This window comes from Acetobacter papayae JCM 25143 (assembly GCF_000613285.1).
GTDB lineage: Bacteria > Pseudomonadota > Alphaproteobacteria > Acetobacterales > Acetobacteraceae > Acetobacter > Acetobacter papayae.
In genome coordinates, this window is record NZ_BAIN01000014.1 from 1 (window position 1) to 54262 (window position 54262).

The following is a 54262-nucleotide window of genomic DNA, read 5'->3' on the forward strand; positions in this document are numbered from 1 at the left end:
TTTGAAATAGTGGAAACGATGAAATATCTGCCGCATAAGACATGGTCGCAGCAGTGTGTAATGGCGATATTTTTCTTATCGTTTCGACGTTCACCGAACTATATGGAATCGCCATAGCGGGGAAAAATTGATATTGGACGAAGCAGCCATAATAGAACAGGGGCTGTAATGTTATCCGCTGAGGGGCAGACGATACTGGATGTGATCTCTCATTTCCATCAGCGGTGGCGGGTGGTATCCGGCTCTGGGCTGTTGGTTGGCTGTGGCATGGGTAGGCGCGCAGGCGTGCCGTATAGGGCCTGTGCATGAGTCCTGTTTCGGCGGGTGAGGCCGCTCAACACCCTGTTCGCGCGCGTTTGCGTATCCTGCATGCCTATAAGGTGTATCTGCCTGATGTCGAAGGCGGTGTGCCTTCGGCCATCCGGGCGCTGACAGCCCGCATGGCAGCACGCTGCCAGTCTGCCATTCTGGCCACAAGGCGGTGGGGCACGCCCCGCACGATTATTGTGGACGATATTCCGGTTACGCGCTCACTCGCATTGATGACGCTGCGTTCGCTGCCACTGGCCCCGTTTTATCCGCTGGCCCTGCTGGCCAGAGCCCGCAAGGCGGATGTTGTGGCCCTGCACACGCCGTTTCCGTTGGCGGATGTGCTGACAGGCCTGTATTTTCCGCGGCGCTGCGCCTGATTGTTCACTGGCATTCCGATGTCGTGCGCCAGAAATGGCTGCTGCGGCTGGTGGCCCCGCTCATGCGCCGGACAGTGCAGCGCGCTGACCGTATTTTGGTTTCCAGTGCGCCCATGGTCACGCATTCGCCCTTTCTGCGCCCGCTGGCGGATAAGTGCGAAATTGTGCCTTTCGGCACGGATTTGACCTACTGGCCCCACCTCAATACAAAAGAAGAACAACGGGTTGCGGCCCTGCGTAGGCAGTATCCACGTCTGGTCGTCACTACGGGGCGGCTGGTGTCTTACAAGGGGTTCGATGTGCTCATCGAGGCCTTTTCCTCAGTAAACGGTCAGTGCGTGATTGTGGGCGAAGGCCCGCTGGACAAGCAGTTGCAGCAGCAGATTGACGCACTGGGCCTGCAGGACCGGGTGCATCTGGTGGGGCGGCTTGAGAGAGACGAATTGAAGTGCATGCTCCACGCAGCCCGGATTTTTGCCCTGCCTTCCATCAGCCCGGCGGAAACCTTCGGCATTGCCAGATGGAAGCCATGGCTTGCGGTCTGCCAGTGGTTAACACGGATGTGCCTACGGGCGTGCCATGGGTGGCTCGCCACGGGCATGAAGGCCTGACCGTGCCAGCCGGTCAGGCAGCCCCGCTAGCACAGGCACTCAGCACCCTGCTGGATGATGACACCCTGCGGCTGCAAAGTGGTAAGCCGCCGCGGCGCGGGCTGCCGAGCTGTTTGATGAGCGGCAGTTCATTGAAAAAACATACTGGATTTATGAAACAGAGGCTCAACGGGCAAAGGAGCGCCTGTCCGCCACCCGCGCGCCCGGTATTGCAAACAAGACCACCGAACACAGGACCGACACCTATGGCCACTGAAAGCATCGTCGATAAGCTGACGCATTACAGCGAGCTTTCCTATATCCTGTGGAAGAAGGAGATCAAGGTTCGGTACAAGAACAACTTCTTCGGTTATCTGTGGTCGCTGGCCAATCCGCTGTCTTTTGCGCTGGTGTTCTATTTTGCGTTCAATGTCGTGTTCAAATCCGGGGAGAAGAACTTTGTTCTTTTCCTTATTTCCGGGCTGTTTGCGTGGCAGTGGATTGCAAATTACATTATCGGCTCATGCAATGTGTTTGTCTCGAACGGCAGTATCATTAAAAAATCGCTGTTCCCCCGCATTGTCCTGCCACTTTCGCTGTGCATGCAGGATGGCTTTCATTACGTGATGTCCATTCCGGTTATTGCTGTTGCCAGCCTGTATTATGGCGTGCCGTTCGGCCTGACGACACTGGCCGGTATTGTGCTGATATCCGTTGCCCAGTTCCTGCTCCTGTTCGGGATCGGTCTGGCCATGGGCACGGCCAATCTGTTCTTCCGGGATATGGAAAAGCTGGTCGGTATTCTTCTGAACATCCTGTTCTATGTCACGCCGGTTCTTTACCCCATGACAAAAATACCCGAACAATACGTCAAGTTCATTCTGCTTAACCCGTTTGCACCCCTTATCAATGCGTGGCATGCCCTGTACCTCGAACAGAGGATTGACCTGTACAATGTTGGCCTGACCTATGCGTATGCCGTGGTCAGCCTGATTGTCGGTCTGGTCATTTACCGCCGCATGGTCTGGCGCTTTGCCGAAGTGCTGTGAGATAACGACATGACAGCGATCCTTTTCGAGAATGTAACCAAGACATTCAGCCCCCATGGCCCGCATACTGGTGGGTTGAAAAACCTGCTGCTCAACGGCTTTCGGGGGAACCGGCATCAGGCCGAGCCGGTGCCGATCATTACCGATGCGAGCTTTTCCATTCCCCATGGGCAGGCGGTTGCTTTTGTGGGCCGTAATGGCGCGGGCAAAAGCACGCTGCTGAGCCTGATTGCGGGGGTTCTGCGGCCTAACAAGGGGCGTGTTGTGGTGGATGGCCGCCTTTCGCCGCTGCTGGAACTGGGGGCGGGTTTTCACCCGGACCTGACCGGGCGCGAAAATATCGAACTTTACGGTGTGGTGCTGGGGTTCGGGCGTCAGGAAATCCGCCAGCACATGGATGCGGTGATCGAGTTTTCCGAACTGGGTGAACATATCGACCGGCCTGTCCGCTATTATTCCAGCGGTATGCTGGCCCGGCTGGGCTTTGCCGTGGTCTCGCAGCTTGATCCCGAAATCCTGCTGATTGATGAGGTGTTGGCGGTTGGGGATTACAAGTTCGGGCAGAAATGTCTGGATGTGATGCACGGCTTCCGCAAGGCAGGGAAGACCATTGTTTTCGTGTCGCACTCCATGCAGGACGTCGTGAAACTGTGTGACCGCGCCCTGCTGATCGACCAGCACCGCATTGTGGCGGATGGCCCGGCCAAGGACATAGCCCTGCTTTACCAGCCCGACCTTGTCATTGAGCCCACAAAGGAAGAAGCTCAGGGCAACATATAACGAGGAATGAACGGTTTGGTCGTGACTGCATCTGATGCTTCGTGGCGCCCGCAGGGGGCTGTCCGTATTGTCGCACGCGATATCTGGCGGCGTGATGCGATTGGCAATTTCTGTTTCCAGATAGCCGATCTGCTGCGTGCGGCCGGGGTCGAGGCCGTGCTCTATGCGGAAAATTTCAGCCCGGATGAGGATATCAGGCCTCTGGCTGATGTGTTCACCCAGACCGTTCCAGCCGATATCCTGTTCTATCATTTTTCCATTGAAGATCCGGCTTTCGAGGCGCTGTCGCAGCTTGCCTGCGCCAGAATCCTGTATTTCCACGGCATTACTCCGGCCCGGTTTTTCACTGATAGTGACCCCCATACCGAAGGCTGGTGTCACGCGGCCTGAACCAGCGCCCGCTGGCCCGCCATTTTGATGTGCTGATGGCCAATTCACGCACCACAGCCGCCTGCCTGATCGAAGGCATGGGGCCAGAGGCTCCGGCTGTGGAGCAGGTGCTGGCCTGCCCGCCGGTGCTGGGGCTGAACCGCTGGCAGAATATTGTGGCAGAACCGGCAGATGTGCCGCAAAGCCCCCGGCTGCTGCTCTATGTCGGGCGGCTGAGCCGCATAAGGGGGTGGATGACCTGCTGGAAATTTTCGCGCATCTGGCGCGGCTGGACCCTGATGTGCATCTGGCCATTGTGGGGGGCGGCTCTGCCGAGCAACTGGCGCGGCTGGCGGACATTGCCAGCGGCGCAGGCGTGGCGGAGCGCGTTACGTTTCTGCAAAATGTTACCGATGGCGTTATCAAGGCTCTTTACGAGCGGTGCGATGGCCTGATCTCATGCAGCCAGCATGAGGGATTCTGTGTGCCGATTGCCGATGCCATGCTGCTGGACAGGCCGGTTTTCTGTCGCCCTGACCCCGCCATGCTGGAAGTGGCGGGCGATGCCGCCGTGATTTTGCCAGACGGGCAGGATGCACAGGCCAAAGCCCGGCTTATTGCCGATACGCTGGCTGATCCCGCCCGCCTCAGCGCCCTTGCCGCCAGCCGTCAGGCGCGGCGCGCAGCACTGGCGCCGGGGCTTGAAGGGGCGATTATCTGGCAGGCGCTGCGGCAGGCCCAGCCTGAGAGGGGAGCCGCCCCAGAAGGGACGCAGAGAGGCGGCGCGGCACCCTGCCGCAATAGCCTGACGGTACGGACGCAAGGACAGGGGAAGCAGGTTTGAAAGTCGCATTCAATACATATCCGTGGGCGTTCTGCTGCCCGGGCGGCGGCGAGCAGCAGATTGTGTATTACAGGGACTTTCTCCCCGGAGCGGGGGTCGAGGTCATCCCGCATGACATCTGGGCTCCGCGTCTGGCGGAGGTGGATGCGGTGCATTTCTTCTCGGTCATGGGCGGGTCTTCCGCGTTCTGCGGTTATGTCAAAGCCATGGGCAAGCCGCTTGTCGTCTCGTCCAGCCTGTGGGTTACGCCTGAAACAACCGGGCTGTATCCGATAGACGAGATTAGGCATCAGCTCTCTCTGGCCAATGTAATCGTGCCGAACTCCCACCGCGAGGCGGATGCCCTTTCCTCTGTGCTGGGGCTGCCGCGTGAGCGTTTCATGCCGGTTTATAACGGGGTAGACCCCCTGTTTGCCGAACCCGTGCCCGGAGCGCTGTTCCGTGAGCGGTTTGGTATTGAGGGCGACTTCATTCTCAATGTCGGCAATATCGAGCCACGCAAGAACCAGCTTGGGCTGGTGCGGGCCGCACAGGGGCTGGACCTGCCGGTTATTCTGGTCGGCCATGTGCGTGAACAGGCCTATTTCGATCAGGTTATGGAGGAGGCGCAGGGGCGCGCGCGCTATGTCGGCGCGCTGGCGCATGAAGACCCCGCCCTGCGCTCGGCCTATGCCGCCTGCTCGGTATTTGTCCTGCCCAGCACGCTCGAAACCCCCGGTCTGGCGGCTCTTGAGGCCGCGGCAACCGGCGCGCGGCTGGTGGTGACCGCCGAGGGATCGACGGAAGAATATTTTGGTGACATGGTACACTATGTCGATCACACGGCACCGGACGACATACGCGCCAAAATTCAGGCCGCACTGGCCGCCCCGGTGGCGCCTGCCCTGCGTGAGCGGGTGCTAACACGCTTCTTGTGGCCGCAGGTAGTCAAGGAACTGCGTGCGGTATATGCCGCAGCCATTGGCGGCACCCCGTAAAACAGGCGCATGCCTTACCGCCCCTTATCGTTATCTCAGCAGGGGTAACCCCGGCCCCGCGTTGCGGCTGAAGACGGAATTTTGCAGATGCTGATTTTTCCCCACCACCTTGCTCAGGGCCTGCTGGCCGAGTTTGTTGCCTATCCTCTGGCAACCCGGCGCGAAAAGCGCGAGATCGCCAGCAAGGAAGCCTGGCTGAAGGCGGAAATGGCGCGTCCTTTCGCCGAGCGCCGTCAGCGCAGCCAGAAGGCGCTGGCCGAACTGGTAGGGTGGGCCGGTGTGCATGTGCCGTATTACAAGGACCTGTTCGCCAGCCTGAACTTTGACCCTGCCAAGCTGGAGCAGGATGCAGGCTGGCTGAACGACCTGCCTTACCTGACCAAGGATATTATCCGCGAACAGGGCGAACGCATGATGCGGCAGGACCGCGAAGGCCTGCGGATTCATGGTTGCAAGACCGGCGGCTCCACCGGCGTTTCCGCCATTATCTATTACGATCAGGAGGCGGCTGACTGGTCATCAGCCGTGACGCATTACGCCAGACGCAGCGTGGGTAAGCACCACTTCATGCGCGAACTGCATTTTGCCAGCCGCTTTCCCGAGAAATTTCCGCTCCGGGCGCGGGTTATCGAGCATATCAAGTGCCTGTGCATGAACCGCACCAATATCTTTTTCGATGATTTTTCGCCCGCCAGTCTTGAAGCGATCTGGCGGCAGGTGCGCCGTAACCGGCCGGTGCTGGTGCATGGCCACCCGTCCACGCTCTACCAGTTGGCGCTGCACATGGCCGATGCCCATGGCGGCGGCAAGGCGTTCGATATTTTCGAATCCAGCGGGGAACTGCTCGAGCCCCATCAGCGCCGCACGATCGAAACCGCCCTGCGCTGCCGGGTGGTGGACCGCTACGGTTTGGCCGAGTTCGGGGTGGTGGCCTATGAAGGGCACAAGGGCTCGACATGGCGCGATGTATACGACCCCATAGCTTGGCCGGAAATTGCCGCCGTAGACGGCAGCGATGCCAGCGCCATTGCCCATGAGCGTGGCCAGAGCGGCGAACTGGTGCTGACAGGGCTGAAAAACCGCCTCATGCCGCTTATCCGCTACCGCACGGGTGATCTGGCGGCACTGGGCGAGGAGCCGGACCGGGGCTTTGTGCTGTATGATCTGGTCGGGCGTATTCATGATGTCGTGCGTATTGGCGGCAAGGACTACGCCACCCATTACATTCAGGACATGCTCGACCGTCTGGGCAGTATCCGCGAGTTCCAGATTGCTGTGGGCGGGGCTGTGCCGGTTCTGCGGCTGGTGCTCGAACCCCATGCCACGCGTGAGGAGGTAGAAGCCCGTATCCGCCAGTGGTGGGGGCAGTCCATAGAGCTGGAGTTTATTGATACGACCCAGATCCAGCTACAGGGCGGGCGCGCCAAGTTCCGCCATGTGGTGCCGGCATGATCGGCGTTGCGTTCGCCCCGGGCGATGCGGCGGGGCCGGTTGTTGAGGCAGGCCTGATCCGTTCTTTCACCACGTCGCAGGTGCGCCGGGTGGATGGACCTGCGCCAGAGGGCATGGCGTTTCTGGTGGTGGTCAACCCGCAGGGCGCGCTGTCGTCTCTGGCCGGGCAGGTTGTGGCACAGGGCGGCAAGGTGCTGCTGCTGGGCGCGCTGGATACGGCTGCTGCCGCTCTGGCCGGTGTGGTGGCCGAACCCCTGCCAGCCGATACGGCTGCGTGGGCGGCCTGCGCGTCCGCCCCCACCTATGGCACAACAGCCAGTGACGGCTGATCCGCTATACCGATCACCCGCTTGCCGGGGCATCGCCTTTTCAGGAAAGGCCTCTGCTGCGCTTCGATTTTACCGAGGAATGGAACAATCTGGGCTATGGCCGCATTGAAGGGGCCGGCCAGTGGGGTCTGGCGCAGGGCGCGCGGTGCGATGGCGCAAGCCTGATTGCCGCCGTCAATGTGGGAGGGGAGGACAGGCTGCCTTTCATCACCCTGCATGACCAGACCGCTGGGGGCTCCGTGCTGTGGATCAACCGTGCGGTTGGGCTGGTGGATAGTCTGGAATGGGCGCTGGTCGAGGCGTTTTTCAGCGATTACCGGCCTGATGACCGGCCCTGCCTGCCGCATCTGCGTGAGGCCCCGTACGGGATTGGCGCGGTTGTGAGCATGCGGCTTGATTGTGATGAGGATATCAAATCGGCTCGTCCGCTGTTTGAGCTGTACCGTAGCCGTGGCGTGCCGTTCTCGCTGGCGGTCAAGACCGCGCAGCCTGCGGTGGAGGAAGACTTCGCCCTGCTGCGCGAGGTGGCGGCGGCTGGCGGGGCCGTGCTGTCGCATTCGGTCAACCACTATGTGCGCTGGGGGATGATCCCGGCATAGCCTTGCAGGAGGCGGTGGACTCGCGCGCATGGTTGCAGGAGCACCTGCCGCATATTCCCATCCGCCATATGGTGTCGCCCTTCCATCAGACCCCGGTTTTTGTGCCGCCTCTTCTGGCGCAGGCGGGGTATGAAGGTTTTATCGGCGGGGTGGTTTCGGCTGAGCCGGACTATATTCTGGCCCGTGGCGGCATTGTGCCGGGTGCGGCTTTTCCCTTTGTCTCCCACGCGCAGCAATGCATGGTGCATGGAGATTGCCTGCTGGCCGAGGGCGACCCGCTGGCGGTGTACAAGCGTGCGTTCGATGCCGCACTGGCGACATCAGCCATTTTCGGCTTTCTCGATCACCCGTTCTCGCCGCGCTATTCCTATGGCTGGCTTGATGAGGCGCAGCGGCTTCAGGCTCATGCGGCGTTTCTTGATTACATACAGGCCAGCGCACAGCCCGCCGGGGGCGTTTGGTTCGTTAATGAAGACCAGTGCCTTGATCTGGTGCGCCGCCGCATGGCCTGCGCGCTCAATGTGGAAGAGGGGCTGGTGCGGCTGACCGACCCGCTGGCGGGCGACGGGCCGCCGCTGGCGGTGCGCTGGCGTGGTAAAACCCTGTCGGCCACGGAGCTTGGTGCATGAGCAGGCGGGTGATGGTTCTGTTCGGAACCCGCCCTGAATGTATCAAGCTGGCTCCGGTTGTGCGGGCTTTGCGCGCCCGGCCGGACGATTTTCATGTCACGGTGTGCTCCACCGGGCAGCACCGCGAGATGCTGCACATGACGCTGCAAAGCCTTGGCCTGACAGTGGATGAGGACCTGGACGTCATGCGCCCGGACCAGACCCTGCCGCAACTGACAGGGGCTATTCTGAGTGGCTGCGCGGAACTGATCCGCCGCCATAGCCCGGACTGGATGCTGGTGCAGGGCGATACCACCACCGCTTTCGTGGGGGCGCTGGCGGCATTTTATGGCCGTGTCAGAATTGGCCATGTCGAGGCAGGGCTGCGTACCGGGCGCAAGGACAACCCGTTTCCCGAAGAGATCAACCGCCGCCTGATAACCCCCATGGCGGATCTGCATTTCGCACCAACGCCCCGCGCAGCCGCGGCCCTGCTGGCCGAAGGGGTTAGCCCGCAGAGCGTGCATGTGACCGGCAATACGGGTATCGATGCCCTGCTGGCCCTGTGTGCCCGCTGGCAGTCTGGCGAACAGTCCATTGACCCATCTGGCAACTATGCTGCTGATCATGCGGGCAGCCCGGAGGGGGTGGAACCCGCCGTTGCGGCGTTGGCCGGGGCCAGCCCGCTGGTGCTGATAACCTGCCACCGGCGCGAGAATTTTGGCCCGGAACTGGAGGCAATCTGCAAGGCCCTGCGGCATCTGGCTGAAACATGGCCTGCCGCGCAGTTTGTTTTTCCTGTCCACCTCAACCCGTCGGTGCGCCGTGCCGTCATGCCGCTGCTGGGGGGGATTGCCAACCTGCACCTGCTTGAGCCGGTGGCGTATGACACCATGGTGTTTCTGATGCGCCGCGCCACGCTGATCCTGACAGATTCGGGCGGTATTCAGGAGGAAGCGCCAACCTTTGGCGTGCCGGTGCTGGTCATGCGCGCCACCACCGAGCGGCAGGAGAGTGTCGAGGCCGGTTTTGCCCGGCTGGTGGGCAGCAATGCAGACATGATCGTGGCCGAGGCCAGCCGTATCCTGTCCGCCGGAGGGTGCCCGGAACTGAGCGGACGCCCCAACCCGTATGGAGATGGCCACGCGGCGGAACGTATTGCCGCCATTCTGGCCGAAACCCCATGAAAGGGCAGCCGGAGGCTGGCGGCACGGTTGTCATGTTTTCAACCGCCGACTGGGCCGCACCATGCTGGACCAATAAACAGCATATTGCCCGCAGGCTGGCCGAGCGTGGCTATACCGTGCTGTATATCGAAACCGTGGGTCTGCGCCGCCCGTCGATAAACAGCCTTGACCTGACACGTATTATCCGGCGGTTGCGCTCGGGCCTCAAGCCGCCGCACCGGGTGGGCGAGCGGTTGTGGGTGCTCTCTCCGCTAACCCTGCCGCTGGGCCAGCGCCATGGTTTTGTCCGGCATTTCAATGCGTGGATTCTGCGCACCGCCATCCGCCTGTGGCTGCGCAGGCATGGCGATGGCACGCCCCCGCTGGTCTGGACCTATCACCCGTATATGCTGGAGGCCATTAGCGGCCTCAAACGCAGTGCGCTCGTCTATCACTGTGTCGATAACATTGCCGCCGTGCCGGGGGTGGATGCCACGGCCTTCGCGCAGGCGGAAGAGGCATTGCTGGCCCGCGCCGATGCCGTGTTTACCACAGCCCCCGCCCTACAGGCGCATTGTGCACGGATTGCCCCGCACACCACGCATTACTTCCCCAATGTGCTGATCTGGCGCATTTTGCGCAGGCGCGGCATGCGGGGGCCGTGCCGCCTGAACTGGCGGCTATTACCGGGCCGCGTCTGGGCTTTATTGGCACGCTGACTGATTTCAAGGTCGATTTTGCATTGCTGGAGCATGTGGCTCTGGCCCGGCCCGACTGGCATCTGGTGGTGATTGGCGATGAGCGCGAAGGACAGGCCGACCCGGTGCTGGAGCGCATGCGCAGGCTGGATAACGTGCATATGCTGGGCTGGCGGCCCTATGCGGTGCTACCGGATTACCTGCGGGGGCTGGATGTGGCGCTTCTGCCGCTCCTGCTGAACGATCACACCCGCGCTGTTTTTCCTATGAAGTTCTTTGAATATCTGGCGGCGGGCTGCCCGGTGGTTGCAACCAGCCTGCCTGCTCTGGCTGATTTTTCCAGCTATTGTCGACTAACGGACAGTGCAGAGGCCTTTATGGAAGGCATCAGCAATGCCCTGACGGCCCCTCAGGTCATACCGGAGAATGACCCGGTGCTGATGGAAAACAACTGGGATAGGCGGCTGGATAAAATGCTGGCCGTGCTGGGGCCTGCGGCGGCACGGGCGGGTTAGGACAGGCCCAGCCTGTCCTGCACGCGGCCCAGCAGAATGCGCGCGGCAACTCCTGCCCGCCAGAAACCATGCAGCGCAATGGGTTTGACTGGCGAGAGCGGGAACAGGGGGGGGCCTCCCTGCACCAGATAGGCCGCAAGCTCCCGCCCGGCCAGCGTGGCCATGGCCACACCCCGGCCGTTATAGCCCAGTGCCGCCAACAGGCCGGGTTCGGGTTCATGCCAGTGCGGGTAATGATCCAGCGTTACCGCAAGCTGGCCGTTCCAGCCTTGTGTCCAGCCGATAGTGCGCAAGGCGGGCCAGAGTTTTTGCGCCCGCGCCACCAGATAGTGAAACGCCACCGCCCCCTGTGCAGGGTGGGAGAAGGATCGCCCGCCCATCAGCAGCCTGCCGGTGCCATCCACCCGGTAATAGGTGGTGATCTGCCCCAGCTCATACAGGGATTCGCGCTCATGCAGAATGGCCCTTTGCAATGGCGCGGGCAGGGGTTCGCTGGCGACAATACCGCTGTAAACCGGCACGATGGAGCGGCGGAGGGCGCCGCGCAGGGTATCCGTATACCCATTGGTGGCCAGCACCACCCGCTCGGCCACAACACAGCCGGTGCGGGTCTGGGCCAGCCAACGCCCGCCTGCCCGTTTGAGCGAGAGCACCGGGCTGTAACAGAACAGGCTCGCGCCTTCCTGCACGGCAGCCTGTGCCATGCCCTGCGTATAGGCCAGCGGGTTAACCTGCCCACCGCGCCTGTCCAGCAGGCCGCCGCAATAATGGTTGTGGCCGGTGCGTGCGGCCACAGCCGCGCTGTCCAACCATTGTACGGGCCAGCCCCGTATCTGGCACTGCTGTTCGAGCGTGCGTAAGGCGGCAAGCTGGCCTGTGGCGGTGGCAGCACGCAGGGTGCCACCCCGTGCGGCATCGCACGCAATGCCGTAGCGTTCGATCAGGTCGAACACCAGATCCGGCCCTTCCTGCCAGGCTAGCTGCACCAGCCGGTGGCCATGTTCGGGGCCAAAATCGGCCTCGACCGTATCGGGCGGGGGTTTCAGCCCGGGGTTGACCTGCCCGCCATTGCGGCCCGAGGCCCCCCAGCCCGGCCCATAGGCTTCCAGCACAATGCATCTGGCCCCCTGCCGAGCCAGATGCAGGGCGGTGGAAAGGCCCGTAAGCCCCCCACCAATAACCAGAACATCGGTTTCAACCCGTTGTGTCAGTACGGGCCAATCCGGTGCGGCGGGGGCTTGCGCTTCGTAAAGACTGCCGCAGGCCGCGCCGGAAGGCCCGTGCATCAGGCTTCTCCGTAGCCGATAACGGCCTTGAGTTCGAGAAAGTCCATCAGGCCGAACACGCTGCATTCACGCCCGTTGCCGGACTGCTTGTAGCCGCCAAAGGGAGCCTTGACCGTCCATGCGCCCTGATTGAGCGTGACATTGCCCGCGCGCAGCCTGCGGGCCACCGCCCGCGCATGGGCCAGATCGCTCGACTGCACATAGGCTGCCAGCCCGTAAACCGTGTCGTTTGCAAGACGGATGGCGTCTTCTTCATCCGCATATCCGATAATGGAGAGAACGGGGCCAAAGATTTCTTCGCGCGAGATGGTCATGTCAGGGGCAACCTGCCCGAAAACCGTGGGTTTGACATAGTAGCCAACCTCAAGCCCAGCCGGTTTGCCAGTGCCGCCGCCAACCAGCGTCGCGCCTTCCTCGATCCCTTTTGCAATCAGGGCCTGAATGCGCTCGAACTGCAGGGCGCTGACAACGGGGCCGTATTCCGTTTCCTCATCCGCCGGGTTGCCCATGCGCAGCTCGGACAGCACCGCCTTGGCCACGTCCATGGCCTCGGCCATGCGGGCCTGCGGTACCAGCATGCGGGTGGGGGCATCGCAGGTCTGGCCGGAATTGCCCATGCAGCGGCGCACGCCATCGCTGACAGCGGCCTGAAAATCAGCGTCGGGCAGAATGATATTGGCTGATTTACCGCCCAGTTCCTGCAAAACGCGCTTGATGGTGTCGGCCGATGCGCGGGCAACCGCAGCCCCCGCACGGGTGGAGCCGGTAATGGACATGACATCCACATCCGGGTGGCGGGCAAGCGCCTCGCCCACATCGGGGCCGCTGCCGTTGATCATGTTGAACACGCCTGCCGGTACCCCGGCCTCGTCCATGATTTCGGCAAACAGCAGGGCGCTGAGCGGAGCGACCTCGCTGGGCTTGAGCACCATGGTACAGCCTGCGGCAAGGGCAGGGGCCACCTTGCAGGCAATCTGGTTCATGGGCCAGTTCCACGGTGTAATCAGCCCGGCTACGCCCGCGGCCTCGTGGGTCAGCAGCATGTCGTCACGCACGGTGTCGAAAGAGAAGGCGCGCAGGGCGTCGAGCGTTTCCTGCATGTGGCCATAGCCCGACCATGCCTGACTGTCGCGCGCGCGGGCGATGGGCGAGCCCATTTCAAGCGAGATGGCCTGCGCCATTTCTTCCGACCGGCGCTGGTAGATGGCAATCACCTTTTCCAGCAGGGCGATGCGCTCTTCCTTGGAAGAGGCAGACCACGCGGGAAAAGCCGCGCGTGCGGCCGCCACGGCCCGCTCGACATCCTGTGCGTTGCCCATGGCAATGGTGGCGCAGGCGGTTTCTGTTGCGGGGTTGATCACATCCAGCCGCTCGGTGCCTGCTGGCGCGCACCATTGGCCGTTGATGTAGAATTCGAGTGCGTGTGAAGAAACAGTCATGTCAGTTCCTGAACATTGAAAGCTGTTGAAACCCTGCAGGACGCCGCATTCCGTGCCGCCTGAAACCGCCGCGGGGCGGAACGCTGCAAAAACAGGCCCGGTTTCGATACTGGTATCGTCACAAAAACCTTTTTTCTTTTCAAGTGTTTTATGTGCCGTTTTGCTGAGGGCTGCGTTGTGGCGGGCCTTTGTGCGGCGGAGGGGTGTGAGTGTCTTTTTATTACTATTCCAAAATATTCCGTTGACGTAAATTATTCAAGTGTGAAAAAACTGACTCGTATTTCACGTTTCGGAAGTCGCGCCGCATGTCTTTCGCACCGTCATCACAGAAAACAGGCCTTAGGGAAGCGCTCTTTCGGGCCTTCATGATGGTGCCGGGGGGCGTGCTGGGCTGCGGGCTTATTGTGTTTTCGCTCGGGCTTCTGGTCTTTTTGTCCCTGCGCCATAATGATGGCTCGCTGTTGGGTGTGGGCATTACGCTCCAGAACTTTGTCACACTCCTGCAAGACCCGCTTTACGCACGGGTGGCGGGGCGATCACTCGTTATTGCGGGGCTGGTTACGGCGGCGACTGTGGTTACGGCTTATCCGGTGGCCTATTTTCTGGCGTTCCATGCCGGGCGTTACCGCGCCATTTTGTTGTTTCTGGTCACGCTGCCATTCTGGACCAGCTATCTGCTGCGGGTGTTCGCATGGAAAATCGTGCTGGCCTATAATGGCGTGCTCAATTCCTTCCTGACCGGAACAGGGCTTTTGGCATCACCCTCGCTGGCATTTTTGAATACGCCCGCCGCTGTGGTGGTAACGCTGGCGCATGCCTATGCGCCCTTTGCCATCCTGCCGATTTTCACGGCACTGGAAAGCATGCCGCGCTCGCTGTTTGAGGCCGCGGCGGATCTGGGGGCGCGGCCTTTCACGACTTTCCGCCGTGTTGTGCTGCCCTATTCCATCAAGGGTGTTCTGGCGGCGGTAACGGTCGTGTTTATCCCCACCGTGGGGGATTACGTAACCCCGGCACTGGTGGGCGGGCCTAACAGCATCATGATCGGCTCGCTTATTCAGGTGCAGTTCGGCCGGGCGAATGACTGGCCATTCGGGGCGGCGCTTTCGGTGGCGGTCATGGTGCTGATTGCCTTGGTTATCGGCCTGTTGCGCAAGGCAGACCGGCAGGGGGAGAAAACGGCATGAAAACGCTTCTGCCTTTCTACAAAAAGCCGCTTTCTCCGGGGACTGGTCTTGGGATTTATGTCGGGCTTTACCTGTTCTTTCTGTATCTGCCGTATGCCTTATCCCGCTGTTTTCGTTTAACGATTCCATTCAGGCGGCTTTTCCCCTCAAGGGCTTTACCCTGAACTGGTACAGAGCGTTGCTGCATAACGATGGCGTGCGCCGTGCCCTGCTGACCAGCCTTGAAGTGGGCAGTATTTCGGCTTTTCTGGCAACACTCTGTGGCCTGACACTGGCCTATGCACGGGTTTTCATGCGCACGCGGCTGAGTGTGCTGCTGTCCGGCCTGTGCCAGTTGCCGCTGCTGATACCGGGCGTGATCGTGGGCATTGCCATGCTGATTGTCGTGAACGTTATCGGGGTAGGGCCGTCGCGGGTGGCGCTTGTGTGCGGGCATATGCTGGTGGGCCTGCCTACAGCCTTCATGATCCTGCACGGGCGACTTTCCGGGCTTTCACGCTCCATATCCGAAGCGGCGGAAGACCTTGGCGCGCGGGAATGGACGACGTTTTCACGCATTATCCTGCCGCTGGCCATACCGGCTCTGGGGTCCGCCTTCATGCTGGCGTTTTTGACCAGTTTTGATGAGTTCATCATCGCTTTTTTCCTGACCGGTTCAGAACCGACACTGCCTGTCTATATCTGGGGGCAGTTGCGCTTTCCGCGCTCGCTGCCGTTGGTTATGGCGCTGGGCAGTTTGATTCTGGCGGTCAGTATCGTAATCGCGGCGGTATCGGAGCTGATGCGCCGCCGGGGAAAACTGACAGAGCGGCAGGCCTGACCTGACGCGCAACCGTGGAGTATTCTGATATGACAGGCAAAGAAAAGTCTTCCATCGTCAAAAAGATTTCCACACAGGCTCTGGCTTTTGCCATGGCGGCCTCCATCGTCTCCCCCATGGCCACGGCACGGGCTGAGGAGGGAAAACTCACCTATCTGACATGGTCAGGCTATGAACTGCCCGAATATGATGAGGCCTATCTGAAGGCGCATCCCGGTGCGGTAGATATTTCCGTTTTTGGTGATGATGACGATGCCTTTACCAAACTCAAGGCAGGCTTCCGCCTGATGTCGCGCATCCGTGCTATGATAAGATCCAGCGCTGGAACAAGGCAGGGCTGATCGAGCCGATCGATACGAGCCGTATTGCCAACTGGAACCAGATTTTCCCCATTTTCCGCAACCTGCCCGATATTCAGGCAGGCGATGGCAAAGTGTGGATGGTGCCATGGGACTGGGGCAATACCTCCATCCTGTACCGTACCGACCTGTTGCCAAAAGATGTAGAGCAGAGCTGGAACCTGTTGTGGGACCAGAAATATGCCGGGCGCATGTCCACGATCGATGCCGTGCATGACACGCCTATCGTTGCGGCTCTGGTTGCGGGGGTTAATCCGTTCGACCTGAGCCCGGCTGACATGGAAAAAGTGGCTACCAAAATGCGCGAACAGCGCCCGCTCATGGCCTCCTACACCACGGATATGACATCGGTTGAGCAGTCTCTGGCCAGTGGTGCGCTGGTTGCGGCCATGACATGGAATGCCTCTGCCGTAGCGCTGCGCAAGCAGGGCGTGCCAGTTGCTTTCATGAACCCCAAGGAAGGCATGCTGACATGGAGCTGCGGTTTCGTGATGATAAAGGGCACAAAAAACAAGGATCTGGCGTATGATTTCATCAACAGCCGCCTTGATCCCTCCTCAGGCAAGCACCTGATCGAGAATAATGGCTATGGTGCGTCCACCAGCACGGCGTTTGCTGCGGTTCCGGCAGAAAAACTCAAGGAGCTTGAACTGCCGTCAGACCCGGAGGTGATGCTCAAGAAGACCGTTTTCACCGGCCCCATGAAACAGGCGGAAGAACTCGGCAAACTACTTGAAAAAATCAAGGCCGGTGGCTGAATACAGCCATGGCGCCTGCAAATAGCGTTGAAAGGAACAGGGGGTTGGGCACATCAGCGGAAATGGCTGCACAAAGCAGGGCGCCGGATGCCGATGTGCTGATCGGCCGCAGGCTGCGGGCCTTGCGGCTGGAGCGCGCCATGTCACTCATGGATCTGGCCAGCCGGGCAGGCATATCCGTCAGCGCACTTAGCCAGATCGAGCGGGGTATTTCCTCGCTCAAGATCAAGGTCATGTGGCCACTGGCGGCTGCCCTGAATGTCGAACCGGGTGCCCTTCTGGGGGAAAGCGGGCAGAAACATAGTGATCTGTACTGCGTATCTTCCAAAGCGCGCAAACGCCTGCCCGTTCACTCGGACGGGATCGAAAAATGGCTGCTCTCACCCCCCGGTGCGGCCCTGACGGGTATTCTGGTCAGTGTTGTGCCGGGCGGCACTACGGCAGGTAGCTATACCCATGCGGGGCATGAATTTGGCTACGTGCTGAGCGGCCAGCTTGAACTGACCATAGACGGCGTTTCCTACCAGTGTGGTCCGGGTGACAGCTTTGCCTTTCGCAGCACGCTGGATCACGCTTTTTCCAATCCGGGGCAGGAACCCGCCCAGATATTATGGGTCAATACAACCAAACCGGGAGAAAGCCGCGATGGCTGATGCACTGCTCAGGTCGATCATGTCAGCAAGGTTTTTGCCGGCGGGCATAAGGGGCTGGATTCCATTGATCTGGATATTGCGCAGGGCGAGTTTCTGAGCCTGCTCGGCCCTTCTGGCTGTGGTAAAACCACAACCCTGCGGGTTATCGCAGGGTTTGAAAGCCCCACACAGGGGCGGGTGCTGCTCGATGGGCAGGACATGACGGCCCTGCGCCCGTGTGAGCGGCCCATCAACACCGTTTTTCAGGACTATGCGCTGTTCCCGCATATGAATGTCAGCCAGAACATTGCGTTCGGCCTGTCGCTGCGGGGGGTAGGGTCTGCAGAAACCCGGCGTAAGGTCATGGAGGTTCTGGAACTGGTGGGCCTGCCGGACAAGGCGCAGGCACGGGTGGGCAGCCTGTCGGGTGGGCAGAAACAGCGTGTGGCGCTGGCGCGCGCCTGGTGTGCCAGCCCCGCCTGCTGTTGCTGGATGAACCGCTCTCCGCCCTCGATGCCAGCTTGCGCGAACACATGCAGGCCGAACTCAAGCGCTTGCAGAAAGAACTGGCACAACCTTTGTCATGGTCACACATGACCAGACGGAGGCCCTGTCCATTTCTGACCGGATCGTGGTGATGAATGCCGGGCGGATCGAGCAGATTGCCCCGCCGGATGTTTTGTATGACCGCCCGGCCACGCAGTTCGTGGCCAGTTTTATTGGCACCATGAACCTGCTGAGTGCCCGTCCCGGCACTCAGCGCGACGGGCGGACATGTTTTGCTATCGGGCCGGTATGGCAGCCCGCCATAGCCCTTGATGGCACTATGCTCCTGCCATCCGACAGGCCGGTAACACTGGGTATCCGCCCTGAAGATCTGGTGCTGACGGAGCAGAGGGGGGATGAGGTGCTGGATACCACGGTTGTTTCCGTGGCGTTTCATGGGCGCTCATTTCGTGTGCAGGTAGAGGCGGCAGGGGGGCAGAGCCTGTTTGCCGATATCCCGCGTGAGGGCGAGCAGGCCCGGCTGGTGCCGGGGCAGGCAATCAGCCTTGCCCTGAAAAAAGATGTATGCCCGCCAGTTTTTGTCAACTGAGTCTAAAACACACTTCCGCCTCAGGGTTCGGTAAAACTGCGGAGTAGGCCAGAGGTGAAAATGGCGGTGGTAAAGCGTGCGGTTTCATCAATATCGCTGAACGGGTTTTTGGAAAGATGTAGCAGGCTTTCCAGCCCCGCCATGAAAATGATCGAAACCGCAAGGGCAAGTTTGTCCGGTGCAATAACGGGTGATTGAATTCGGGCCTGAAGGCGGGCTTTCAGGTCGTCCGTCATGTCCTTTGCTGTAGTGGAGCTTAACAGCCGCGCGCGGATATGGTGCTGGTTCAGCTCGAAAAACCGTGCCGCACCATGTAGGCTCAGCAATTCGCGAAAAGAGGCGGCATAGGCTTTGACCAGCATGGTTTCGAGGTCATCCTCATCCGAGCGGCAGAGCAGGACGGCCTCTTTGGCGCGGGCGATCACCAGATCGAGCAGGGTGTCGAAAATGACTTCCTTGGTCTTGAAGTAATTGTAAAAGCTGCCGGGCGAGAGGGTGGTGGCTTTGACAATGTCCCTGACCGTGGCCGTGTCCAGCCCCACGGTGGAAAACACCTGCCACGCCGCACGCTCGAACTCCTGCTGCTTCATGCGCCGAGCGGATTCCCGTTTTTCAGAAACACGGTATTTCGTGCGTGGCGGAGCAGGCGGGCGGGTCTGGTCTGGTGTTTCCCTGTTACGTGGGGGCACTTTCATGGTCCTGACCTAAGGTGCTGGAGCGCGGGTTACCCTGCGCGATACAGGTGTGTGCGATGTGGCCGGGCCTTACGGTGCGCTGGCGGACCAGCCACCGCCAAGGGCGCGGGCCAGCCGCACGGTTGAAAGGGCGCGGGCTGTCTGGGTTTTGACCAGTTCGTCCTGCGCATCAATCAGGCGCAGGCGGGCTGTCAGCACATCCTGCAAGGTCACCTGTCCCCCTTCAAACAGGCCATGGCTCATGGTCGCGGCTGTGCTGGCGGCTTGCGTGCGGGCCTGTAGGGCAGCGGCGCTGGTGTCGAGCTGGGAGCGCTGTTCGCTGGCATTTTCAATTTCGGCTAGGGCGTTCAGCAGGGTCTGGTCATAGGCGGCCACGGCCTCATCCAGCCTGCTATCGGCCTGTGCAATCTGGGCGTGTATGCGCCCGGCGGTGAAAATGGGCAGGGTGGCGGTCAGGGCCGCCAGCCCGCCGGTGCCTGAAAGACCGGGAATGCCATCAAAACGCAGGCGGCCATCACCCCCGAAAAACTCAAGCCCAAAGCGGGGCAGAAGTTCCGTTTTGGCGCCCACAAGGCGTTGTGCCGCGGCCTCCACCATATGGCGGCGCAGCAGGATATCGGGCCGGTTGCTCAGGATGGTGCTGGGCAGCATGGCCCGTGGGGGGGCAGGGATACTGAAGGTGTCAGGCCCGGACAGGTCGGGGGCGTTATCCGGTGTGCGCCCACTCAGAATGGCCAGCCTGCGGCGGAAGGTATCATAGGCCGCAACCAGCACGGGCCGGCTGCCGCGTAGGGCTTCGATCTGGGCGCGGATGCTTTCAAGGTCGGCCTGATTGGTCTGCCCGGCCTCAAAGCGGGCGGTGGCGTAGGCCAGCAGGCTTTCGAGTGTCTGCTCGGAACGATCAAGCAGGGCAAGGCGCTGGCTGATGCCGAGCGCGCTCAGATAGCTGGAGGCGACATCGGCGGCAATGGTCATATGCGCGCCGTGCAGCAGGTCCTGCGCCGTCAGTTCCATGGCGCGGCTGGCTTTCAGGGTGGCGGTGTTGTGGCCAAAAACATCCGGCTCCCATGCAATGCCCACCCCCGCCAGATGCCCATCGGTCATGGGGTCACCCAGATTGGGGTCTATGCTGCTGGCCAGCGGAGGTGTGGCCTGCCGCCAGTTCATGCCGCCGCCCGCAATGCTGCCCGTGGCACCAATGGTTGGATACAGCGATGATTTGGCCATTTTGGTATAGGCGCGGGCCTGTTCCACCCTGTCGCGTGCCTGACGCAGCTCTGGGTTGGCGGCCAGCGCTTCTTCCACCAGCTTGGTCAGGCGCGGGTCGTGCCAGTCGGTCCACCAGTGGGTGAGGTCAACACGGCCCGCGCTGGCCTCGGCCGCTGTTCCGGCGGGAATGGTCACGTGCGAGGGCGGGATGTCCGCATGGAAGGGTGAGCAGGCGGCCAGCGCAACCGGCAGGGCAAGGACAACCGCGCGAAAGGGGAGGGGGCGAGCAGACATGTCGGGTTCAGTCCTGACGAGCAAGCATGGAGCGGAAACGCAGCAGCGCCAGTGCGAGAAACAGCGTTGAGGCGCATAGAATGGACAAAATGGCGGGCCAGATGGTTTCAACCCCGGCCCCCCGGTAGAGAATGGCTTGTGCTATTTTGACAAACTGCGTGGTGGGCAGCACACGCACGGCCATTTGCATGATGTCGGGCATGCTCTCGATCGGGGTGGCCGCACCGGAAAGCAGATAGGCAATGGCATAGACCGGCACAGCCAGCAGGCCGAATTGCGGCATGGTGGGTGCGAAAATGGCCAGCACCATGCCCAGCGATGTGACCGAAAAAAGATAGAGGACAAGGCAGGCCGCAAACAGCAGCAAAGACCCCGCAATGGGCACCCCCAGCCACAGATGCACGACAAACCAGAGCGATGCCATGCTGGCGACAAAAATGACCGCGCCATTGGCCAGAATTTTGGCCACGGCAATTTCACTGGCCGAAACAGGCAGCACCAGCAGGTGCTCAATGGTGCCGTGTTCGCGCTCGCGGATAACCGCGGCCCCTACAAGAATGATCGACAGCACCGTGGCGTCGGTTACCACCTGCATGACGGCGGTAAACCAGAAGGATTCACTATTGGGGTTGAAGCGGATACGGCTTTGCGTGCGAAAGGGAAGCTGCTGCTCGGCGGGGGGAGCGTGCATAAAATGGCTGATCTGGGATAGAAAGATACGCTGGAGATACACATCTCCCAGTCCGGCCTGTGTCATGGCGGTGGCGTCAATCCGCTCCTGTATGGCGGGGCTGCGCCCGGCCAGCACATCGGCCTCGAAACGGGGCGGGATATCAATAACAAAATTGTAGGTGCCATGATTCATGCCCGCATTTGCCGCGGCCCGGTCAGTCAGAACCGGCGGCTTGAAATAGGGCAGCAGCACCCCGGCCTTCAGTTCGCGCGACAGGGCCGAGTGGTCTTCATCAATAAACGCCACTGTTGCGTTCGAAACATCGATTTTCACGCCATCGGCCACAATGACAACGGCAAAGGAAAAGGCGAAGAGAATAAGCCCGAACAGGATAAAATCCCTGAACAGGCTTCTGAACTCCTTGCCGCTGAGCAGTGCTACATTAACCAGCCAGCGCATGGTCAGACATCCTGCTTGCGAAGGAGAAGGCACGCACTGCCGATATACAGGCAGGCAAATCCTACCAAGCTGCATACATGGGTATGAAAAACCGCACCCCCAGCCCCTTGGTAAAGGCCCCAAGGCTGATAAGCTGGAACCATGTGGCGGGAAAGGCCTCGCCAAAATAATAGGGTATGCCAACAAGGGTGGATGTGGGGTAAAGCAGGCCGGAAAAATTGACAGCCGGGATAAGGCAGATAATAGCAGTGCCGAAAATGGCGGCCACCTGTGAGCGCACAAAGGTTGATATCAGCAGGCCAAAGCCGGTGCTGGCCAGAATATAGAACAGAGCGCCAAGACTCAGCCTATGAAAGAGCCTTTCAGTGGCACGCCCAGAAGGGTGACGGATAGAAAAACCAGCGCCAGATACGACAGAATGGCCAGCCCCACATAAGGAAGCTGCTTGCCCAGCAGATACTGCCCCGTACTGGCGGGTGAGGCATACAGGTTCATAATGGAACCGATTTCCTTTTCGCGCACAACGCCCAGAGCCGTGAGCATGGTGGGAATAAGGATCAGTGCCAGCATGATAACGCCGGGGGTTATGGCGTAAATGCTGCGGAATTCCTGATTATAGGCAAAGCGCGGCACAATGCTGACAGGCATGGCCGCACTGGCTGTGGGCAGCGGGCTGGTGCGGGCCAGTTCCTGCCCGTAGCGCACCAGTGTGCCCTCGACATAAGCGCGGATATTGGCACCCAGAAAAGGCATGGCCCCGTCAATGATAATATCAAGCTCAGGCTTTCTGCCCGCGAGCATGTCACGCCCGAAATTGGCGGGAATATCAATACCCAGTGCAACCTCGCCATGTTGCAGGCGGGTCTGGAGGGTGTGCAGGTCGGGTGTTGGGGTTGTCTGCCTGAAATAGCGCGACCCGCTGAACTGCTCGGCCAGCGTGCGGCTGATCTGTGACTGATCGTGATCGATCAGGGTGTAGCGGATGGTGTTGATGTCAAAAGACACGCTATAGGCGGCAATCAGCAGCAGGCTGACCGGCCCGAGAATGGCAAAGGCAAGGCGCAGGCGGTCGCGTAGCAGCTCCACCGTTTCGCGGCGTGCGAAAGCCCAGAGACGTGAAAACCAGCGCAAAAGCGGTGGCACGGCTTTTGTGGCCTGCGGCGGTGTTTGTTCGGCAGCGGGCGTGCTGGCAACGGCCACGGTGTTTCCGGCCTGTTCCAGACAACGGATAAACGCATCTTCCAAAGAGGTAGCCCCAGCCTGCTGGATGATTGCGGCCGGGGCGTCCATGGCCAGAACGCGGCCCTTGTCCATAAGGGAAATGCGGTCGCAGCGCATGGCCTCGTTCATGAAATGGGTGGAAACGAAAATCGTTACCTTTCCATCACGCGAGAGGCTGACAAGATGTTTCCAGAACATATCGCGCGCGGCGGGGTCCACGCCGGAGGTGGGTTCGTCCAGTATCAGAATATCGGGGTTGTTGATGCATGCCGCCGCAAGCTGGAGCCTTTGCCTGTAGCCAAGGGGCAGGCCGGTGGGGCGTTCATCCGCATGGGCGGTAAGCTCGAAATCCTCCAGCATGGTGTTGACACGTTCTGTCGCCTGCGCGGGTGAAAGCTGGAATAGTCGTGCCTGCAGCACAAGGTTCTGCCGTACACTCAGTTCTTCATACAGCGAGAAAGCCTGCGACATGTAGCCAACCCGCATGCGGGTATTCATATCGCCCGCGCTGACAGGGCGGCCAAACAGGGTGGCGCTGCCGCTGGTAATGTCGAGCAGGCCTGTGAGCATTTTCATGGTGGTGGATTTGCCGCAGCCGTTCGAGCCGAGAAAACCGAATATTTCTCCACGCCGGATACGGAAGCTGACATGATCCACCGCCGTAAAGGTGCCGAACTGGCGGGTCAGGTTTTCCGCCTCGATAACGGGGGGCGTGCCGTCATCCACATAAGGGGGAATTTCAAAACCGCTGACGGCCTGCCGGGCGGCGGCGGGCAGTAGGGAAACATAGGCGGCCTCCACACTTGTGGTGCCGGTTTTTTGCAAAACGGCCTGTGTTTCATCGCAGGCGAGAATATGCCCGTCATTCATGGCGACCAGCATGAAAAGCGATCCGCCTCATCCATATAGGCAGTGGAAACCAGCACGGTCATGCCCGGTCGCTCGCGCCGCATCTGATCCACCAGCGCCCAGAACTGCCTGCGCGAGAGCGGGTCCACGCCGGTTGTGGGCTCGTCGAGTATCAGCAGGTCTGGCTCATGCACCAGCGCGCAGCATAGGCTGAGTTTCTGCTTCATGCCGCCAGAAAGTTTCCCCGCTGGGCGGTCAGGAAAGGGGGCAAGCCCGGTGGCGTTCAGCAGGTGGGTAATATGGGTTGCGCGGGTTCTGGCATCGAGGGCGAAAAGACAGCCAAAAAAATCGATGTTTTCGCGTACTGAAAGCGTGGGATAGAGGTTTTTGCCCAGACCCTGCGGCATAAAGGCCAGACGCGGCAGAAAAGCCTCACGCGCGGCGCGGTTGCCGATATCAACCCCTAATGTGCTGATCCGCCCGCTCTGGAGCTTGCGCACCCCCGCAATCAGCCCCAGCAGCGTGGATTTACCCACGCCATCCGGCCCGACAAGGGCGATGGTCTGCCCCGCCGGAAGGCTGAGCGCAATATCGTGCAGAACGGTCTCACCCCCATAACGGTGAGAAACCCCGCTGACTTCAATCCCGGCTGCGGGTGCGCTCATGGTGGCTTACCGGCCTGTGGCCACAGTAGCGGGCCAGGGCGCATCGGGGCTGGACTGGATATAGGCCTCGCCCGTCATGCCCGCTTTGAGCAGCTTGCCATATTGTGCCTGTTCCGCCTGCGTGATGCGGAGCTTGACGCGATAGACAAGCTGTTCGCGCTCGCTCGCGGTTTCCACATATTTGGGGGTAAACTGCGCGCTGCTGTCGATATAGGAGACTTCAGCGGCAATGGGGTTTGGCAGGCCATCGAAAACAATGCGCGCGTGGTCACCCGTTTTCAGGGTCATGACCTGAGCGGTCGGGAAAAAGACCGTCATATACGGGTCAACCGGGTCAATCAGGGCGTAAACGCGCCCGCCTGCAGGCAGCACGCTGCCCGGCTCTACCACACGGTATTCTACCCGCCCGGCCACCGGGGCGGTTATGGTCAGCTCATCCAGCGCGGCCTGCACCTCGTTTACCTGCGCCGTGGCTGCCTGTGTGGCGTGCTCGGCTTCCGCCACGGCCTGTGTGGCGGCTGTTACGGCGGCCTGTGCCGCGTCAACCGCCGTGCGGCGGCGTTGGGTTTCCATGTCCGAAATCAGGCTGCGGGCCTGCATGCTCTGCGCGTGGCGCAGTTCGTCCGTATCGAGCCGCAGGGCGGCCTGCCGGGCCGTAAGCTCCGCCTGTACCCGTTCGCGCGCGCTTGTGGCGCGTTCGCGCTGTGCAATAGCCTGCGCGTATTGCGCCTGCACGGTTGCGGTATCCTGCTGAGCCATGATCTGGCCTGCGGTAACGGTATCCCCCTCGCGCGCCATGAGCTGTATCACCCGGCCGGGATATTTGACCGCGACATCAACCCGCGTGAACTCCAGCCGGCCATTGCCATGCAGGATACCGGGTGGCAGGGCGTTCAGCGCCTCGTGGTGCCGCCAGAACAGCCCTCCTGCGAGAGCCGCCACCGCCAGCCCCCCCACCACCGCAATGCGGATAACGGCCCTTTTCACAACGCGCTCTCGGTAGAGGGGAAAAGAAAGGCCGTGCGGCGGGGGAGATGGGTCATTCTGCGTCTTTCCGGTGTCGTGATGGCGGAACAGCGTAGGCCTTTGCCTGACAGGAGTCTGTATCAGGGCCCATAACAGGCGGAGGGGGCGGTTAGCATATTCGTGATACCTATGTCAAAAATATATAACAGACGTTTAAAGCTAATTAATATAGTATTGGAAAGTAGTTTTCTGTGTTTTGTTATCGTTATGGTAACCTTTTACTCATGATCTGGATCATTGAGCGAGAAAAATTTTTGACGTAAGTGTCGAGAAATTAACGCATGCCGCTTACAATCCACAGGAATGTAAGGGCGGGGGAGCGCATATGTCGTTGAAACTTCACGATCTTGGCCAGATCATGCAGGAAACCACACGGCGTGGCGTTGGTAGCCGCCGCTGGCAGCATCCCGCCTATGTGTCGTTCATGCCGCCGTGCAACAATGCCTGTCCGGCGGGCGAGAACATTCAGGGCTGGCTGGCGCTGGCCCAGTCAGGCGAATACGAAGCCGCATGGCGACTGCTGACACAGGAAAACCCGCTGCCCGCCACGCATGGCCGCGCGTGCTACCACCCGTGCGAGACTGCCTGCAATCGTGGTGAACTCGATGAGCCCGTGGCCGTGCATGCGGTAGAGCGGTTTTTGGGCGATATGGCGGTGGAAAAAGGCTGGGTGGTGGCGTGCAGCCCGCCTAGTGGCAAAAAAATTCTGGTGGTGGGGGCAGGGCCTGCGGGCATTGCCTGCGCCTATCATCTGGCGCGCAAGGGCCATGCGGTGGAAATCCGCGATGCGTCGGAGGAGCCCGGCGGCATGATGGCTCATGGCATTCCCGCATACCGGCTGGCGCGCGAGACCCTGCGGGCGGAGCTGTCGCGCGTGCTGGCCATGCCGGGGGTAACCCTGCGCAGCAATACCCGCGTGCGCGATGTGGCGCAGGCTATGGCGGAAGGCGGGTTTGATGCGGCTTTTGTGGCTGTCGGGGCCTCGGTTGCCAATCATCTGGATGTGCCGGTCGAGGATGGGCACAGGCTGCTGAACGCCATTGATCTGTTGCACGATGTCAGTTCGGGGGCGCGCCCCCTGCTGGGCCGGGTTGTGGCGGTGATTGGTGGTGGCAACGTGCCATGGATGCCGCCCGCACGGCCCGGCGGCTGGGTGCGCGCGAGACGGTGCTGGTGTTCCGCTATGACGCCGCCCATATGGAAGCCCTGCCAGCAGAAGCGGCGGAAGCCCGCGTGGAAGGCACGAAAATCCGCTGGCTCAGTGTTGCGGAGCATTTCGGCGCAGATGGGCTGACGGTCGAAAAAGTCGTGATGAACCCGGATGGTTCCGTAACCCCCACGGGTGTTACGGAGCAGGTTGCGGCAGATGCCGTCATTATGGCGGTGGGCCAGCATGCGGATCTTTCCCTGTTATCCGCCCTGCCGGATGTGGCGATAGCAAGGACGATACGGTGGTGGTCAACGGGCATTTCATGACCGGGCATGCCGGTATTTTCGCTGGAGGAGACTGCATCGGTGGTGCACGCACCATGACAGCGGCCACCGGCCACGGCAAACGCGCAGCCCGCGAAATTGATGCGTATCTGTATGGTCAGGCATGGGAGCACCCACCCACACCACCGCTGGTGACATTCGATATGCTGCATCTGCCTGATTACATGGATGCCACCCGCACCCCGCAGCCCGAACAACCTCTTGCCGCCCGTACGGATTTTAGCGAGGTGGTGGCCGGGTTTGACGCACCACAGGCCCGGCGCGAGGCTGCGCGCTGCCTGTCCTGTGGAAACTGTTATGAGTGCGACAACTGTTTTGCCGCCTGCCCTGAGCAGGCGATTACGCGCCGGGGGCCGGGGCGGGGGTACGAGGTATCGCTTGATCTGTGCTCGGGCTGTGCGGCCTGCGCGGAACAATGCCCGTGCCACGCCATAGACATGGTGGCCGAACCGCAGAACCAGCCTGCGCCTGTGGGCAGTCTGGGCGAGCCACTGGCTCCTGCACGTTTCAGGGTCAGGGCATGATGGGGGGCGGGATGATGAACACCAACACCACACAGGCAGGTTCGCTCCCTAGTGCGGCTTCCGCTGCTTCGACACCCCCCGGCTCAACGCAGCCCAGTGCCGCCGATAACGCGGCAGCTCCTACCAGTGCTACGGATGCACAGGCCGTAACCACCACTATCGACGGCAATACGGCTGTGGCCCATATCGCCTACAGGGTGAACGAGGTCTGCGCGATTTTTCCCATTACCCCGTCTTCTCCCATGGCGGAACTGGCGGATGTGTGGGCGGCGCAGGGTATTGCCAATCTATGGGGGGCGGTGCCGGTCGTGCAGGAAATGCAGGCCGAAGGCGGGGCTGCGGGCTGCGTGCATGGGGCGGTGCAGAGCGGCGCGCTGACAACCACCTTCACCGCATCGCAGGGGCTCATGCTTATGATCCCCAACATGTACAAGATCGCGGGGGAGCTCACCTCCACCGTCTTTCATGTAGCGGCGCGCGCGCTGGCGGCAGGGGCTTCCTCCATTTTTGGCGATCATCAGGATATCATGGCCGTGCGCCAGACAGGCTTTGCCCTGCTGGGTGCCTCCAGCGTGCAGGAAGGGCATGACCTTGCCGTTATCGCACAGGCGGCCACCTTGCGCGCCCGTGTGCCTTTTATCCATTTTACCGATGGTTTTCGCACATCGCACGAATACAACACGCTCTCTATCCTGCCGGATGCGACAATCCGCGCCATGATCGACGATGAGCTTGTTTATGCCCACCGTGCCCGCGCTCTCAGCCCGGATCATCCGTTCATTCGGGGGACATGGCAGAACCCCGATACGTATTTCCAAACCCGCGAGGCTGTCAGCCCCTATTACGCCAAGGCTCCCGCTATTGTGCAGGAGGCCATGGACCGTTTTGCGGGCCTGACCGGGCGGCAGTACAGCCTGTTCCGCTACGATGGCCCGCAGGATGCCGAGCATGTTGTGGTGTCCATGGGCTCGGGGGCGGAGGTCGTGCGCGAAACCGCCCTGTGGCTGAACGCGCAGGGCAAGGCGGATCAGCCCCGACTGGGGGCGTTGCAGGTGCTGCTGTACCGTCCGTTCTCGGCGGAGCATTTTCTGGCGGCCCTGCCCCCCGGTGTAAAGGCCATAGCTGTTCTGGACCGCACCAAGGAGCCGGGAGCCCCGGCGGAACCGCTGCTGGCCGATGTGCTGAGCGTGCTGGCTGAAGCCGTGGCCGATGGCAGGCTGGAGCGCATGCCGCGCGTGATCGGTGGCCGGTATGGGCTGTCCTCGCGCGATTTCCACCCCGGTATGGCGCGCGCGGTGTTTGATGAACTGGCCCGCCCCAAACCGCGCAACCACTTTACCGTGGGGCTGGTGGATGATGTGTCGCATTCCAGCCTCGATTATGATGACACGCTGGATATCGAACCCGCAGGCACGACACGCTGCCTGTTTTTCGGTCTGGGTGCGGATGGCACGGTGGGGGCCAACAAGAACAGCGTGGAAATTCTGGGCAACCAGCCCGGTCGCTACGCGCAGGCTTATTTTGATTACGACTCCCATAAATCCGGGGCGGAAACCGCCTCGCATCTGCGGTTTGGCGCGGCCCCTATCCGCGCGCCCTATCTGGTGCGGCATGCTGATTTCGTGGCCTGCCACAAGTTCGAATTCCTGTTCCGGCGCGATGTGCTGGGGGCTGCGAAGGAAGGCGGTATTTTCCTGCTCAACAGCCCCTACGGCCCCGATGAGGTCTGGGACCGCCTGCCACGCCGCGTGCAGGAGCAGATCATAACCCGCAGGCTGTCGTTTTACGTGATCGATGCCTCAGCCGTGGCGCAGCGCGTGGGGCTTGGCCCACGGGTCAACACCATTCTGCAGACCTGCTTTTTCCATCTCTCCAATGTGCTGCCAGCGGATGAGGCCATCCGCCAGATCAAGGCGTTTATCCAGAAATCCTACGGCGACAAGGGCCCGCGCATTGTCGAGCTGAACAACGCGGCGGTGGATGCCGCAGTGGCTGCACTGCATGCCGTGCCGGTGCCTGCGCAGGCAACCGGCACCGTGGCCATGCCACCAGTCGTGCCAGCGGATGCCCCGGCTTTCGTGCGCGAGGTTACGGGCGAGATCATGGCCGGGCGGGGAGATATGATTCCCGTCAGCCGCATGCCGGTTGATGGAACATTCCCCGGTGGCACCACGCAGTATGAAAAACGCAATATCGCGCTGGAGGTACCGCTCTGGGACCCCGAAACCTGTATCCAGTGTGGCCAGTGCAGCATTGTCTGCCCGCATAGCGTTATTCGCGCCAAAACTTATGAGGCCGCCCGGCTTGAAAACGCGCCGGGCAGTTTCAAGTCAGCCCCGGTCAATGCACGAGGCTACCCTGATTCCCTGTTTACCCTGCAATTCTATGTGGAAGACTGCACGGGTTGTGGGGTGTGTGTGGAAAACTGCCCCGCTATTGCACAGGATGGGCAGACCCGTGCCATCAATATGGGTGAAAAACTGCCTATCTTGCAAACAGAACGCGAAAACATCCAGTTTTTTGAAACCATTCCTCAGATGGATCGCCGCCGGGTCAATGCGGCCAATGTGCGCGGCGTGCAGTTTCTTGAACCTCTGTTCGAGTTCAGCGGGGCCTGCGGCGGTTGTGGCGAGGCACCCTATCTCAAGCTGATTTCGCAGCTTTTTGGCGATCGGCTGCAAATTGCCAATGCCACGGGGTGCTCCTCCATTTTCGCCGGCAATACTCCCGCCCACCCGTGGAAAGCTAATGCGCAGGGGCGTGGGGTAGCGTGGTCCAACTCCTTGTTTGAGGATAATGCCGAGTTCGGTCTGGGCTTTCGCCTTGCCATAGACCAGCAGACCGAACTGGCGCATGCGCTCTCACGTAAACTGTCTGACAGAATAGGTCAGGATCTGGTTTCTGCCCTGCTGGATGCGCCACAGCGCACGGAATCCGAGTTCGATCTCCAGCGCGCCCGCGTGGCGGCCCTGAAGGAAAAACTGGCAGGCTCCACCGATGCCGAGGCTAAAATGCTGCTTAGTGTAGCGGATTGTTTCGTCAAGCGCTCCGTCTGGATCGTGGGGGGAGATGGCTGGGCGTATGATATTGACTATGGCGGGCTTGATCATGTTCTGGCGCAGGGGCGCAATGTCAATGTGCTGGTGCTGGATACGGAGGTGTATTCCAACACCGGCGGGCAGTCCTCCAAGGCGACACCCATAGGAGCATCCGCCAAGTTTGCGGCGGCGGGCAAAAAGGTGCCGCGCAAGGACTTGGCCATGCAGGCCATTGCCTATGGCTATGTTTATGTCGCGCAGATTGCCATGGGGGCCAATGCCGAGCAGGCGCTGATCGCCCTGCGCGAGGCCGAGGCCTATGATGGGCCTTCCATCGTGCTGGCGTATTCGCAGTGCATCGCTCATGGGATCGATATGCGCACGGGCATGAAGCAGGCGGCCCGTGCGGTGGCCTCTGGCTACTGGCCGCTCTTCCGTTTTGACCCGACCATGCGGCGTGCGGGGCTCAACCCCTTCCGGCTGGATTCCACCCGCCCGCGTATTTCGCTGGAAGACTATGCCTACCGCGAACTGCGCTACAAGACACTGGAGCGCACAAACCCCGAAAACGCCGCCCATCTCATGCACCAGGCGCAGGCCGCGGCCGATGAACGCTACCGCATGTATGAGGATCTGGCCGCGCGCGATGGCAGCCGCTTCCTGCCCCATTGGGAGGACGTGACATGAAAGGGGATGCGGGTATGAGCCTTGCAACAGCCTATCTGGGCCTGACACTGTCTCATCCGGTGGTTGCGGCGGCCTCGCCACTTAGCGCGTCGGTAGAGGGTATTGTGCGTCTGGCGGATGCCGGGGCGGCGGCCGTGGTTATGGCCTCGGTTTATGAGGAGCAGATTGCAGCACAGGAACTGGCCGAGGCCGCCTTGTGGTCTGCCGGGCAGGAAAGCCATGCCGAAATGGGGGCGTATTTTGCCCCGCAGGCGCAAGCCCGCGTGCTGGATGGCAGGCTTAATACCCTGCGCCGGGCGGCGGAGCGGGCGGGGGTGCCTGTTATTGCCAGCCTGAACGGCTGCACGGATGAAGGCTGGCTGGATTTTGCCCGCCAGATGGAACAGGCCGGGGCAAGTGCTATCGAGTTGAATTTCTCGCATATTGCCACTGACATTACCCAGAGTGCCCATGCAGTCGAAGCCGAGTATGCTGATGTGGTGCGCCGGGTCTGTGCGGGGGTGGGTATTCCGGTTTCGGTCAAACTGCCCTCGACTTTTACCGCGCCGGGCCATGTGGTACGCTCTCTACTGGATAATGGCGCGGCCGGGGTGGTGCTGTTCAGCCGGTTTTATGGGCCGGGGCTGGATATTGCGGTCATGGAGCCGGATGAACGCCTGTGCCTGAGCACCCCGGCAGAACTGAACCTGACGCTGATGTGGCTGTCCCTCCTTTCCGCCCGGCTGGGTGGCAGTTTTGCTGCAGGCTGCGGTGTATGGAGCGCCGCAGATGTGGTGCGCTGCCTGCTGGCGGGGGCCAGTGTGGTGACAACGGCCTCGGCCCTGCTGGAGCGGGGGCCGGGGCATATCGGCACGCTGGTGGCAGGCCTGCGGGCGTGGATGCACGCACAGGGCCATACCAGCCTTGCGGATTTTCAGGGCCGATGCGCCGCGCGCGGCACGCCAGAGCAGGCTCGCGCGTTTGTGCGGCGCGAATACTACCGGCTGATGACGCTACCCGTGGAGCGCATGACCGTAACGGGCGCATAAGGGAAAGGGAGCATGATGGGGGTGGATATGCCGCGTGTCTCGTCAGTAAGCGAGGCCATGGAAATCGGTTCCGCCAGAGAGCAGAACCAGCATGCGCTGTTTGCCGACCTTGTGCGCAAGGCGTCCAAACTGGGGCCTGTGCCTTATGCGGCGGTCTGGCCGTGCGAGCAGCACGCCCTGCAAGGTGTGGTGGATGCGGCCGCGCGCGGCATACTTACCCCCGTTCTGGTGGGTGATGGCGCGGCCATGGCGGCCCTCGCGCGGGAAAGCGGGCTGGATATCAGCGGGTTGAAGCTGGTGGAAGCCTGCTCCCCGGCGGCGGCGGTGGAGCAGGCCGTAGCCCTTGTCCATACGGGTGAGGTGCACGGGCTGATAAAAGGCAGCCTGCATACGGATATTCTCATGCACGGGGTGGTTGGCCCCCAGAGCGGGCTGCGGACAGAGCGCCGTATGAGCCATATCTTTCTGATAGCTGCCCCCTCTTATGACGGGCTGCTGTTCGTGACCGATGCCGCCATCAATATCGTGCCTGATCTCGAGACCAAGCGCGATATTGTCCAGAATGCCATAGACCTGCATCTGGGCCTTGGTCTGGGCGCACCGCGCGTGGCGATCCTCTCGGCGGTCGAGACGGTCAACCCGAAAATACAGGGCACGCTGGATGCCGCCTGCCTGTGCAAGATGGCGGAGCGGGGGCAGATTACCGGCGGCGTGCTGGACGGGCCACTGGCCATGGATAACGCTGTGGATGGCGAGGCCGCGCGGATCAAGGGTATTGTCTCTCCTGTTGCGGGGCGGGCACAGATTCTGGTCACGCCTGATTTGGAAGCAGGCAACATGCTGGCCAAGAACCTTATTTTCATGGCGGGGGCGGAATCCGCCGGTATTGTCATGGGGGCAAAAGTGCCTGTACTGCTCACCAGCCGGGCGGATAGTGTGCAGGCGCGGCTGGCTTCTGCTGCTGTGGGTGCGTTGTATGCGCGTTACCTCAGAACACGGCCTGCCTGTGGCTGATGTTGCGCGGTGCATATGGTTTTTTCTGAAAGACAGAGCGTATGGCTGGTGTAATCCTTGTTTTCAATGTGGGTTCTTCCAGCGTCAAGTTTACGGTGTTCGATGTTGGGGCCGGGATTACGGCACAGGACGCGCCAACCCGGCTGGTGCATGGCGAGATTGAAAACCATGCTGATGGGTTCAGTTTTCACGTAAACGACCGCACAGGCACGCGCTGTGTGGATGAGCGGATTACCACCACAGACCCCCACCCGCTCGATCATCTGCTGAAATGGCTTTCCGCCCATGCGGAGGGGCGCAGCCTGCTGGGTGTTGGCCACCGGATTGTCCATGGCGGGCCGGAATTTTCCGCTCCTGTGCGTATTACGCCCGATGTGCTTGACCAGCTTGAGGCACTGACCCCGTTTGCACCGTTGCACCAGCCCGCAACTCTGGCCCCTGCACGGGCCATTGCTGACTACAGGCCCGACCTGCTTCAGGTTGCCTGTTTTGATACGGCATTCCATCAGACCATACCCGAAATGGCGCGCCTGCTGCCGCTGCCCCGCCGCTATGCGCAAAAAGGCGTGCAACGCTACGGTTTTCACGGGCTCTCCTATACATGGATCGCGGAACGCCTGAAACTGTGCGACCCAGCCCTGTATGCAGGCCGCACGCTGATAGCCCATCTGGGCAGCGGTGCCAGTCTATGCGCGTTAAAAGGCGGGAAAAGCCTTGAAACAACCATGGGGTTTTCAGCGCTGGATGGTTTGATGATGGGCACGCGCACAGGCATGATAGACCCCGGTGCGCTGCTTTACATGATGCAGGAGGAAGGTGCAGGCTGGTGCACGCTGGTGGATGTGCTTTACCGCCAGTCCGGCCTGTTGGGGGTTTCGGGCGTTTCGTCCGACATGCGGCTGCTGCGCCAGAGGCTAGTGGAGGAAAAAGACCCCGAAATCAGCAAGGCTGTCGCGCAGGCGCTAGATTTGTTCGAATACCGGATTATTGAAGAAACCGGCGCGCTGGCGGCTGTTATGGAAGGGCTGGATGGTCTGGTGTTTACAGCCGGGATTGGTGAGCATGACAGCGTCCTGCGAGCTAATGTTTGTGCAAGGCTGGGCTGGCTGGGTGTAAAGCTGGATGCCAAGGCCAATGCCTGCCATGCCAGTGTTATCAGCACCCCGGACAGTGCCGTGAGGGTGCGGGTTGAACCCACGGATGAGGAAGCCGTTATCATGCGTGATGTTCTAGCGTTTATCACGCAGGCTGCGGCGTAAAGGTCGCACCCAGTGGCCGGGCAGGGTGTCTTGGCCATAAAAGAGTCTTGGTGGTTTTTATCGTGTGCGGCATCGACTGTGCCAGTGTTGAGCGCGCAGGGCCATGGGCCGGGTGTTACCCCGGCCCATGAGCCGCTGGCTGGTTATGGCACGGTATCAACCAGCACCACTTCCGTATCCTCAAGAGCGAGAACAGACAGCACATCCGTTTTGGAAATGGCGGCACCGTCACGCTCGTTCAGGGTTTTGCCTTCGATTTCGACAGACCCCTTAGCCACGACCAGATAGCCCAGCCTGTCAGCACCAAGGTTATAGCTGGTGGTTTCGCCCTTTTTCAGCGTAGCCCCCAGCACGCGGGCATCGGTATTGATGGGGAGCGCGTCATCTGCATCTGGCTGGCCAGATGCCAGAACGACAAACTGCCCGGCCCGGTCGCCCCGTGGGAAAGCCCGAGTGCCCCATGAGGGCGCATGGCCTGCCCGGTCAGGCAGAATCCAGATCTGGAACAGGCGGGTTGTTTCGTCTTCCAGATTGTATTCGCTGTGGCGGATTCCCGTACCTGCCGACATGACCTGCACATCACCCGCGCCGGTGCGCCCCCGGTTGCCTAGGCTATCCTCATGCGTAATGGCCCCTTCACGCACATAGGTAATAATTTCCATGTTGTCGTGCGGTGGGTGCCAAAGCCCGTGCCGGGGGCAATGGCATCATCATTCCATACGCGCAGCGCGCCCCAGTGCATCCGTGCGGGGTCGTAGTAACTGGCGAAGGAAAAATGGTGGCGGGCATCAAGCCAGCATGATTGGCGTGGCCGAGTTTATCAAAGGGCCTGACTTCAATCATTGTCGTTACTCCACTGTGCAAGGGTACTGGTTCATGTGGACACGGTAACGGAGGGGGCGGCCATCAGTATATGGCAATCATGGAAAGGTATCGTTTCCGTTTGTTGGTTGTTGGGGCATTTGGCGGTATGGATAGCGGTACGGCTCACGAACGGAGGAGAAAACACCATGCGCCTGCCGGATTTTGAAGCATGGGCCATTTTTGCAAAAGTGGCCGAGTTTGGCTCCTTCGCGCGCGCGGCGGAAGAAATCCAGCTTTCCAAGCCGACGGTTTCAAAAGCGGTCAGCCGCCTTGAGCAGTCGCTCGGCATTGCGCTGTTCAACCGCAATTCGCGCCATATGTCCTTGACAGAAACCGGCCGCGCCCTGCTCGGGCATGCCAACCGCCTGCTGATGGAAGCCGAGGCGGCAGAAACCGAGGCACGGGGCGATATGCGCCGTCCTTCAGGGCGTGTGCGTATTGCAGCTCCCATGACCTTTGGCATACGGCACCTAGCTCCGGTTCTGCCTGCGTTTTTGGAACGCTACCCTGATATAGACCTGACCATAGATTTCAGCGATGCGGTGGTGGACCTTGTGGCGGCTGGGTACGATGTCGCATTACGCATTGCATCACTGGCGGATTCCTCGTTGCGGGCCAGAAAGCTGTGCGACCTGCGGCTGCTGCTGGTTGCAGCGCCCGCATGGCTGGATCGTGTGGGCAGGCCCACTCACCCACGCGAACTCGAGGCCCATAAGAGCTTTGTTTATACCAACGGCACTGCCCCCGGCATGATCCGCTTACGCAAGGACGGGTCGGGTAAGGAGTTTGTTCTAAGCCAGACAGCCCGTTTCAAGGCCGATAATGCCGAGGCCTTCCTGCCCGCGCTGGAAGCCGGTCTTGGCTACGGGCTGTTTCCTGAATTCATGGTGTGGGAAGGGTTATACAACAAGCGGCTGGAACGCATTCTGCCAGAATGGGAAGGCCCGCTTATCAGCCTGTATCTTGTAACCCCCGCCAGTTCCGCTCGGCCCACGCGGGTAACCGCACTGCTGGACTATCTGGTCAAGGCGTTCGAACACTCACCATGGGCCGCCCCGTGCGCGGGCCTGCCACCAGAAGCTGCTTCCAGCACAGTTTAGTAAGGCTGGTGCTTTTTGGGGGCAGGGTGCCTTATATAAAATAGTGTTGAATTCGAAAGAGATTCCCCTAACAGGTTACGTCACTGCATAGCCTTCAGGTTGTAACGCGCTCAGGTATGTCTTGCAGTAATATGTACTTCGCGAAGGGTAAATGAAGCAACCTTGCACCGTTGACCCGTTCAGTGATTTCAAACGCCTGTTGCCACGATAACAGTATATCGTCGTTACTATGCACTACGAGCAACGGACATTGGATATTTTTTTGCATATGTGATGCCATGTTAAATAATTTTCCAAAATATTGTTCGAGATTTTCTGCATTGTAGATCGAGATTTTGTTCCCGAACATCTCACGCCATTTTTCAAAAGTGATGGTCTGATAAACCTGCCGGGTCGGATCATTTTTCGGTAAAATCATCCTGAAGTTGTCGATAGGGCCGAGGGCAACCCCGATACCAGATCGACCATGCTTGCGTGTATCAAGAGCAATCAGCGTGTACTTTTCTGACAGATACTGCGCGAGAGGAATAAAATAGACCCGACTTTTCCTTGCGATTTTCCGGATTCATAGACGAACAAATTTGTGTCGCCACAAACATTCAGTGGCTTTCATAAGGTCGAGTGCTCTGGATCGTGCAGTGAAAGTATCGCGTGTAACACTCTATTTTCAAGGTTTACTAAGCATACTTCAGAAGAAGGCGTTAACGTCGTTCAACATGCCGTTTAGACCAATAAGCGTTTCTGCTATTTTACGTAAGGCGCAGACAGCGGTCATTCTACTCCTCACCTTAACTACCTGTCTGTCTGGAAAACGTACATCTGACAGGCAGTAGTCGTCCTCTTATTGGTCATTTTCGTCATTCAATAAGCTTCTACGAACCGCACATGACTGGAAGAGGCCACTTGACTGTTGCCGCTGGTGTCAGCAAAGTCGTTTTTGCCTAAAAAGACAGCGATACAGGTATGGTGACAACCTGTGGTCTCTTCAGAGACAGTCACGCTTGAGCGAGTAAGACCGCTCTTGGCCATGGCCGGACACGACGAGGATAGGCCTCGTTTGTGGTCGGTCGTCGTTGTCCTTGTTGCGACCGGCTTGTGTCCGTCTTACCAACGGAAAGGCACAGCCATGAAGCTGAACCACATCAACTTGTACAGCCACGATACTGAGGCTGATCGCGCAATGTTCGAACAGTATTTCGGCCTGCGCACTCTTGTTGTGCGTGGAACCAAGATGGCCATCATGCAGGATAATGATGGGCTGGTACTGATCGTCAACCATTTCGAGAACAAGCTCGACGGCTTCGATTATCCTAGGCAATTCGATATCCTGCACATTGGTTTTATCCAAAAGTCTCGCGAGGACGTCGATGCTCTCTATAGACGCCTGAGCGAGGACGGCTGGGAGGTGCAGGTGCCACGCGATGCACATGGTGCGTGGTCTTTCTACTTTCGAGCCAAGGGTGGCTACTTCATCGAAATCACGACATTAACGCCAGTTCGGCCCGTAGAAGCGTATCAGGGAAACACGCAATGATGCCCGGCATGAGTGGCTGAGTAACCTGAACAGCCTGTCTGATTTACAATGCGGGATTAGACAGGCTGTAATGGCCTTCACCCAAGGCGTAAAAGATAACGCAGAACTTTTGACTTGTCAGGAACCCTGCCATGTCCAATAAATACTCATCACTAAAGCCTTTATAGCGTTTTCTGCTTGTCTTCGACGTTACCTCAGCTCTCCCGCAGGCGGAGCGTCCGTTCTCTTGCTTGCGTCTATTGCGGGACTTGTGTTGGCAAATTCGCCGTGGGCGTTGGGGTATACATCCCTGATAACGACACCCATGAAGCTTTCTTTTCTAGGCCCGCATGGACCGGAAAACATAGAGGCATGGGTTTCAGACGGGCTTATGACCCTGTTTTTTCTGGTGGTCATTCTCGAAATCAAGAAGGAAATCGTCTCCGGCCACCTCTCGTCACTACGCCGCGTGGCCCTGCCGCTTGTCGGAGCGCTAGGCGGAATGATTGTGCCCGCCCTGACGTATCTTCTGGTGATACACGGGCATCCGGAAGCGACGCGCGGATGGGCCATTCCTGTTGCCACGGATGCTGCGTTTACGTTGCCTATCATTCTTGCTCTTGGGCGACATGTCTCGCCCGGTGCCAGAGCCTGGCTGATGGCGTTGGCTATTTTCGATGATGTGCTGGGTATCGTGGTGATCGCCCTGTTTTACGGGAGTGCTCTGTACTGGCCCGCTTTGGTGGCCGCCACGCTTGTCACGGCATCATTGATCGGAGCGAACAGGGCTGGGATCAGGACGTTATGGACTTATGCTATCGGCGGCGTCGCGCTGTGGATTGCACTTCTGCACTCTGGGCTGCATCCAACTCTTGCAGGAGTGATAACAGGACTTTGTCTGCCGGCAACAATATCTGGAAAAGATACAGGACAGGCTACGCCTCTTGATAGAACCAGCTCCCTGCTGGCCCCCCTCGTCACGTGGGTGATCCTGCCGCTTTTCGGTTTCATGAATGTGGGCGTATCGCTGGTGGGTCTTTATCCGGGCATGATGCTGGAGGCTGTTCCGTTAGGGATCATGTTGGGGCTGATTATTGGCAAGCCGGTCGGTGTCTTTGGCGCGACGCTGCTTTCGACCCGGTTAAAAATCGCTACGCTTCCGGCTGAAACCCCAATAGGAATGTTGTTTGGTCTTTCGCTGCTGTGCGGCATTGGCTTCACGATCAGCCTGTTTATTGCGAACCTGGCATTCGCCGGATCAGACCTTGTGACCCCAGCCAAGATGGGCATTTTTGTCGGCTCTATTTTGTCTGCCTGATCGGATGGTTCTGGTTGCGTTTCTTACCCCGGCATAACCAGCCATCTGCTCGCTAGAAATGTCCGGCAAGGAGGGGGAGCTTGTCATCCAGCTAGACGATAATCGTCTACATGGAGATTTCGAAAAAGCCCCTTTTTTATTCGCCTGTAAAACCATAACCCATTGATATTTCTACTACAGGAAAAAGAAAAATAGCGGTTTTTCGAACCTCCCCGGTCAATCTTCCGAGCTATGAGGCAATCGTTCGGCGGGGCATTCCTGTCGATCTGACACGAAACGAGTTCGACGCCCTCGTTTCGTTCGCCTACAACCCAGAAAGAGGCTGGTCGGGTGTCCGTGCTGCCATCAACAGCGGCGACAAGTGCAAGGCCATCAGGATTATCGAAGGGCAGGTGCGCTCGAAAGGCAATGTCATGAACGGTTTGGTCAAGAGACGGCACAACGAGGCCATGCTTCTGCTGGAAGGACAATATTGATGATCCGCGCTATCCTGAGCCTGATTTGCGCCCTTTGTATCGGCGGCACAGCACACGCGGGTACCAAGCCGGAGTCCCTAGAGGAGCTGACCTACAATCTCAACACGGTGCTCAACGAGGAACTCGATGGAAAGGCGTTTCTCAATGGGCGGTTGATCGTGCGTGTCGAGCGTGTTTCGACCTGTGTATCTGCGGTCTGGACCCGCAGCGGTGATGTCGGATCGCCGTTGCGGCGCGACCTGCTGGAATGGGACAAGATGTTTAATGGCGATCCTCGGATAGAGGCTGGGTCTTACTATTTGACGTTTGTCTATGCCGATCATCGAAGCGACGATGTCGTGTCCATGCCTCTCACGGCGCATCCGGATCGTTTTGAAGATACGGCCGGTGTCAACCTCCCATCGTGCCAACCGAAACAGCATCATCGCCAGTGATAGTTTTGCGCCGGGCGATCCCTGAGGAAACGTAACGCTCGGCGCGTTTTCCAGAGTAGAGCTCATTCAGATGGGATTATCTGAATGGGTGAAGAGGCTTACAAAAACCAATGAAATAGAGAGTTTCTGCTGAACCAGAGTTTAGTGAAAAGTCTCCACACATCGTTTATCTTCCAAAGCTGCCTCTCCGTTTTGCACAATCAACCAAGAGGCTGTGAACGCTTTAGATGCAGTCATACTTTATGGCGGCTGGTCTTCGCATAATGCGTCAACTCCCTTACCAGATAATCGAATATCAATCGGATCCGACGGTCGTTGCGCATGTCGGGATGAATCGCAACCCAAACATCCATAGAGAAAAGTAACTTGTTGTGAAGAATAGGAACGAGGTTTCTGTCGCGTTTTGCGATCCCCAATTGGCTTGCGCCAATGCCGAATCCTGCACGTAATGCTGCAAGCTGTGCGAGATCGCTATCTGAGCGAAACGCAAACATTGCGTGAGTAAGAGGCACTCCCATCATTTCGATCATCCGAGAGTGGGCTGGATTTCGGTCATATCCAATCAACGCATGTTGATGCAGATCGTGGAGACAAAGTGGTATCGGATGCGCTTTCAGGTAATGCTGATGAGCGTAAAGTCCTGCGTCAATTTTTCCGATCCGTTTGGCTACGAGCGCAACCTGACTGGGCCGGACCATGCGGACTGCGACATCGGCATCGCCGCGCAACAGATCCTCATTACGGTTCGACAGGACGAGTTCTACCGAGATTTGAGGGTAGAGCGCATGAAACCCGGCGAGGATGGTGGGAAGAACTTCGCCTCCAATCACTTCGCTCGCGGTGATCCGTACGGTTCCGCGCGCTTCATCAGCCTTACCCGAGCTAAGCGCCATGCCGTTTCAGCAGCCGCTGCCATTGCTTCGGCCGACGGGATCAATCTCAAGCCTGCTTCTGTCGGTGATAGGCCGTCAATCGAGCGCGTGAAAAGCTTGACCCCAAGAGATGTTTCCAGTGCCGCGATTTGGCGGCCCATAGTGGGTTGTGTCGTGGCAAGCGTGCGGGCAGCGCCCGACAGGCTGCCTTCACGCACAACCGCAAGAAATGCCCGAAACAAGTGCCAGTCTGGGACATGAGTATCCATGCATTATTGTATGCTCAATGTACATTATTAGGCAATTAATGTTTGGATGCCTGCGGCTTAGGGTGTGGACAAATCATCCATATCTGGAGAATTCCCATGCCTGCAAATTCAATGTCTAATATCTCTATGACCACTCATGACTGTAGCCCTTATACAAAGGGAGGTGAGATAATCGCCTTGGAGACACGTTTCCTGACGGTTGATGATGGTCATATTGCTTACGACGATACAGGCGGAGATGGCCCATTGATCGTTGCGATCCCCGGAATGGGCGACCTGCGTTCCGAGTATCGGCTGTTACGCCCAATCCTGCAAAATGCGGGGTATCGGGTGGTTACCATGGATGTGCGCGGCTTTGGTGAGACGTCAGCGCAATGGCCCGACTATTCAGCGCATGCTGTTGGACGCGATGTGCTGGCATTGATCGAACATCTGAAGTCTGGGGCAGCTATTATTCTGGGAAACTCGTTTGCCGCAGGGGCCACGTTGTGGGCTGCGCACGATGCGCCGACATGTGTGAGCGGCGTGGTGCTGCTTGGCCCTATTGTGCGAGACCTGAAGGTGTCGTGGTTTGCAATGTTTGTTTTGCAGCTTGGCTTCGCAGGGCCGTGGCGTGTCTGGTTCTGGGCTACTTATTGGAACAGCCTGTTTCCGACGCACAAACCTGCGGATCAAGAGCAAGTCAAAGCCGCCATCATGAAAAACCTACGTGAACCGGGGCGGATGGCAGCACTCCGAACGATGATCAGCCTGTCAAAGGCAGATACTGCCGCTCTTATACCTCGGAGCCGAGTACCCGCCCTTGTGGTGATGGGCACCCGCGATCCAGACTTTCCAGATGCAGAAGCCGAAGCGCGCTGGCTTGCTAACCAGCTTCATGCCGACAGCCTGATAATTGACGAGGCGGGACACTACCCACATACCGAAATGCCGGAGCGAGTTGCACCTGAACTACTATCATTCATTGCGCGCGTGCATGTTTAATTCGAGATGAATGTCTAAGTTTCATGCGCCACAGCTTAGTGCGATTTGGCAACGTAGGCACTGCGGGGGCCTGTCTGTCTTTGCTCGTCAGGATGTTTCAAGTGTTCGGATCATGGTTTGAGCGGCCTCATCTTATACCTCATAGGGTTGATGATTAGCCGGTTTCTTCCTGCTGTAGTGCTTCGTGTAGTAACATCAACTTTTCTGGTTAGGGCGAACCATTCCATTCGTTGTCTATGTCGTTATTGAAATCAAGCAGGCGCTATAACGCTTGGGCCAAACTGGAGGATAAAAAAGTATGGTAAAACCTTACGAAGATGCGCTGTCTGAAATCTTATCCTTTATTTCTGAGCAAGTTCCGGGGCCGAAACCACGCGAAGTGACAGAAAATACGACATTGCGAGGCGATCTTCGTATGTATAACGACGACGCAGAGAACCTAATGCGCCTTTATTTTGAACGCTTTGATGTAAACGCTCAAAATTTTGATTTTGAAAAATATTTCCCAGAAGAGGGGGAAGGAATCATAGGAGCGCTGCTATTTGGTTTTCTGAATAGAAAGCGCCCTCAGTCAGATCCTAAGCCCCTGACTATAGCTATGTTAGCGCATGCTGTCTCTGTTGTTTCTTGGGAATAACATTAATAATATAGATATTTATGATGTGATAAGTGCCTTCTGAGGCAGCCTATCAGCTGCTCGATCTGGGGGCTTTCCGTTCTTGACTAAAATTAGTGCCATTTATAGAGGTAAGATGCGTCCGGAGAGCATGATTTTTAGAGTGTAAAGCTTCATCTTTCTTCCAGACCCTTCTGATACTTCAGGCTTACAAGAGCGAACAGTTCACTAGCGATGAGCGCCATAAGAAAGCTGGCATCAAATCATCATCCTGCTCCCCCCATCAGATCCCGCGCATGGTTGGCGAGACGATGCAGATCTCCGTCAGGCGTGTCTGCTACCAGACTGATGCCCAGCCCGTCCTGCGCCCAGATATAGCCCGGCATATGCCGCATCGGGCGCATGGGAGCCGTCATGTCGTGGCCATACATGGGCCGCACGAACAGGGAAATCCGGCTGCCACTGCCGTCCTTGTAGAAAAAGACGCAGGCGGGGCCATGATCCGTTGTGACCAGTTGGCCGCCCGTCAGGTGATACCCAGCCGCCGACAGGTCTGGGGGGCGGACCGGTCGCCCGAGTGTTCGCCCACCCCACGCTGCCAGTTGCGCGACATTGCCTTGCGTGATTGTGCTGCCCTTACTGGCGTCATGCACGATCGTCGCTTCCTGCTCGACCGAGACAAGGCCTAGGGGCACTTCCCGGTCACGAAGCATCCATCCACTTCCCAAACCCAGAGACAGGGCTAGTGCGATGGACGCGGCCATTTGCGGCAGGCTGAAACGGCGGGCTTTGCGTTGTGTCAGCCGAGCGATATCGAAACGGGCTGGTACGGGCTGCCGGAGTTCAGCATCCATTGCTGCCTGTAACAGGTTGCGTTCAGTGCGCCATGCCGTGACGCGCGCTCGCGCATCTGGGTTGGCATCCAGCCATGTTTCCACTGTTCGTAGTCGTTCGGGGGACAGAAGATCATCGACCCAAGCCTGAAGATCGTCTTCGGTCACGGGGCGGTCGGGCCGTGTCATTTTACCCTCCTGAGCATGGGACGCTCCTCATGGTCGACAAGCTGGTGCAACGCCGTTCTGGCGCGCGACAGCCGGGACATTACGGTACCCACCGGTAACCCCAGTATGTCCGCAACCGTTGCGTATTCTAGCCCCTCGACACCGACGAGCATCAGCACCTGTCGGTGGTCGTCGGAAAGACGGTTGAAAGCATCCGCCACTTCCTTCCATTCCAGATGCGGAATCTGTCCGGCCTCCTGCATAGGTTCCGCATCGGATGTTTCCACTAGGGGGATTAGGCGCCTCAGACGCCGCCAGTGGCTGATATTGAGATTATGGGCGATGGTGAACAGCCAGGGCCGCAGGTCTGGCCTACCGCGCACCTGATGCAGCCGGGTCAGGGCGCGCTCTAGACAGTCCTGCACCAGATCGTCAGCCTGATGCGGGTCGCGCGTCAGCACACGGGCGTACCGTCTCAGCGCCGGTATGGCGTTCTGCAGCCTGATGTCATCACCGTCGCTCAACCCTGCTCGTGCCTCGTATGGTTTCCGATATCATTGCTGATGAAGACGCGCCGAACACCAGTTTATTCCCGCCCACATGAGGTTAGTGCAAAATATTTCGCGCAACATGCCGCGCGAAGGGAATAGATTCACGCCATCAGGCGTCTCCCCGTCAGACGCTTTCAAAGGATCGAAACCATGGCGACGAAACCACTCGTGCCCCCTGCCTCACCCTTGCGCTGGCTTGGTGTAGTTGCGGCCCCTACGGCGCTTGCGCTGGGTTTCCTGTGGGCGGGTGGCTGGCTGACGCCTCATCGCCTGACACAGACCAGCCTGTTGGATACCCTGCGTACAGTGGACGGCCCGCATCCGGGCTTTCGGCGCAATCATGCCAAAGGTGTCTGTGTAACAGGCTGGTTCGAGGGTAACGGCAATGCGGCCGGTATTTCGACGGCATCGATTCTGCAACCGGGCAGGGTTCCCGTGGTCGGACGTTTTGCCCTTGCAGGCGGCATGCCCTTTCAGGCCGATGCACCGGCAAAGGTTCGCAGTCTGGCGCTGCGCCTGATGCCACCCGATGGTCAGGAATGGCGTATAGGCACCAACGACATTCCGGTCTTTCCCGTCCGAACCCCGCAGGAGTTTCGGGCGCTTCAGTTGGCATCGCGTCCTGATCCGGCAACCGGAAAACCCGATCCTGCACGGGTGAAGGCTTTCCGTGCGGCTCATCCCTGGTTGCAGACAGCGGCGCAACAGCTCTCCCATCGGCCTCTGTCGTCAGGTTTTACTGATGATACCTATCGCAGTCTCGATAGTTTTCTGTTCGTAGCGAAAGACGGCACGGAGACAGCCGTGCGCTGGGCCATGGTGCCTTTGCAGACCATCGCACCGATAGATGGTCATGCAGATGACCACGATTACCTCTTCCGCCAGTTGATTGATGACATTCACGCTCAGCCCCGACAATGGCGGCTGATGGTAACGGTTGCGGGCCGTCACGACATCATTGACGACTCGAGCCAGAGCTGGGCGGATGATGACCGGCAGATCGATGCCGGAACTCTCACACTCACGACTGTCGAAAGCGAAGAGGGTGGCCCCTGCACCGGCATCACCTTCGACCCGCTGGTTCTACCACAGGGTATCGTACCATCCGGTGATCCGATCCTGCAGGCCCGGTCGGCTGCTATATGCGTTCATTTGCCGCACGCTCGGGCGAAAAGCCCCCGGTCCCCACCATCACCCCGACCATGACGGCCGCGCCTAGCGGTGCCGAAGGGAAAAAATCATGAGCAGTGCAAAATCCTTTTCTTTGCCTTCGCGTATCCTGCATTGGCTGATGGCCGTCATGATTCTTGCGATGCTGTTTATAGGCGTGTTCATGGCCTCGACCGTGGGGCCGAACTATTATCGGCTGGTTACACTGCATCACCCGCTGGGTATTGCCATTCTTGTTCTTGCGCTCTTGCGTTTGGCAAACCGCTTTCATTCACCGCCACCGGCGCTTCCGGCAGAATTGCCCCCCCTAATGAAAACCGCGGCCAAGGCATCACATATTCTGCTCTACGCGCTGATGATCGCCATGCCACTCGTCGGCTGGGGTATGCTGTCGGCTGGTGGCTACCCCATTCCGTTATGGGGGCAGTCCGTGCTTCTGCCGCCGATCCTGCCTCATGATCCAGCTTTGTGGGCATGCCTGCGATCCACCCATACCGTGCTGGCCTTCCTGCTGTTCGGGATGGTGCTGCTTCACGTTGGCGCTGCCCTGTTTCACGGACTAATCCGGCGAGATGGCGTTTTACGGAGCATGACCCGATAGGGAGAGCACGGTTAAGGCCGAGACGTTCCACTTCTTAATACGACACCGCAAGCATGGCCGAATAAATTTAAACTCAGTTTCTGCTTAACGTTTTCCGAACAGACAGGTAGATAAGGGGGGGGCGGAACGGCCGCTCTTAGTAAAAACCAACAGAAAGTGGGCGCCGAATTCTATGGCGACTTAAAGGGTGATAATAAAAATGTAAATAATAGTCTATATATTTTATTTCAATAGATAGTTTGAAATTTCAATAAGATTTCTGTCCGGATCTCGAATATAAACAGAACGAATAGGGCCATTGGCTCCTGTTCGTTCTATCGGGCCTTCTTCAATATTAATGCCAGCTTTGGTAAGATCAGCTACAACGTCATCCAAAGACGTCGCGGCAATCAGGCAGAAATCTGCCGAACCTGCTGTCGGTTTAGCTGCTTTCGGCTCAAACTCATGACCTACCTGATGCAGATTGAACTTCTGATCGCCATATTTAAGAGCTTTCCGTCCAGCACCGAAGGTAACAACCTCAAATCCAAGTATGTTATGATAGAAAAAACAGGTTTGTTCGATATCTGCCACAGTCAGTACAAGATGGTCTAGGCGATCAATTTTGATCATAGAACAACTCCGTAATTTATATTGTTCATTTTAATATAAGAAACGGCTTTGCGTCGATGCATGACTAACAGGTAACTACGGCATTCATGTCAACTTTTGGTGTGTCGAGATCGAAGATCGAACAGCCGAGATGAGGGCGACCGCCGCCTGTCTGTTCGATTGGTTTTTGTAAGCCCCTTCACCCATTCAGATAATCCCATCTGAATGGGTTCTATTCTAGCAAACGCGCCGGGTGTTATGTTTGCGGCGGGATCGCCTGACGGGAAGATCGTCACCTGCGATGATGCCGTTTCGGTTGGCACGATAAGAGGGTGACACCGGCCGTATCTTCAAAACGGTCTGGATGCGCCGTGAGAGGCATGGACACGACATCGTCACTCCGATGATCGGCATAGACGAATGTTAAATAGTAAAACCCAGCATCGATCCGAGGATCGCCATCAAACATTTTGTCCCATTCCAGCAGGTCACGCCGTAGCGGCGATCCGACGTCGCCGCTGCGGGTCCAGACCGCCGACACACAGGTCGAAACACGCTCGATGCGCACGATCAACCGCCCATTGAGAAACGCCTTTCCGTCGAGTTCCTCGTTGAACACCGTGTTGCCGTTATAAGACTGTTCCTCCAAAGACTCCGGCTTGGTGCCCGCGAGGGCGGTTCCACCAATACAGAGGGCACAAATCAGGCTCAGAATAGCGCGAATCATCAATATCGTCCTTTCAGCAGCATGGCCTCGTCGTGCCGTCTCTTGACCAAACCGTTCATGACGAGCGCACCTGCTCCTCGATGATCCTGACGGCCTTGCGTTTGTAACCGCTGTTGATGGCAGCACGGACACCCAGTCAGCCTCTTTCTGGATTGTAGACGAACGATTGCCTCATAGCTCGGAAGATTGGCCTGTAGAAGATGTTTCTGCTGATCGTCCGTCAGAGTAACGATGTTTCTGTTATCCGTGGCGAACCTCGTGGCTGCTTCGCCACGCAGAGCGGGGTGCAGGTTGGTATTCGATATGACATGTCCTGAAATGTAGACGTTAAAAAAGCCTGCCGATAAAGGCGGGCTTTACGTGCTCCGAACTATAGCTGTTATGCAGCAAAAATTGCGCATGGAGACCAGATGGAAACTGGGCTGATCTGGAGTCTATCAATGTCCGGGTTTGTAAAATTTTAAGCTACAAAAAAGGTGTCGATCATGAAGATGAATGTTGAATCCCTGTGGCAGGTTACGAATGACCGAGAGCAGCTATTCGTAGCGTGGACGTTTATGGCGGTTAATTACTGTAATGAGATATAGCTGTCAGGTAGACAGACGCACGTCTGTCCGAGCGTCAGACCCAATCTTTCTACGCCCTGTTTGTCAGAACCGGGCGTTGTTATTGAAGTGAGATGTAAATTACCTTGGGTCATTCAGTTCAGGACGGTAGCGCGTGTGCAAGGTACCGCGAAAGCTCCGCTTCCAGCCCGTCGGAAGAAAAAATCCCGGCGATATAGCCGTCCGGACGCACGAGCACCCATTGACCGGGTTCGATCCCATACGCTTCGGCAATATGGCCATTATCGTCAACGAGTTCATGCGTTGCGCCGATGGTGACGATACGGACGCCTGCGGTGGGCGATGGCCGTTCGTGCGTCTCATAGCCGAGTAAGGTCCAGTGAGGTCCTTGAAAAATCGTGAACAGCCGTGTCCGTTGCCCCGCCTGTCCGCGACAGGGAGCATCGGGGGCGCGGTCGCCAGCCTGCACTTTACTATTCGCTGGGCCGGGCATGCTTAACGATGAACCGCGATAGCCGAGGTCGAGCTGCCGGGCTTCGCGGTCGCGCCGCATGGTACCTTGCTTTGCCTCGCCAAGTAGCCGCGTCGAGAGACGGAGCATGTTCGACGCGATCGGTCGGCGCTCTGCCTCGTAGCTGTCGAGCAGCGTCTCGGGTGCCCCCGCGAGCACGGCCGCCAGCTTCCAGCCGAGATTATAGGCATCCTGAACGCTGGTATTGAGACCCTGACCACCAGTGGGCGGGTGAACATGGGCAGCATCCCCCGCAATGAAGACACGCCCGACCCGGTAGCGATCAGCCAGGCGCACGTTCATCGTATAGACCGAGGACCAGGACACCGAACGGACGATGATGTCCCCTCTGCCGGTTCGGTTCTGGATGAACTCGGTCAGTCCAGCAGGAGATAGGTCGATTTCTCCTTCCAGCGCCACGGGTGCTTGAAGTTGAAACAGATCCGTTCCTGCCAGTGGGCAGATCATCACCTGTGTTTCGGGTAAACCGAGTTGGAAGCGGTGCCAGTTGAGACGATCAAGACCCTCCAGCCGCACATCGGCAACGATCGCGCGTACCCCCAATGTTTCTCCGGGAAAATCGATAGCCAAGGCATGGCGCACGAAGCTGCGGCCGCCATCGGTGCCCACGAGGAACCGGGCACGGATAACATGCTCGCCGGTTTCCTGTTCGATCCTCGCCGTCACACCATGGGAGTCCTGCTCAAAGCCCACTAGCCGTGTGCTGAAGCAAGGATAATGGCCGAGTTCGGCAAGCCGTTCCCGCATAACGGCTTCGGTTGCGAACTGCGGCAACATCAGCGGTGCGGCATAAGGCTCGGCTGGATTTGGCAAAACTTCCGCCTCCGTCAGAAGTTGTACTTTATAGCTTCCATCAGGACGATACTGACAAAGCAACGGATAGGGTCCGCCTGCCGCCGCCATGCGGTCGACAAAGCCGAGATCTTCGAAAATCTCCAGTGTCCGGGGCTGGATACCCTTACCGCGTGACCCGTTGAACGGCTGCGCGTTCTGCTCGATCAAGCGAAACGAAACCCCGCGACGGGCGAGGTCGATTGCAAGTGTCAGGCCTGCGGCTCCGCTACCCGCTATCAGGACATCTGTATCGAAAGACACTGGCTACTCCGCAAATTAGTGTGTATTATTCACGTATATGAGTTTGGTTTCCAAGGCAACAATAAACGTGAATAATACACACGATCCCGAGATCCTAAGCAGACTGCAAGCTGCAGTCATTGATCTGGTTGATGAAATCAACCGGCCTCGCCGTGATGATCGATTGATCGAAGAAGCGGGTATTCCACTGGATCGGGCTCTGTTTCCTCTTCTGGCGCGGGTGTGGCGGTACGGTCCTATCGGGGTTGTCGATCTGGCAGACCGGATCGGTCGTGACCACACCACGATCAGCCGGCAAATGAGCAAGCTGGAAGAACTTGGCCTTATCGAGCGCCAGCCTTCCGCAACGGACAAACGTGTTCGCGAAGCAACCGTGACTGGCAAGGGGCGAGAAATGGTCGGCGTGCTGAATGCAGCCCGCGAAAGGCTGGCCAACCGCATTCTTGTCGACTGGACAGATGCTGACCTTGGTCAGTTACAAGTGCTTCTGCGACGCTTTGCTGACGACCTGATGCGGTGATAAATCCATAAAAATCATAGATACGCAAACAAGATGTATATTTCGAAAGGGGGGATTTGGCCTGTACGCGGAAAAATATTTTCCGTGTAAGAAGGTAAGCTCAAGGCCGATTGTCTGCGTGTTCCGCAGAACCGCCTGTCTGCTCCAAAATCAGGCAGACAGGCGGAAATTGTAATAAGAGATTACAAGTTTCAGGCTGCGAGTTTTTTGGTGATACCGGCTACGTGCTGGCCGAGGAATTTCGCGCCTTCGAGTTCGTTGCGTCCGGCTGGCGGGAGCCGTCGCCTGCGGCAATGGTGGTGGCGCCATAGGGCGAACCACCCGTTACGGCATCAAGCTTGAGCTGGCCCTGAAAGCTGTAGGGCAGACCGCTGATGACCATACCGTGGTGGATCAGGTTCGACATGAGCGAATACAGGGTCGTTTCCTGTCCGCCATGCTGCGATGCGGTGGAGGTAAACACCGCGCCCACCTTGCCAATCAGCGCACCTTGCAGCCACAGGCCGCCGGTCTGGTCCCAAAAATTGGCCATCTGAGCGGGCAGGCGGCCAAAGCGCGTGGGTGCGCCAAGGATAATGGCATCGTAATCTGCCAGTTCGGCCGGGGTGGCCAGCGGCGCGGACTGCTCGGTTTTGAAGTGGTGGGCCTTGGCTACATCTTCGGGCACCAGTTCAGGCACACGCTTCACATCGGCTGTAAGCCCTGCGGCGCGTACGCCCTCGGCAACGGCATTGGCCATGGTTTCGATATGGCCGTAGGAGGAATAGTAAAGAACGAGAACCTTGGGCATTTTTGTTTCTTTCACTGGTGTTGAAAACAGTTTCCGTAAGGTGTTCAGAAACCCCATGACGATAATTCCTGTGAGAAAGAGGGCTACACCAAAGTCAGAAACGCTCTATTTCTGATTTTGACATGGTTTGCTCTAGGGGTATTACGAGCGGACATTCCGGGTAGTGGAGTTCAGCAGCGTATCGAGCGAGAAACGCCCCGGCCCTGCACTGGCTAGTGCGAGAAAACCACCGGCAATGCTGAAGTTTTTGTAGAAGTGAATCCACATATCGTACCGTTCCATGCCGGAAAATGTCCAGTAATGGTGGCCGATAAACGCGGTTACGATGGTATAGAGCGCAAAGAGAGTGGCAATGGGTGCGGTGAATGCGCCAAACGCCAGCAGTGCGCCAAGGCCAAGCTCGACCACAATGGAAATAACGGCGGAAAGGCTGGGCAACGGCGCGCCGGTGGCGGCCATGTAAGCGATTGTGCCGGAAAAGCCTGTCAGCTTGCCCCAGCCCATCATGACAAAAAGAGAAGACAGCAGCAGGCGGGCTACCAGCAGAACCGTATCGCGCGGGAAAATGGATTTCATGACAGCGTACCTTATGTTTCAGAAGGGGGGCTGGCCTGTGTTTCAGGCTGCCGATGTCTTTCTGTTTACGCTGGATTTGAGAGATAAATAATAGAAATGGTATAAACTTAAAGTTTCTATTTTTTATCTGTAAAGGAGCCGCAGACACGATCCGGCGCGTAAAATGCTGTGGCACATAGCAAAACCGGCGGCAGGGAGAGGCTCCCGCCGCCGGTTTCTGGGCAATGTCATGGGGCCGGAAGACTCCGCCCCCGCTTTTGCCGCAACAGAACGGCTGTCAGCACCGGGCAGGCGTGCGAAGAACACCCGGTGGGTCAGCCGCCCTGTGCTGTCACGTCAACATCCACGCCCACGTCAAGGGCAACCCATTGTCCGGTAGACCATGGGCCAATCCCGACATTGAACGCCGAGCGCACAAGCGGCAGGTGCCCCTTGGCATGCAGGGTGGTGCCGGTGGTGTCGATGGTCAGTGACAGGGTAACAGGTTTGCTCACGCCCTTGATGGTGAGCGTGCCTTCGGCGTCAAACGCGTTACCGCCTTTGGCTTTGAAGTCCTTCACCTCAAACACGGCGGTAGGGAAGGTTTTTACATCGAACCAGTCATGGCCGGGCAGGGCGCCATCACGCTGGGCATCGCCCGTTGTCGCGCTGGCCATGTCGATGGTGATTTTGGCATGACCGGCTTCGGGGTGGGCCGGATCAAACGTTATACTGCCATCGTATTTTGTGAAATGCCCCTCAAACGTCTTGCCCGTCTGGGTGCCGGAAAAACCCAGCGTGCCGTTGCCCGCAGCCAGTGTCCAGTCGGCAGCGAAAACAGGAGTGCTGAGCAGCAGTCCGGCCACCATGGCAGCCGGCAGGAATGGGGTAAAAGCCTTCATGGGGTTTCTCCCTTCTGGCGTGATGGGAATGATCTGCCCGTACCGGGCAGCATCTGGCTCATAACGGTGTCATGCAGGACAAAACGGTGGCGCAGGGCAGCGGCCACATGCAGGATAATCAGCCCCAGCAGACCCCACGCGGCCCAGTGGTGAAAGCCTTTGAGGGCTGCTTCAACAGGGGCCTTGTCGCTCAGGGTTGAAAGCACGGGCAGGTCTGGCCAAGGCAGGGTGCCAAACAGCACCGTGGGGATACCCAGCACGGAAACCGACACCATGGCCCAGCCACTGAGCGGTAGGGCAACCTGCAAACCGTAAAGGGCCAGATGCGCCAGATGCGCGCCTTTTTTCTCCCGTGCGGGCATGTCTGCGGGCAGGGGGGGCGCTGTATGCGTCAGCCGCCAGCCGATCCGTAGTGCAATAAGAAACATGACGCTGATACCGATGGATTTGTGTAGCTGGTAGAGCTGGAACACACGCATCGGATCAAGGATGAGGTGGTCCATGACCAGCCCCATGGCAATCAGCGTCAGGATACCCAGTGCGATCATCCAGTGAAGGATGATCGCAACCGTGGTGTACCGCGTGACCCCGCTTGCTGTGCTCGCGGGCGTGGCCATGGTGTCAGCCCTGACGTTCGAAAGCGCCGGCAATGTGCAGGCGCACATCATCACCAACATAGGGGACATACATCTTCACGCCGAAGTCGCTGCGCTTGATGGTGCCGGTGGCTTCAAAGCCGGTGGTGTATTTCTTGTCCATCGGGTTCACGCCTGCACCGATAAAGCGCACTTTCAGCGTTTCGGGCTTGGTTACGCCATGCAGCGTCAGGTTGCCGGTCACGACAGCTTCGTTATGGCCGGTCAGGTGCACGGAGGTGGATTCAAACGTGGCCTTGGGGAACTTGGCAGAGTCGAACCACTGGTCGCCCTTGAGTTCTTCATCCAGCTTGGAGCTGGTGGTCTGCACGGAGTCCACCGGAATGGTCACGGACAGCTTGGAAGCGGCGGGGTTTTTCGTATCCAGGTTTAGGGTGCCGGACACGTTGGAGAAAACGCCACTGTAGTTGGTGAAGCCAAAATGCAGGACGGAAAAATCAACCTGCGTGTGGCCGGGTTCCACGTCATAGGTGCCGGATTCGGCCTGTGCGGCGTTGGTCACAACCTGTGCGGAGGCCGGGTGGGTGGCCAGCAGGCCAAGAGTGAGCGCCATGGCGGAGGCAGAGAACATGCTGAGCTTCATGGTAAGGATACTCCGGTTGGTAAGCACATCTGAAACGGGCATCAGCCCCGAAATCCCGCTGGGGGAAGGCATGATGGCGTTTCGTCTAACGTTTTGAATACCGGGCTGGATGTGGGGAATAAACAACAACAATGGAAAGATAATATTTCCATATTTTACACCTATGCGGGGCGAACCGTTTCGGCCCGCCATGCCTGCATCCGCTCGAACGATGAGGGAATGCCCAGCATCCTGCGGTATTTCACCACCGTACGGCGTGAGAGGCTGAAGCCGTGCTGGCGCAGGGCCTCGGCATAATCCTGATCGGAGCGGACTCTGTGTGCCGTCTCGCTTTCCAGCAGGTGCAAAAGGCAGGCCCGCGCGGCGCCGCTAGCCTGTGCAGTGTCCGTATCCGCCCCCAGTGCGGCTGAAAAAAAGGCGCGCAGGGGCAGTGTGCCGCGCGGGGTCTGCACATATTTGTTGGCAACAATCCGGCTGATAGTGCTGTCGTTCAGCCGCAGGGCGCGGGCTACCTGCACCATGCTCAAAGGGCGCAGGGCCTGCGGGCCGTGGTCCAGACTGGCGGCCTGATAGTGCAGCACATGCCGCGCCACGGCCAG

Annotated in this window: 58 protein-coding genes and 4 pseudogenes; 39 read left to right on the forward strand and 23 right to left on the reverse strand. The window is 58.9% G+C overall.

What is annotated here, in order from left to right; genetic code table 11:
• Window positions 1–307 (reverse strand): hypothetical protein (locus tag JCM25143_RS23545; RefSeq protein WP_234394998.1); only part of this gene is annotated, 307 nt, incomplete at its 3' end.
• On the opposite strand from JCM25143_RS23545, the gene JCM25143_RS20655 reads away from it, so the two are divergent.
• From JCM25143_RS20655 to JCM25143_RS22685, 14 genes are all read left to right on the forward strand, one after another.
• Window positions 306–689 carry a glycosyltransferase family protein gene (locus JCM25143_RS20655; RefSeq protein ID WP_051542958.1) on the forward strand — a complete coding sequence of 128 codons (384 nt, stop codon included), beginning with the start codon at window positions 306–308 and terminating at the stop codon, window positions 687–689. The genes JCM25143_RS23545 and JCM25143_RS20655 overlap by 2 nt on opposite strands.
• 23 nt (window positions 690–712) lie before the next feature.
• The gene (locus JCM25143_RS20660; protein WP_051542959.1) at window positions 713–1300 is read left to right on the forward strand and encodes a glycosyltransferase; all 588 of its coding nucleotides are present in this window, start codon (window positions 713–715) and stop codon (window positions 1298–1300) included.
• Window positions 1219–2328: an ABC transporter permease gene (locus tag JCM25143_RS05490; protein WP_159101590.1), complete on the forward strand. Its 1110-nt coding sequence runs from the start codon at window positions 1219–1221 to the stop codon at window positions 2326–2328. The genes JCM25143_RS20660 and JCM25143_RS05490 overlap by 82 nt, the downstream gene beginning before the upstream one ends.
• 9 nt (window positions 2329–2337) lie before the next feature.
• A complete protein-coding gene (locus tag JCM25143_RS05495) occupies window positions 2338–3108 on the forward strand; it encodes an ABC transporter ATP-binding protein (RefSeq protein ID WP_025860306.1) in 771 nt (256 codons plus the stop codon).
• A gap of 21 nt (window positions 3109–3129) precedes the next feature.
• Window positions 3130–3498, forward strand: coding sequence for a hypothetical protein (locus tag JCM25143_RS05500; protein ID WP_148300021.1), 369 nt, complete (start codon window positions 3130–3132; stop codon window positions 3496–3498).
• A gap of 229 nt (window positions 3499–3727) precedes the next feature.
• Complete coding sequence (locus JCM25143_RS17160; RefSeq protein WP_025860308.1) at window positions 3728–4321, forward strand: glycosyltransferase; 594 nt, start codon at window positions 3728–3730, stop codon at window positions 4319–4321.
• Complete coding sequence (locus JCM25143_RS05510) at window positions 4318–5298, forward strand: glycosyltransferase (protein ID WP_025860309.1); 981 nt, start codon at window positions 4318–4320, stop codon at window positions 5296–5298. The genes JCM25143_RS17160 and JCM25143_RS05510 overlap by 4 nt, the downstream gene beginning before the upstream one ends.
• An 87-nt stretch (window positions 5299–5385) precedes the next feature.
• Window positions 5386–6750: a phenylacetate--CoA ligase family protein gene (locus tag JCM25143_RS05515; RefSeq protein ID WP_025860310.1), complete on the forward strand. Its 1365-nt coding sequence runs from the start codon at window positions 5386–5388 to the stop codon at window positions 6748–6750.
• Window positions 6747–7079, forward strand: coding sequence for a hypothetical protein (locus tag JCM25143_RS20665; protein WP_051542964.1), 333 nt, complete (start codon window positions 6747–6749; stop codon window positions 7077–7079). The genes JCM25143_RS05515 and JCM25143_RS20665 overlap by 4 nt, the downstream gene beginning before the upstream one ends.
• A 179-nt stretch (window positions 7080–7258) precedes the next feature.
• Entirely contained in the window at window positions 7259–7678 is a 420-nt protein-coding gene (locus JCM25143_RS20675; RefSeq protein ID WP_148300022.1) for a polysaccharide deacetylase family protein, read from the forward strand.
• Window positions 7679–7680: 2 nt separating this feature from the next.
• On the forward strand, window positions 7681–8307 hold the full coding sequence (locus tag JCM25143_RS20680; RefSeq protein ID WP_159101591.1) for a polysaccharide deacetylase family protein: 627 nt from the start codon (window positions 7681–7683) through the stop codon (window positions 8305–8307).
• Window positions 8304–9473, forward strand: coding sequence for a non-hydrolyzing UDP-N-acetylglucosamine 2-epimerase (gene wecB, locus JCM25143_RS05525; RefSeq protein ID WP_025860311.1), 1170 nt, complete (start codon window positions 8304–8306; stop codon window positions 9471–9473). The genes JCM25143_RS20680 and wecB overlap by 4 nt, the downstream gene beginning before the upstream one ends.
• On the forward strand, window positions 9470–10171 hold the full coding sequence (locus tag JCM25143_RS22680) for a glycosyltransferase family protein (RefSeq protein ID WP_199897831.1): 702 nt from the start codon (window positions 9470–9472) through the stop codon (window positions 10169–10171). The genes wecB and JCM25143_RS22680 overlap by 4 nt, the downstream gene beginning before the upstream one ends.
• Window positions 10114–10665 (forward strand): glycosyltransferase, encoded by a 552-nt coding sequence (locus JCM25143_RS22685; RefSeq protein WP_199897832.1) that lies wholly within the window; start codon window positions 10114–10116, stop codon window positions 10663–10665. The genes JCM25143_RS22680 and JCM25143_RS22685 overlap by 58 nt, the downstream gene beginning before the upstream one ends.
• Here JCM25143_RS22685 and JCM25143_RS05535 read toward each other — a convergent pair.
• Together JCM25143_RS05535 and JCM25143_RS05540 are read right to left on the reverse strand one after the other, a co-directional pair.
• On the reverse strand, window positions 10662–11951 hold the full coding sequence (locus JCM25143_RS05535) for an NAD(P)/FAD-dependent oxidoreductase (protein ID WP_025860312.1): 1290 nt from the start codon (window positions 11949–11951) through the stop codon (window positions 10662–10664). The two genes, JCM25143_RS22685 and JCM25143_RS05535, sit on opposite strands and share 4 nt — an antisense overlap.
• A complete protein-coding gene (locus JCM25143_RS05540) occupies window positions 11951–13390 on the reverse strand; it encodes an aldehyde dehydrogenase family protein (RefSeq protein ID WP_081773484.1) in 1440 nt (479 codons plus the stop codon). Before JCM25143_RS05540 ends, JCM25143_RS05535 begins: the two co-directional genes overlap by 1 nt.
• A gap of 305 nt (window positions 13391–13695) precedes the next feature.
• On the opposite strand from JCM25143_RS05540, the gene JCM25143_RS05545 reads away from it, so the two are divergent.
• The 8 genes from JCM25143_RS05545 (at window position 13696) to JCM25143_RS22700 (ending at window position 18242) form a co-directional block, all read left to right on the forward strand.
• Window positions 13696–14577, forward strand: coding sequence for an ABC transporter permease (locus tag JCM25143_RS05545; RefSeq protein WP_025860314.1), 882 nt, complete (start codon window positions 13696–13698; stop codon window positions 14575–14577).
• On the forward strand, window positions 14574–14741 hold the full coding sequence (locus tag JCM25143_RS23550; RefSeq protein WP_234394999.1) for a hypothetical protein: 168 nt from the start codon (window positions 14574–14576) through the stop codon (window positions 14739–14741). Before JCM25143_RS05545 ends, JCM25143_RS23550 begins: the two co-directional genes overlap by 4 nt.
• Before the next feature lie 14 nt (window positions 14742–14755).
• Complete coding sequence (locus tag JCM25143_RS17175) at window positions 14756–15397, forward strand: ABC transporter permease (protein ID WP_199897833.1); 642 nt, start codon at window positions 14756–14758, stop codon at window positions 15395–15397.
• Between the two features lie 29 nt (window positions 15398–15426).
• Window positions 15427–15738, forward strand: coding sequence for a hypothetical protein (locus tag JCM25143_RS22690; protein WP_199897834.1), 312 nt, complete (start codon window positions 15427–15429; stop codon window positions 15736–15738).
• The gene (locus JCM25143_RS17180) at window positions 15711–16514 is read left to right on the forward strand and encodes an extracellular solute-binding protein (RefSeq protein ID WP_234395013.1); all 804 of its coding nucleotides are present in this window, start codon (window positions 15711–15713) and stop codon (window positions 16512–16514) included. Before JCM25143_RS22690 ends, JCM25143_RS17180 begins: the two co-directional genes overlap by 28 nt.
• Before the next feature lie 44 nt (window positions 16515–16558).
• The gene (locus JCM25143_RS05560; protein WP_199897835.1) at window positions 16559–17167 is read left to right on the forward strand and encodes a helix-turn-helix domain-containing protein; all 609 of its coding nucleotides are present in this window, start codon (window positions 16559–16561) and stop codon (window positions 17165–17167) included.
• 99 nt (window positions 17168–17266) lie between these two features.
• Window positions 17267–17743, forward strand: coding sequence for an ABC transporter ATP-binding protein (locus JCM25143_RS22695; protein WP_234395014.1), 477 nt, complete (start codon window positions 17267–17269; stop codon window positions 17741–17743).
• Complete coding sequence (locus JCM25143_RS22700; protein WP_199897836.1) at window positions 17730–18242, forward strand: TOBE domain-containing protein; 513 nt, start codon at window positions 17730–17732, stop codon at window positions 18240–18242. The genes JCM25143_RS22695 and JCM25143_RS22700 overlap by 14 nt, the downstream gene beginning before the upstream one ends.
• Before the next feature lie 20 nt (window positions 18243–18262).
• On the opposite strand, the gene JCM25143_RS05570 is transcribed toward JCM25143_RS22700, so the two are convergent.
• From JCM25143_RS05570 to JCM25143_RS05590, 5 genes and pseudogenes are all read right to left on the reverse strand, one after another.
• Window positions 18263–18937, reverse strand: a complete 675-nt coding sequence (locus JCM25143_RS05570) for a TetR/AcrR family transcriptional regulator (RefSeq protein ID WP_025860316.1) — start codon at window positions 18935–18937, stop codon at window positions 18263–18265.
• A 69-nt stretch (window positions 18938–19006) separates the two neighbouring features.
• Entirely contained in the window at window positions 19007–20440 is a 1434-nt protein-coding gene (locus JCM25143_RS05575; protein WP_025860317.1) for a TolC family protein, read from the reverse strand.
• 7 nt (window positions 20441–20447) lie between these two features.
• Entirely contained in the window at window positions 20448–21572 is a 1125-nt protein-coding gene (locus JCM25143_RS05580; RefSeq protein WP_035370532.1) for an ABC transporter permease, read from the reverse strand.
• A 2-nt stretch (window positions 21573–21574) separates the two neighbouring features.
• Window positions 21575–24307, reverse strand: a pseudogene (gene rbbA / locus JCM25143_RS25150) (ribosome-associated ATPase/putative transporter RbbA).
• A 6-nt stretch (window positions 24308–24313) separates the two neighbouring features.
• Complete coding sequence (locus JCM25143_RS05590) at window positions 24314–25294, reverse strand: HlyD family secretion protein (RefSeq protein ID WP_025860319.1); 981 nt, start codon at window positions 25292–25294, stop codon at window positions 24314–24316.
• 364 nt (window positions 25295–25658) lie between these two features.
• Between JCM25143_RS05590 and JCM25143_RS23570 the strand changes: the two genes are divergently transcribed.
• From JCM25143_RS23570 to JCM25143_RS05615, 7 genes are read left to right on the forward strand one after another with little or no spacing between them, the layout of a single operon-like run.
• Window positions 25659–26627: an FAD-dependent oxidoreductase gene (locus JCM25143_RS23570; RefSeq protein ID WP_234395003.1), complete on the forward strand. Its 969-nt coding sequence runs from the start codon at window positions 25659–25661 to the stop codon at window positions 26625–26627.
• A 14-nt stretch (window positions 26628–26641) separates the two neighbouring features.
• Entirely contained in the window at window positions 26642–26809 is a 168-nt protein-coding gene (locus JCM25143_RS23575) for a hypothetical protein (protein WP_234395004.1), read from the forward strand.
• On the forward strand, window positions 26785–27351 hold the full coding sequence (locus tag JCM25143_RS23580) for a 4Fe-4S binding protein (protein WP_234395005.1): 567 nt from the start codon (window positions 26785–26787) through the stop codon (window positions 27349–27351). Before JCM25143_RS23575 ends, JCM25143_RS23580 begins: the two co-directional genes overlap by 25 nt.
• On the forward strand, window positions 27348–31076 hold the full coding sequence (gene nifJ, locus JCM25143_RS05600; RefSeq protein WP_234395006.1) for a pyruvate:ferredoxin (flavodoxin) oxidoreductase: 3729 nt from the start codon (window positions 27348–27350) through the stop codon (window positions 31074–31076). The genes JCM25143_RS23580 and nifJ overlap by 4 nt, the downstream gene beginning before the upstream one ends.
• Window positions 31073–32104 (forward strand): dihydroorotate dehydrogenase-like protein, encoded by a 1032-nt coding sequence (locus JCM25143_RS05605; RefSeq protein ID WP_234395007.1) that lies wholly within the window; start codon window positions 31073–31075, stop codon window positions 32102–32104. The genes nifJ and JCM25143_RS05605 overlap by 4 nt, the downstream gene beginning before the upstream one ends.
• A gap of 12 nt (window positions 32105–32116) precedes the next feature.
• Window positions 32117–33118: a bifunctional enoyl-CoA hydratase/phosphate acetyltransferase gene (locus JCM25143_RS05610; RefSeq protein ID WP_025860322.1), complete on the forward strand. Its 1002-nt coding sequence runs from the start codon at window positions 32117–32119 to the stop codon at window positions 33116–33118.
• 41 nt (window positions 33119–33159) lie between these two features.
• Complete coding sequence (locus JCM25143_RS05615; protein WP_025860323.1) at window positions 33160–34377, forward strand: acetate/propionate family kinase; 1218 nt, start codon at window positions 33160–33162, stop codon at window positions 34375–34377.
• Between the two features lie 143 nt (window positions 34378–34520).
• Here the strand turns inward: JCM25143_RS05615 and JCM25143_RS17200 are convergent.
• Window positions 34521–35220 (reverse strand): annotated as a pseudogene (locus tag JCM25143_RS17200) (pirin family protein).
• Window positions 35221–35387: 167 nt separating this feature from the next.
• Here JCM25143_RS17200 and JCM25143_RS05625 point away from each other — a divergent pair.
• A complete protein-coding gene (locus tag JCM25143_RS05625) occupies window positions 35388–36341 on the forward strand; it encodes a LysR family transcriptional regulator (RefSeq protein WP_025860324.1) in 954 nt (317 codons plus the stop codon).
• A 94-nt stretch (window positions 36342–36435) separates the two neighbouring features.
• On the opposite strand, the gene JCM25143_RS23585 is transcribed toward JCM25143_RS05625, so the two are convergent.
• Window positions 36436–36759 carry an alpha/beta fold hydrolase gene (locus JCM25143_RS23585; RefSeq protein ID WP_051542981.1) on the reverse strand — a complete coding sequence of 108 codons (324 nt, stop codon included), beginning with the start codon at window positions 36757–36759 and terminating at the stop codon, window positions 36436–36438.
• A gap of 708 nt (window positions 36760–37467) precedes the next feature.
• Between JCM25143_RS23585 and JCM25143_RS05635 the strand changes: the two genes are divergently transcribed.
• From JCM25143_RS05635 to JCM25143_RS05645, 4 genes and pseudogenes are all read left to right on the forward strand, one after another.
• Window positions 37468–37875 carry a VOC family protein gene (locus JCM25143_RS05635; RefSeq protein ID WP_025860326.1) on the forward strand — a complete coding sequence of 136 codons (408 nt, stop codon included), beginning with the start codon at window positions 37468–37470 and terminating at the stop codon, window positions 37873–37875.
• Between the two features lie 148 nt (window positions 37876–38023).
• Window positions 38024–39228 (forward strand): annotated as a pseudogene (gene nhaA, locus JCM25143_RS17210) (Na+/H+ antiporter NhaA).
• 135 nt (window positions 39229–39363) lie between these two features.
• Window positions 39364–39648, forward strand: a complete 285-nt coding sequence (locus JCM25143_RS25155) for a glycoside hydrolase family protein (protein WP_408735027.1) — start codon at window positions 39364–39366, stop codon at window positions 39646–39648.
• Entirely contained in the window at window positions 39648–40082 is a 435-nt protein-coding gene (locus JCM25143_RS05645) for a hypothetical protein (RefSeq protein ID WP_025860327.1), read from the forward strand. Before JCM25143_RS25155 ends, JCM25143_RS05645 begins: the two co-directional genes overlap by 1 nt.
• A gap of 233 nt (window positions 40083–40315) precedes the next feature.
• Here the strand turns inward: JCM25143_RS05645 and JCM25143_RS17215 are convergent, their stop codons facing one another.
• Window positions 40316–40975, reverse strand: coding sequence for a LysR substrate-binding domain-containing protein (locus JCM25143_RS17215; protein ID WP_234395008.1), 660 nt, complete (start codon window positions 40973–40975; stop codon window positions 40316–40318).
• Window positions 40909–41223: a helix-turn-helix domain-containing protein gene (locus tag JCM25143_RS23590; protein WP_234395009.1), complete on the reverse strand. Its 315-nt coding sequence runs from the start codon at window positions 41221–41223 to the stop codon at window positions 40909–40911. The genes JCM25143_RS17215 and JCM25143_RS23590 overlap by 67 nt, the downstream gene beginning before the upstream one ends.
• 177 nt (window positions 41224–41400) lie before the next feature.
• Here JCM25143_RS23590 and JCM25143_RS05660 point away from each other — a divergent pair, with 177 nt between their 5' ends.
• Window positions 41401–42207: an alpha/beta fold hydrolase gene (locus tag JCM25143_RS05660; protein WP_234395010.1), complete on the forward strand. Its 807-nt coding sequence runs from the start codon at window positions 41401–41403 to the stop codon at window positions 42205–42207.
• A 298-nt stretch (window positions 42208–42505) separates the two neighbouring features.
• Window positions 42506–42844 (forward strand): DUF1493 family protein, encoded by a 339-nt coding sequence (locus JCM25143_RS05665; protein ID WP_081773485.1) that lies wholly within the window; start codon window positions 42506–42508, stop codon window positions 42842–42844.
• Between the two features lie 245 nt (window positions 42845–43089).
• Here JCM25143_RS05665 and JCM25143_RS05670 read toward each other — a convergent pair whose 3' ends face one another.
• Both JCM25143_RS05670 and JCM25143_RS05675 read right to left on the reverse strand, forming a co-directional pair.
• Window positions 43090–43845 (reverse strand): anti-sigma factor family protein, encoded by a 756-nt coding sequence (locus JCM25143_RS05670; RefSeq protein WP_025860332.1) that lies wholly within the window; start codon window positions 43843–43845, stop codon window positions 43090–43092.
• The gene (locus tag JCM25143_RS05675; RefSeq protein WP_025860333.1) at window positions 43842–44348 is read right to left on the reverse strand and encodes a sigma-70 family RNA polymerase sigma factor; all 507 of its coding nucleotides are present in this window, start codon (window positions 44346–44348) and stop codon (window positions 43842–43844) included. Before JCM25143_RS05675 ends, JCM25143_RS05670 begins: the two co-directional genes overlap by 4 nt.
• A gap of 177 nt (window positions 44349–44525) precedes the next feature.
• On the opposite strand from JCM25143_RS05675, the gene JCM25143_RS17220 reads away from it, so the two are divergent.
• Together JCM25143_RS17220 and JCM25143_RS17225 are read left to right on the forward strand one after the other, a co-directional pair.
• The gene (locus tag JCM25143_RS17220; RefSeq protein WP_234395011.1) at window positions 44526–45581 is read left to right on the forward strand and encodes a catalase family peroxidase; all 1056 of its coding nucleotides are present in this window, start codon (window positions 44526–44528) and stop codon (window positions 45579–45581) included.
• A gap of 34 nt (window positions 45582–45615) precedes the next feature.
• Window positions 45616–46146 (forward strand): cytochrome b, encoded by a 531-nt coding sequence (locus JCM25143_RS17225; protein WP_035370534.1) that lies wholly within the window; start codon window positions 45616–45618, stop codon window positions 46144–46146.
• Between the two features lie 222 nt (window positions 46147–46368).
• Here the strand turns inward: JCM25143_RS17225 and JCM25143_RS05690 are convergent, their stop codons facing one another.
• The 3 genes from JCM25143_RS05690 to JCM25143_RS05700 form a co-directional block, all read right to left on the reverse strand.
• The gene (locus JCM25143_RS05690; RefSeq protein WP_035370536.1) at window positions 46369–46758 is read right to left on the reverse strand and encodes a VOC family protein; all 390 of its coding nucleotides are present in this window, start codon (window positions 46756–46758) and stop codon (window positions 46369–46371) included.
• A 271-nt stretch (window positions 46759–47029) separates the two neighbouring features.
• Complete coding sequence (locus JCM25143_RS05695; RefSeq protein ID WP_025860335.1) at window positions 47030–47464, reverse strand: hypothetical protein; 435 nt, start codon at window positions 47462–47464, stop codon at window positions 47030–47032.
• A 705-nt stretch (window positions 47465–48169) separates the two neighbouring features.
• Entirely contained in the window at window positions 48170–49657 is a 1488-nt protein-coding gene (locus JCM25143_RS05700; RefSeq protein ID WP_025860336.1) for an FAD-dependent oxidoreductase, read from the reverse strand.
• A 67-nt stretch (window positions 49658–49724) separates the two neighbouring features.
• Between JCM25143_RS05700 and JCM25143_RS05705 the strand changes: the two genes are divergently transcribed.
• Window positions 49725–50177: a MarR family winged helix-turn-helix transcriptional regulator gene (locus JCM25143_RS05705; protein ID WP_234395012.1), complete on the forward strand. Its 453-nt coding sequence runs from the start codon at window positions 49725–49727 to the stop codon at window positions 50175–50177.
• A gap of 191 nt (window positions 50178–50368) precedes the next feature.
• Here the strand turns inward: JCM25143_RS05705 and wrbA are convergent.
• The 6 genes and pseudogenes from wrbA to JCM25143_RS17235 all read right to left on the reverse strand — a co-directional run.
• Window positions 50369–50967, reverse strand: a pseudogene (gene wrbA, locus JCM25143_RS17230) (NAD(P)H:quinone oxidoreductase).
• 141 nt (window positions 50968–51108) lie between these two features.
• Window positions 51109–51543: a DoxX family protein gene (locus tag JCM25143_RS05715; protein ID WP_025860338.1), complete on the reverse strand. Its 435-nt coding sequence runs from the start codon at window positions 51541–51543 to the stop codon at window positions 51109–51111.
• 314 nt (window positions 51544–51857) lie between these two features.
• Window positions 51858–52424: a YceI family protein gene (locus tag JCM25143_RS05725; protein ID WP_025860339.1), complete on the reverse strand. Its 567-nt coding sequence runs from the start codon at window positions 52422–52424 to the stop codon at window positions 51858–51860.
• Window positions 52421–53041: a cytochrome b gene (locus tag JCM25143_RS05730; protein ID WP_025860340.1), complete on the reverse strand. Its 621-nt coding sequence runs from the start codon at window positions 53039–53041 to the stop codon at window positions 52421–52423. Before JCM25143_RS05730 ends, JCM25143_RS05725 begins: the two co-directional genes overlap by 4 nt.
• Window positions 53042–53045: 4 nt before the next feature.
• On the reverse strand, window positions 53046–53663 hold the full coding sequence (locus tag JCM25143_RS05735) for a YceI family protein (protein WP_025860341.1): 618 nt from the start codon (window positions 53661–53663) through the stop codon (window positions 53046–53048).
• A gap of 161 nt (window positions 53664–53824) precedes the next feature.
• The coding region (locus JCM25143_RS17235; RefSeq protein WP_035370538.1) for an RNA polymerase factor sigma-54 at window positions 53825–54262 on the reverse strand (438 nt) is incomplete at its 5' end.

Coding starts and splice junctions, on each gene's coding strand:
- JCM25143_RS20655 (WP_051542958.1), top strand. CDS start 306: ATGAGTCCTGTTTCGGCGGGTGAGGCCGCTCAACACCCTGTTCGCGCG.
- JCM25143_RS05490 (WP_159101590.1), top strand. CDS start 1,219: ATGGCTTGCGGTCTGCCAGTGGTTAACACGGATGTGCCTACGGGCGTG.
- JCM25143_RS05495 (WP_025860306.1), top strand. CDS start 2,338: ATGACAGCGATCCTTTTCGAGAATGTAACCAAGACATTCAGCCCCCAT.
- JCM25143_RS05515 (WP_025860310.1), top strand. CDS start 5,386: ATGCTGATTTTTCCCCACCACCTTGCTCAGGGCCTGCTGGCCGAGTTT.
- JCM25143_RS20665 (WP_051542964.1), top strand. CDS start 6,747: ATGATCGGCGTTGCGTTCGCCCCGGGCGATGCGGCGGGGCCGGTTGTT.
- wecB (WP_025860311.1), top strand. CDS start 8,304: ATGAGCAGGCGGGTGATGGTTCTGTTCGGAACCCGCCCTGAATGTATC.
- JCM25143_RS22680 (WP_199897831.1), top strand. CDS start 9,470: ATGAAAGGGCAGCCGGAGGCTGGCGGCACGGTTGTCATGTTTTCAACC.
- JCM25143_RS05535 (WP_025860312.1), bottom strand. CDS start 11,951: ATGCACGGGCCTTCCGGCGCGGCCTGCGGCAGTCTTTACGAAGCGCAA.
- JCM25143_RS05540 (WP_081773484.1), bottom strand. CDS start 13,390: ATGACTGTTTCTTCACACGCACTCGAATTCTACATCAACGGCCAATGG.
- JCM25143_RS05545 (WP_025860314.1), top strand. CDS start 13,696: ATGTCTTTCGCACCGTCATCACAGAAAACAGGCCTTAGGGAAGCGCTC.
- JCM25143_RS23550 (WP_234394999.1), top strand. CDS start 14,574: ATGAAAACGCTTCTGCCTTTCTACAAAAAGCCGCTTTCTCCGGGGACT.
- JCM25143_RS22690 (WP_199897834.1), top strand. CDS start 15,427: ATGACAGGCAAAGAAAAGTCTTCCATCGTCAAAAAGATTTCCACACAG.
- JCM25143_RS22700 (WP_199897836.1), top strand. CDS start 17,730: ATGGTCACACATGACCAGACGGAGGCCCTGTCCATTTCTGACCGGATC.
- JCM25143_RS05570 (WP_025860316.1), bottom strand. CDS start 18,937: ATGAAAGTGCCCCCACGTAACAGGGAAACACCAGACCAGACCCGCCCG.
- JCM25143_RS05575 (WP_025860317.1), bottom strand. CDS start 20,440: ATGTCTGCTCGCCCCCTCCCCTTTCGCGCGGTTGTCCTTGCCCTGCCG.
- JCM25143_RS05580 (WP_035370532.1), bottom strand. CDS start 21,572: ATGCGCTGGCTGGTTAATGTAGCACTGCTCAGCGGCAAGGAGTTCAGA.
- JCM25143_RS23570 (WP_234395003.1), top strand. CDS start 25,659: ATGTCGTTGAAACTTCACGATCTTGGCCAGATCATGCAGGAAACCACA.
- nifJ (WP_234395006.1), top strand. CDS start 27,348: ATGATGGGGGGCGGGATGATGAACACCAACACCACACAGGCAGGTTCG.
- JCM25143_RS05605 (WP_234395007.1), top strand. CDS start 31,073: ATGAAAGGGGATGCGGGTATGAGCCTTGCAACAGCCTATCTGGGCCTG.
- JCM25143_RS05610 (WP_025860322.1), top strand. CDS start 32,117: ATGATGGGGGTGGATATGCCGCGTGTCTCGTCAGTAAGCGAGGCCATG.
- JCM25143_RS05615 (WP_025860323.1), top strand. CDS start 33,160: ATGGCTGGTGTAATCCTTGTTTTCAATGTGGGTTCTTCCAGCGTCAAG.
- JCM25143_RS05625 (WP_025860324.1), top strand. CDS start 35,388: ATGCGCCTGCCGGATTTTGAAGCATGGGCCATTTTTGCAAAAGTGGCC.
- JCM25143_RS23585 (WP_051542981.1), bottom strand. CDS start 36,759: ATGATTTTACCGAAAAATGATCCGACCCGGCAGGTTTATCAGACCATC.
- JCM25143_RS05635 (WP_025860326.1), top strand. CDS start 37,468: ATGAAGCTGAACCACATCAACTTGTACAGCCACGATACTGAGGCTGAT.
- JCM25143_RS05645 (WP_025860327.1), top strand. CDS start 39,648: ATGATCCGCGCTATCCTGAGCCTGATTTGCGCCCTTTGTATCGGCGGC.
- JCM25143_RS17215 (WP_234395008.1), bottom strand. CDS start 40,975: ATGGCGCTTAGCTCGGGTAAGGCTGATGAAGCGCGCGGAACCGTACGG.
- JCM25143_RS23590 (WP_234395009.1), bottom strand. CDS start 41,223: ATGGATACTCATGTCCCAGACTGGCACTTGTTTCGGGCATTTCTTGCG.
- JCM25143_RS05665 (WP_081773485.1), top strand. CDS start 42,506: ATGGTAAAACCTTACGAAGATGCGCTGTCTGAAATCTTATCCTTTATT.
- JCM25143_RS05670 (WP_025860332.1), bottom strand. CDS start 43,845: ATGACACGGCCCGACCGCCCCGTGACCGAAGACGATCTTCAGGCTTGG.
- JCM25143_RS17220 (WP_234395011.1), top strand. CDS start 44,526: ATGGCGACGAAACCACTCGTGCCCCCTGCCTCACCCTTGCGCTGGCTT.
- JCM25143_RS17225 (WP_035370534.1), top strand. CDS start 45,616: ATGAGCAGTGCAAAATCCTTTTCTTTGCCTTCGCGTATCCTGCATTGG.
- JCM25143_RS05690 (WP_035370536.1), bottom strand. CDS start 46,758: ATGATCAAAATTGATCGCCTAGACCATCTTGTACTGACTGTGGCAGAT.
- JCM25143_RS05695 (WP_025860335.1), bottom strand. CDS start 47,464: ATGATTCGCGCTATTCTGAGCCTGATTTGTGCCCTCTGTATTGGTGGA.
- JCM25143_RS05715 (WP_025860338.1), bottom strand. CDS start 51,543: ATGAAATCCATTTTCCCGCGCGATACGGTTCTGCTGGTAGCCCGCCTG.
- JCM25143_RS05725 (WP_025860339.1), bottom strand. CDS start 52,424: ATGAAGGCTTTTACCCCATTCCTGCCGGCTGCCATGGTGGCCGGACTG.
- JCM25143_RS05730 (WP_025860340.1), bottom strand. CDS start 53,041: ATGGCCACGCCCGCGAGCACAGCAAGCGGGGTCACGCGGTACACCACG.
- JCM25143_RS05735 (WP_025860341.1), bottom strand. CDS start 53,663: ATGAAGCTCAGCATGTTCTCTGCCTCCGCCATGGCGCTCACTCTTGGC.